At 36.9% G+C, this 57,671-nt stretch carries 63 protein-coding genes; 61 read left to right on the forward strand and 2 right to left on the reverse strand.

Annotated features, from left to right (window positions below; genetic code table 11):
- The first annotated feature begins 126 nt into the window (after positions 1–126).
- The 56 genes from BLP50_RS03325 (at position 127) to BLP50_RS03600 (ending at position 49,656) form a co-directional block, all read left to right on the forward strand.
- Positions 127–522 carry a hypothetical protein gene (locus BLP50_RS03325; RefSeq protein WP_090151000.1) on the forward strand — a complete coding sequence of 132 codons (396 nt, stop codon included), beginning with the start codon at positions 127–129 and terminating at the stop codon, positions 520–522.
- A complete protein-coding gene (gene tnpB, locus BLP50_RS03330) occupies positions 512–874 on the forward strand; it encodes an IS66 family insertion sequence element accessory protein TnpB (protein ID WP_072919712.1) in 363 nt (120 codons plus the stop codon). The genes BLP50_RS03325 and tnpB overlap by 11 nt, the downstream gene beginning before the upstream one ends.
- 269 nt (positions 875–1,143) lie before the next feature.
- Positions 1,144–2,748, forward strand: coding sequence for an IS66 family transposase (gene tnpC / locus BLP50_RS03335; protein WP_090151003.1), 1,605 nt, complete (start codon positions 1,144–1,146; stop codon positions 2,746–2,748).
- A 108-nt stretch (positions 2,749–2,856) separates the two neighbouring features.
- On the forward strand, positions 2,857–3,519 hold the full coding sequence (locus BLP50_RS03340) for a hypothetical protein (RefSeq protein WP_090151006.1): 663 nt from the start codon (positions 2,857–2,859) through the stop codon (positions 3,517–3,519).
- A 50-nt stretch (positions 3,520–3,569) separates the two neighbouring features.
- Positions 3,570–4,391, forward strand: coding sequence for a DUF6602 domain-containing protein (locus BLP50_RS03345; RefSeq protein ID WP_143001112.1), 822 nt, complete (start codon positions 3,570–3,572; stop codon positions 4,389–4,391).
- Positions 4,392–4,588: 197 nt separating this feature from the next.
- Positions 4,589–4,831, forward strand: a complete 243-nt coding sequence (locus tag BLP50_RS03350; RefSeq protein ID WP_090151012.1) for a hypothetical protein — start codon at positions 4,589–4,591, stop codon at positions 4,829–4,831.
- Positions 4,832–5,037: 206 nt separating this feature from the next.
- Positions 5,038–6,312, forward strand: coding sequence for an AAA family ATPase (locus BLP50_RS03355; protein WP_090151015.1), 1,275 nt, complete (start codon positions 5,038–5,040; stop codon positions 6,310–6,312).
- Positions 6,302–6,934 carry a hypothetical protein gene (locus BLP50_RS03360; RefSeq protein ID WP_090151018.1) on the forward strand — a complete coding sequence of 211 codons (633 nt, stop codon included), beginning with the start codon at positions 6,302–6,304 and terminating at the stop codon, positions 6,932–6,934. The genes BLP50_RS03355 and BLP50_RS03360 overlap by 11 nt, the downstream gene beginning before the upstream one ends.
- Before the next feature lie 142 nt (positions 6,935–7,076).
- A complete protein-coding gene (locus tag BLP50_RS03365) occupies positions 7,077–7,847 on the forward strand; it encodes a hypothetical protein (protein WP_090151021.1) in 771 nt (256 codons plus the stop codon).
- 30 nt (positions 7,848–7,877) lie between these two features.
- Positions 7,878–8,183, forward strand: a complete 306-nt coding sequence (locus tag BLP50_RS03370) for a hypothetical protein (protein WP_090151024.1) — start codon at positions 7,878–7,880, stop codon at positions 8,181–8,183.
- A gap of 179 nt (positions 8,184–8,362) precedes the next feature.
- Complete coding sequence (locus BLP50_RS03375) at positions 8,363–8,707, forward strand: helix-turn-helix domain-containing protein (protein ID WP_090151027.1); 345 nt, start codon at positions 8,363–8,365, stop codon at positions 8,705–8,707.
- Between the two features lie 170 nt (positions 8,708–8,877).
- Positions 8,878–9,048: a type II toxin-antitoxin system HicA family toxin gene (locus tag BLP50_RS03380; RefSeq protein WP_090151030.1), complete on the forward strand. Its 171-nt coding sequence runs from the start codon at positions 8,878–8,880 to the stop codon at positions 9,046–9,048.
- 46 nt (positions 9,049–9,094) lie between these two features.
- Positions 9,095–9,529, forward strand: coding sequence for a type II toxin-antitoxin system HicB family antitoxin (locus BLP50_RS03385; protein WP_090151033.1), 435 nt, complete (start codon positions 9,095–9,097; stop codon positions 9,527–9,529).
- A gap of 162 nt (positions 9,530–9,691) precedes the next feature.
- Positions 9,692–10,186, forward strand: coding sequence for a PglD-related sugar-binding protein (locus BLP50_RS03390; protein WP_176753664.1), 495 nt, complete (start codon positions 9,692–9,694; stop codon positions 10,184–10,186).
- A gap of 78 nt (positions 10,187–10,264) precedes the next feature.
- A complete protein-coding gene (locus BLP50_RS03395) occupies positions 10,265–10,882 on the forward strand; it encodes a superoxide dismutase (RefSeq protein WP_090151038.1) in 618 nt (205 codons plus the stop codon).
- 27 nt (positions 10,883–10,909) lie between these two features.
- Positions 10,910–11,410: a pyridoxamine 5'-phosphate oxidase family protein gene (locus BLP50_RS03400; RefSeq protein WP_090151041.1), complete on the forward strand. Its 501-nt coding sequence runs from the start codon at positions 10,910–10,912 to the stop codon at positions 11,408–11,410.
- 104 nt (positions 11,411–11,514) lie between these two features.
- On the forward strand, positions 11,515–12,024 hold the full coding sequence (locus tag BLP50_RS03405; RefSeq protein WP_090151044.1) for a GtrA family protein: 510 nt from the start codon (positions 11,515–11,517) through the stop codon (positions 12,022–12,024).
- A gap of 404 nt (positions 12,025–12,428) precedes the next feature.
- Entirely contained in the window at positions 12,429–13,337 is a 909-nt protein-coding gene (locus BLP50_RS03410; protein ID WP_090151047.1) for a hypothetical protein, read from the forward strand.
- A 30-nt stretch (positions 13,338–13,367) separates the two neighbouring features.
- Positions 13,368–14,342 carry a hypothetical protein gene (locus BLP50_RS03415; protein WP_090151049.1) on the forward strand — a complete coding sequence of 325 codons (975 nt, stop codon included), beginning with the start codon at positions 13,368–13,370 and terminating at the stop codon, positions 14,340–14,342.
- A 10-nt stretch (positions 14,343–14,352) separates the two neighbouring features.
- On the forward strand, positions 14,353–14,823 hold the full coding sequence (locus BLP50_RS03420; RefSeq protein ID WP_090151052.1) for a hypothetical protein: 471 nt from the start codon (positions 14,353–14,355) through the stop codon (positions 14,821–14,823).
- 24 nt (positions 14,824–14,847) lie between these two features.
- Complete coding sequence (locus tag BLP50_RS03425) at positions 14,848–15,297, forward strand: hypothetical protein (RefSeq protein ID WP_090151054.1); 450 nt, start codon at positions 14,848–14,850, stop codon at positions 15,295–15,297.
- 121 nt (positions 15,298–15,418) lie between these two features.
- Entirely contained in the window at positions 15,419–16,312 is an 894-nt protein-coding gene (locus BLP50_RS03430; RefSeq protein ID WP_090151057.1) for a hypothetical protein, read from the forward strand.
- 31 nt (positions 16,313–16,343) lie between these two features.
- The gene (locus tag BLP50_RS03435) at positions 16,344–17,030 is read left to right on the forward strand and encodes a hypothetical protein (RefSeq protein ID WP_090151060.1); all 687 of its coding nucleotides are present in this window, start codon (positions 16,344–16,346) and stop codon (positions 17,028–17,030) included.
- Positions 17,020–18,531: an Mbeg1-like protein gene (locus BLP50_RS03440; RefSeq protein ID WP_090151063.1), complete on the forward strand. Its 1,512-nt coding sequence runs from the start codon at positions 17,020–17,022 to the stop codon at positions 18,529–18,531. Before BLP50_RS03435 ends, BLP50_RS03440 begins: the two co-directional genes overlap by 11 nt.
- A gap of 27 nt (positions 18,532–18,558) precedes the next feature.
- Positions 18,559–19,107: a SecY-interacting protein Syd gene (locus BLP50_RS03445; protein WP_090151067.1), complete on the forward strand. Its 549-nt coding sequence runs from the start codon at positions 18,559–18,561 to the stop codon at positions 19,105–19,107.
- A 30-nt stretch (positions 19,108–19,137) separates the two neighbouring features.
- Positions 19,138–19,683, forward strand: coding sequence for a SecY-interacting protein Syd (locus BLP50_RS03450; RefSeq protein WP_143001113.1), 546 nt, complete (start codon positions 19,138–19,140; stop codon positions 19,681–19,683).
- 2 nt (positions 19,684–19,685) lie between these two features.
- Positions 19,686–20,381: a hypothetical protein gene (locus tag BLP50_RS03455; RefSeq protein WP_090151074.1), complete on the forward strand. Its 696-nt coding sequence runs from the start codon at positions 19,686–19,688 to the stop codon at positions 20,379–20,381.
- A gap of 114 nt (positions 20,382–20,495) precedes the next feature.
- On the forward strand, positions 20,496–21,050 hold the full coding sequence (locus BLP50_RS03460) for a hypothetical protein (protein WP_143001114.1): 555 nt from the start codon (positions 20,496–20,498) through the stop codon (positions 21,048–21,050).
- Between the two features lie 169 nt (positions 21,051–21,219).
- Positions 21,220–21,498 carry a hypothetical protein gene (locus tag BLP50_RS03465; protein WP_090151082.1) on the forward strand — a complete coding sequence of 93 codons (279 nt, stop codon included), beginning with the start codon at positions 21,220–21,222 and terminating at the stop codon, positions 21,496–21,498.
- Positions 21,499–21,526: 28 nt separating this feature from the next.
- Positions 21,527–22,753, forward strand: coding sequence for an ATP-grasp domain-containing protein (locus tag BLP50_RS03470; RefSeq protein WP_090151085.1), 1,227 nt, complete (start codon positions 21,527–21,529; stop codon positions 22,751–22,753).
- Positions 22,754–22,791: 38 nt separating this feature from the next.
- Positions 22,792–23,967, forward strand: a complete 1,176-nt coding sequence (locus BLP50_RS03475; protein WP_090151088.1) for an ATP-grasp domain-containing protein — start codon at positions 22,792–22,794, stop codon at positions 23,965–23,967.
- Positions 23,968–24,127: 160 nt separating this feature from the next.
- Complete coding sequence (locus tag BLP50_RS03480; RefSeq protein ID WP_090151091.1) at positions 24,128–24,562, forward strand: MarR family winged helix-turn-helix transcriptional regulator; 435 nt, start codon at positions 24,128–24,130, stop codon at positions 24,560–24,562.
- A 41-nt stretch (positions 24,563–24,603) separates the two neighbouring features.
- Complete coding sequence (locus tag BLP50_RS03485; protein ID WP_242869210.1) at positions 24,604–25,089, forward strand: GNAT family N-acetyltransferase; 486 nt, start codon at positions 24,604–24,606, stop codon at positions 25,087–25,089.
- Positions 25,090–25,159: 70 nt separating this feature from the next.
- A complete protein-coding gene (locus BLP50_RS03490) occupies positions 25,160–25,882 on the forward strand; it encodes a DUF5714 domain-containing protein (protein ID WP_090151094.1) in 723 nt (240 codons plus the stop codon).
- Positions 25,883–25,950: 68 nt separating this feature from the next.
- Positions 25,951–26,937 carry a radical SAM protein gene (locus BLP50_RS03495; RefSeq protein WP_090151097.1) on the forward strand — a complete coding sequence of 329 codons (987 nt, stop codon included), beginning with the start codon at positions 25,951–25,953 and terminating at the stop codon, positions 26,935–26,937.
- Positions 26,938–26,955: 18 nt separating this feature from the next.
- Positions 26,956–27,927, forward strand: coding sequence for an ABC transporter substrate-binding protein (locus BLP50_RS03500; RefSeq protein WP_242869211.1), 972 nt, complete (start codon positions 26,956–26,958; stop codon positions 27,925–27,927).
- Positions 27,928–27,945: 18 nt separating this feature from the next.
- Entirely contained in the window at positions 27,946–28,755 is an 810-nt protein-coding gene (locus BLP50_RS03505) for an ABC transporter permease (RefSeq protein ID WP_176753665.1), read from the forward strand.
- Positions 28,756–28,777: 22 nt separating this feature from the next.
- Positions 28,778–29,605 (forward strand): ABC transporter ATP-binding protein, encoded by an 828-nt coding sequence (locus BLP50_RS03510; protein WP_090151103.1) that lies wholly within the window; start codon positions 28,778–28,780, stop codon positions 29,603–29,605.
- A 58-nt stretch (positions 29,606–29,663) separates the two neighbouring features.
- Positions 29,664–30,674 carry a permease gene (locus BLP50_RS03515; protein ID WP_090151106.1) on the forward strand — a complete coding sequence of 337 codons (1,011 nt, stop codon included), beginning with the start codon at positions 29,664–29,666 and terminating at the stop codon, positions 30,672–30,674.
- Between the two features lie 10 nt (positions 30,675–30,684).
- On the forward strand, positions 30,685–31,008 hold the full coding sequence (locus BLP50_RS03520) for a thioredoxin family protein (RefSeq protein ID WP_090151109.1): 324 nt from the start codon (positions 30,685–30,687) through the stop codon (positions 31,006–31,008).
- A gap of 170 nt (positions 31,009–31,178) precedes the next feature.
- Positions 31,179–32,426 carry an ATPase, T2SS/T4P/T4SS family gene (locus BLP50_RS03525; RefSeq protein WP_090151111.1) on the forward strand — a complete coding sequence of 416 codons (1,248 nt, stop codon included), beginning with the start codon at positions 31,179–31,181 and terminating at the stop codon, positions 32,424–32,426.
- Positions 32,427–32,443: 17 nt separating this feature from the next.
- A complete protein-coding gene (locus BLP50_RS03530; protein ID WP_090151114.1) occupies positions 32,444–33,790 on the forward strand; it encodes a hypothetical protein in 1,347 nt (448 codons plus the stop codon).
- Positions 33,791–33,806: 16 nt separating this feature from the next.
- Positions 33,807–36,335, forward strand: a complete 2,529-nt coding sequence (locus tag BLP50_RS03535) for a VirB4-like conjugal transfer ATPase, CD1110 family (protein ID WP_090151117.1) — start codon at positions 33,807–33,809, stop codon at positions 36,333–36,335.
- A gap of 2 nt (positions 36,336–36,337) precedes the next feature.
- Positions 36,338–37,762, forward strand: a complete 1,425-nt coding sequence (locus tag BLP50_RS03540; RefSeq protein WP_090151120.1) for a C40 family peptidase — start codon at positions 36,338–36,340, stop codon at positions 37,760–37,762.
- Between the two features lie 18 nt (positions 37,763–37,780).
- The gene (locus BLP50_RS03545) at positions 37,781–37,960 is read left to right on the forward strand and encodes a hypothetical protein (RefSeq protein ID WP_090151123.1); all 180 of its coding nucleotides are present in this window, start codon (positions 37,781–37,783) and stop codon (positions 37,958–37,960) included.
- A 14-nt stretch (positions 37,961–37,974) separates the two neighbouring features.
- Positions 37,975–40,197, forward strand: a complete 2,223-nt coding sequence (locus tag BLP50_RS03550; protein WP_090151126.1) for a type IV secretory system conjugative DNA transfer family protein — start codon at positions 37,975–37,977, stop codon at positions 40,195–40,197.
- An 85-nt stretch (positions 40,198–40,282) separates the two neighbouring features.
- Entirely contained in the window at positions 40,283–40,531 is a 249-nt protein-coding gene (locus BLP50_RS03555; RefSeq protein WP_090151129.1) for a hypothetical protein, read from the forward strand.
- A 70-nt stretch (positions 40,532–40,601) separates the two neighbouring features.
- Positions 40,602–41,510, forward strand: coding sequence for a hypothetical protein (locus BLP50_RS03560; protein ID WP_090151132.1), 909 nt, complete (start codon positions 40,602–40,604; stop codon positions 41,508–41,510).
- Between the two features lie 13 nt (positions 41,511–41,523).
- On the forward strand, positions 41,524–42,075 hold the full coding sequence (locus BLP50_RS03565; RefSeq protein WP_090151134.1) for a hypothetical protein: 552 nt from the start codon (positions 41,524–41,526) through the stop codon (positions 42,073–42,075).
- Positions 42,076–42,085: 10 nt separating this feature from the next.
- Complete coding sequence (locus BLP50_RS03570) at positions 42,086–42,550, forward strand: hypothetical protein (RefSeq protein ID WP_090151136.1); 465 nt, start codon at positions 42,086–42,088, stop codon at positions 42,548–42,550.
- Between the two features lie 17 nt (positions 42,551–42,567).
- Complete coding sequence (locus BLP50_RS03575; protein WP_090151141.1) at positions 42,568–43,911, forward strand: hypothetical protein; 1,344 nt, start codon at positions 42,568–42,570, stop codon at positions 43,909–43,911.
- Positions 43,912–43,957: 46 nt separating this feature from the next.
- On the forward strand, positions 43,958–44,761 hold the full coding sequence (locus BLP50_RS03580) for a hypothetical protein (protein ID WP_090151144.1): 804 nt from the start codon (positions 43,958–43,960) through the stop codon (positions 44,759–44,761).
- 135 nt (positions 44,762–44,896) lie between these two features.
- Positions 44,897–45,484 (forward strand): SMI1/KNR4 family protein, encoded by a 588-nt coding sequence (locus tag BLP50_RS03585; RefSeq protein WP_090151148.1) that lies wholly within the window; start codon positions 44,897–44,899, stop codon positions 45,482–45,484.
- A gap of 6 nt (positions 45,485–45,490) precedes the next feature.
- The gene (locus BLP50_RS03590) at positions 45,491–46,411 is read left to right on the forward strand and encodes a hypothetical protein (protein ID WP_090151151.1); all 921 of its coding nucleotides are present in this window, start codon (positions 45,491–45,493) and stop codon (positions 46,409–46,411) included.
- A 166-nt stretch (positions 46,412–46,577) separates the two neighbouring features.
- A complete protein-coding gene (locus BLP50_RS03595) occupies positions 46,578–48,698 on the forward strand; it encodes a hypothetical protein (protein WP_090151154.1) in 2,121 nt (706 codons plus the stop codon).
- A gap of 13 nt (positions 48,699–48,711) precedes the next feature.
- Positions 48,712–49,656 carry a hypothetical protein gene (locus BLP50_RS03600; protein ID WP_090151157.1) on the forward strand — a complete coding sequence of 315 codons (945 nt, stop codon included), beginning with the start codon at positions 48,712–48,714 and terminating at the stop codon, positions 49,654–49,656.
- A gap of 57 nt (positions 49,657–49,713) precedes the next feature.
- Here BLP50_RS03600 and BLP50_RS03605 read toward each other — a convergent pair whose 3' ends face one another.
- Both BLP50_RS03605 and BLP50_RS03610 read right to left on the reverse strand, forming a co-directional pair.
- Positions 49,714–50,388, reverse strand: a complete 675-nt coding sequence (locus BLP50_RS03605; RefSeq protein ID WP_090151160.1) for a DUF4956 domain-containing protein — start codon at positions 50,386–50,388, stop codon at positions 49,714–49,716.
- Positions 50,385–51,038 carry a polyphosphate polymerase domain-containing protein gene (locus tag BLP50_RS03610; RefSeq protein WP_176753666.1) on the reverse strand — a complete coding sequence of 218 codons (654 nt, stop codon included), beginning with the start codon at positions 51,036–51,038 and terminating at the stop codon, positions 50,385–50,387. The genes BLP50_RS03605 and BLP50_RS03610 overlap by 4 nt, the downstream gene beginning before the upstream one ends.
- 107 nt (positions 51,039–51,145) lie before the next feature.
- Here BLP50_RS03610 and BLP50_RS03615 point away from each other — a divergent pair, with 107 nt between their 5' ends.
- From BLP50_RS03615 to BLP50_RS03635, 5 genes are all read left to right on the forward strand, one after another.
- On the forward strand, positions 51,146–52,789 hold the full coding sequence (locus BLP50_RS03615) for a CotH kinase family protein (RefSeq protein ID WP_090151169.1): 1,644 nt from the start codon (positions 51,146–51,148) through the stop codon (positions 52,787–52,789).
- A 204-nt stretch (positions 52,790–52,993) separates the two neighbouring features.
- The gene (locus BLP50_RS03620) at positions 52,994–53,413 is read left to right on the forward strand and encodes a DUF6548 family protein (protein ID WP_090151172.1); all 420 of its coding nucleotides are present in this window, start codon (positions 52,994–52,996) and stop codon (positions 53,411–53,413) included.
- Between the two features lie 120 nt (positions 53,414–53,533).
- Positions 53,534–54,757, forward strand: a complete 1,224-nt coding sequence (locus BLP50_RS03625) for a polysaccharide biosynthesis C-terminal domain-containing protein (protein WP_090151176.1) — start codon at positions 53,534–53,536, stop codon at positions 54,755–54,757.
- 122 nt (positions 54,758–54,879) lie between these two features.
- Positions 54,880–56,040 carry a non-hydrolyzing UDP-N-acetylglucosamine 2-epimerase gene (gene wecB, locus BLP50_RS03630; protein WP_090151179.1) on the forward strand — a complete coding sequence of 387 codons (1,161 nt, stop codon included), beginning with the start codon at positions 54,880–54,882 and terminating at the stop codon, positions 56,038–56,040.
- Positions 56,041–56,258: 218 nt separating this feature from the next.
- Positions 56,259–57,302, forward strand: coding sequence for a polysaccharide biosynthesis protein (locus BLP50_RS03635; RefSeq protein WP_090151182.1), 1,044 nt, complete (start codon positions 56,259–56,261; stop codon positions 57,300–57,302).
- Positions 57,303–57,671: the final 369 nt, after the last annotated feature.

Raw genomic sequence — 57,671 nt, forward strand, 5'->3', positions numbered from 1 at the left:
GTAAACGTTAAATAGTGGGTACCTCGTACCCGTTCATATAGTTTGAGATAATCCTGTATATAAACTATGGGGTGTTTACATAGTATGTAGACTATGTATAGTGCCCGACATACAGGAGGTATCTTTATGAATAAGTCGGCTCAACTTAAGAAAGAGCTTCGTTATCAACAATGGTTTGCTGAGGTTCAAGAATACAACTCAAGACCTGAAGGTATGTCTGTTAAAGACTGGTGTTCTTTAAAAGGTATTAAACCACCAACTTTTTATGATCATCTTCGTAAAGTTCAAGAGGTATATGTAGATGAACTTCAACAGTCAAAAAAACTTCAAACGATAGAATTACCGCAGCCCCAATTGCCGGTGCAATCGTTTGTTGAATTACCTGAACCAGTAACAGTTCCAAAACCTATAGCTCATGGTGTAGCTTCAATCATCTGTGGTAATGCTAGGATTGAAATATCAGAAGATATTTCAGAAGCATTTCTATTAAAACTGATAGGAGCCATAAGCCATGCTCAATGATACCACCAGTTTTAAGAAAATTTACATCGCAACAGGTTACACTGACCTTCGTCAGGGTATTGATGGGTTGGCATCATTTGTAAAGCTGAGATTCAATCTCGATCCTTTTGACAAGGATACCCTGTTTTTGTTTTGTGGTAGAAAAGCAACCAAGATAAAAGGCCTTGTGTGGGAAGGTGATGGTTTTCTCCTTCTTTATAAAAGACTTGAGGTTGGTGCTTTTGCCTGGCCTAGGACTGAGTCAGAAGCTCTGGCAATTTCAGCTGAACAGTATCAAAGGTTAATGAGTGGTTTTACTATAGTCGCTAAACATCCGATTTCAGAACTCAAAGAGCCTAAAGAAATCGTTTAGTTTTGTATAAAACAGAGAATTTTTAAGCGCCCAAGAAACGCTAATTTTAAGCGATTTTCTTCTTGTTTAAAGCCTTAAATAAGGCTCATTTGTGGGCATATTTTCTCTGGAAATACCATTAAATCAATTGAAATGGCTAATTCATAGCCTTTCATATATAAGCTCTGTGAAGCGTACAAATATAGGCATTATGACGAATGCCAAGGTGCTGCAAATTAGCTTAAATACGGCATTTCAGCTATAATAGTTCCATAAGAAATGGAGCGATTATGTCAGTTAAATTCACAGAGGAACAACTGAATAACTTTGACAAAGCGATGCTAATACAGCTGTTTTTAAATCAGCAGGAGCAACTTGAATCCATCGATAACAAGATGCAGCTTCTGCTTGAACAGATGGCTGATATGAATCGTCAGCGCTTTGGTCGTTCATCTGAAAAAGCTGATGAATCTAACCAACTGTCATTTACCATCGAGGATGGTGAAATCATTTTCAATGAGGCTGAAGCCTTTGTAGATGATTACTTCGATGATGACGATGAAGAAACGGTTACCATCACTCGTAAGAAATCTAAAGGCAAAAAGGAAGAAGATATCAAAGGTCTTCCTGTTGAAGAAATCCCTCATGAAATGACTGAGGAAGAACTTAAGAGCTTCTTTGGTGATGAAACTTGGAAGCGTCTTCCTGACGAAGTCTATACAAGGTATAAATACACACCTGCTTCTGTTTCAGTTGAGGAACACCACGTGGCTGTTTATTCTGGTTCTAAATCAGAGCGAATGGTTAAAGCTAATCATCCAAAGCAGCTACTAAGAAATAGCCTTGCTTCAGCGAGTACTGTTGCTGGTGTTTATAATGCTAAATACGTAAATGCGATGCCGCTATATCGTATTGAAGCTGAGTACAACAGAGTTGGTATTAATATTTCACGCCAGACAATGTCTAACTGGGTTATCCAATGTGCTGACAGATATTTAGCAGTCTTTTATGATTATCTTCATGAGCATTTGTATGACTATCACGTAATACAAGCTGATGAAACTCCTTGTCTAGTTAACAAGGATGGTCGTGATGCTGGTTCAAAGAGTTACATGTGGGTTTACCGTACAGGCAAGATGTACAAGGATAAACCGATTGTAATTTATGATTACCAACGGACTAGAAAGTCCGATCATCCAAGAGAATTTCTCAAGGATTTCAAAGGCATCTGTGTTACAGATGGCTATCAGGTTTATCACTCGATTGAAAAGGAGCGTGATGACCTGACAATCGCGGGATGCTGGGCGCACGCAAGACGCCGATTCGATGAAGCCTTAAAGGCTACATCGAAGGATAAACAAAGATCCTGCACTGCGAATAAAGCATTGAAGATGATTCAGGCTATCTATCGCGAGGAGAAAAAGTTAAGTGACCTTTCTACAGCAGAGAGATATGAACATCGACAGCTAACTGTCAAGCCTCTAGTTGAGGCCTACTTTGCGTGGGTTCATAAAGTTGAACCAAATGTATTAGCTAACAGTAAAACTCATAAAGGATTACAGTATTCAATCAACCAGGAACAGTATCTTAAAGTTTTTCTTGAAGATGGTGAAGTCCCTATGGATAACAACGCTGCTGAGCAGTCAATCCGCGGATTCTGCATCGGAAAGAAAAACTGGGTGATGATTGATACAATCTCCGGAGCTAAAGCAAGTGCTATAGCTTATAGCATTGCCGAAACAGCAAAAGCTAATAACCTAAAACCTTATGAGTATTTCAAATATCTTCTTACTGTAATCCCAGAGCATCTGGATGATACAGATAGAAGTTTTATGGATAAACTACTTCCTTGGTCAGATGAACTTCCAAGTGAATGTAGAAAACCAGTGAAGTAATTGTCGCGCCTGCGGGCGCGGCTAAATTTTAGAAAGGTACGGATGATTTACCGTTTACTAAAGAAATATGAACTGGATACTATTATAATAATAAAAGGAGGTTAAAGTATGGTAACTCACACGATTTGCGAATATGATAAATTGTTAATTAAATTATTCGAAAAAAAGAACTATGAAATTCATGTGTTAAATATTATGAATTTGTCGAGGAAAATATTTAAAGAGAAATATGAAAGAGTGACTGAACAATCGGAAGGACAGTGTGATTACATAGCGCTTGAATCGAAGATTAAATTTGATGCTAAACTACCGTTTGAACCATGGCAAATCGAACTTTTGACAAACGGAAAAAAACATGAAGCTGATGTAATGGGATGGTTAAATGTTCTCAAAGAGGAATCAATATACGAACCTTTAGAGCATCGGTGCAATCGCAACTATATAAAAGAGAAAAAGTTATATCAAATAATGAAAATGCAAATAGAAAAAGACAGGCCAGACGAAAATATAATATTTTTTATTCCTTATCCAATAGTATATAGTGAAAGCACAAGTGTTTTTGGCCAGTTTGCAAGTGATTACTTGGATGCTTTATATGAAGCATTAGAGAAGGAAGTTAATTTAGAAAGCAGAGAAATATTTATTATTTATCCGGCGTCAGAGAAAAATCAATTTGCGATAAGAACCATGAAAAAGACAATTGTTGAATATGTTTATTATGAAGGCATGGAAGAATATTTTTCTTATGAAACTATGATAAGAGTAGAGTAAACTAAATATTAAATATGTAATGTATGGTTATCAAAGGGGATTTTATGAATATGAATTTACAAGATATATTAAATATGGAATCTAAGGAAATTTCGTTATCTTTTGAAAAAACACGATTGGAGGGAAAGGGGACTCCGCAAGAGGTGGCTGACAGAAGCGAAGGATATGTACGCGATTTTTTTAGAAAGTATTTTCCGTTTCCGAATCGTATTGTTAAAGGGAATATTGTAGATACAAGAGGAATACGAAGCAATTCAATCGATTGTATTATTCTTAATCCATCGCATCCATATACAGTGGATTCTAAGAATAATAGTGCTTCAATAATTCTTGCGGATGGTGTGGATTTTGCTATTGAGGTTAAGTCGAAGCTAAAATCCAAGAGTGAAATAGAAAGAACACTTGAGCAGATACGTAGCGTAAAAAAATTAAGACGATTACGTAATGGTATTATTTTTCCAAATAGAGTAAAAGCAGAAGAAATAGAGTGCGCAAATACTATCCCTGCGATTATTTTTGTGGATGAAACATATAAAAATTTGTTATCGCTAATAAGTAAAATTGCTGATTATTATATACAAAATAAGGTGCCATACATTGAACAATTTGATCTCCTATTGGTTAATAATCGAGTGCTGATATATAATTACAGGCCAGACATGTATATATCGTGGAGTGATGAGAGGGCTATTGTTTTTTATGAAGGAGGCGAGAAGTGTCTTGCATCAATGTTACTATACATGAATAGAATGCCACGATGTATTCCAGAAATTAGTGTAAATATTATGTCGCTCTACTTAAAGGATGCTAACCCTAAACAATTAACTGGATTTAAAGATGTAAATAAAAAGTTGCAAGAAGCTAATGTATAAAAGAAATATGATTGGTTATAAAAACATCGGCTCCGCCGATTACAATCCCTCCTTGCTCGCATCAGCGAGTGGTCGCGGGAGTCGGGGAGATCTGGCCGCGGAGCGGGCTGCTTGGAATGGTAGAATGACCCACGTTCACATTTATATAACAACTACCTCCTATAATGTTGCGTACTAACTACACGGAGGTGGTTGAGATGAATCGAGCAAAGATGTTTTGTGCTGTAATCTTTTCGCTGGTATTCATTGTGGCGTTTAATCCGCCTTTGCCGGTGAGTGCGGCCGATGGGACGACGGTTGTTTATGTGACCAAGACCGGGGAGAAGTACCATGTGGACGGTTGCAAATATCTGAAGAAGAGCAAGATAGAGAAGAGTTTGGAGGATGCGGTTGCTGAGGGATATGAGCCTTGCAGCAAGTGTAGTCCGCCGGAGTTGTAGAATTGAATATGTGATTTGAGCGGTGGCTGTGGGCTGCCGCTTTTTTGTTTTGGGAAAAGTTATAGAAAGTTATAGAGAGTTATAGAAGAAATAAAAAGTTATAGAGAGTTATAGAAGGCACCTATTATTTTTTGTGCAAAAAGATTGCATAAAAAATAATAGGTGCTATAATTATGTTGAGGGAGTTGAAAGTGGAGGAATATGCGATGATTATTGAAGTAAGAGCAAAGAATTGTTATGCATTTGATGAACAGGTTTCGCTTTCTATGAAGGCTGATATGCGTAATAAGAAATTTGCATCAAATGTACATAGAGAAAATAATTTTAATGTTTTAAAGACGGTAGGTATTTACGGTCCAAATAATTCTGGAAAAACTTGTCTTATAAGATGTATTAGGGCAATGAAAAGTGTTTTACTCAACGGAGGTAATACATTAATGTCCAATATATTTACAGATAATGAGATATGTGAGTTAGGAATAACATTTCTCGATTTAGGAAGAAAGTTTGCATATGATTTTAAATATGATACTGAAAAAAAAGAGTATATATATGAATCATTTAGCGAAATACTTAAGGATCAGTATAACAATGAAAAAGAGATTTGTTGGTTAAAGAGAGATACATTAAAGGATGAGTATAGTTGTATAGATACTGACTTAGAGCAGATGATGCCTGTTGTAGCTAAAAATAATGTGCTTTTCCATCTGATTGATACAAGTAAGTTCGCAAGTGTTGATGAGATGAAACAAATTCTTACAGGATTTGCTGAGAAGATAGATATTATTAACATGAATAATATCCCAATGGAGCATACTATCGAATTAATGAAGAATAAAAATGGTTTGCAAGATAAGGTTGTAGAATTTATCAAGAATGCAGATCTTTATATGGATAATTTCGAGTATGTAGAGATGAATGATATAAAGGTAAATGCAGGTGATAATGAAAAACCTGATGAGGATGTACTTGTATTTGCTGATAAGGTTATGGAGCAAATAAGACTTGTATCTACATATAAGGGTGTTCATGTACCTAGTATGTTATTTGATTCTACTGGCACAAAGAAGATAGCCGCTATTGCTAGTTATGTAATAGAAGCTTTGGAGAAAGGGCGTATTCTTATTGTAGACGAGCTAGATAGTAGTATTCACTTTAAGCTTACTAGAGCAACTGTTGCAATGTTTAATAATGAGTTGAATGATGATGCTCAAATGATATTTACTGTACATGATATCAATTTGATGGATTGCAAGCGCTTGTTTAGAAAGGAACAAATCTGGTTTGTAGATAAGGATGATGACGGTGTATATGTATATTCTCTTGCAGACTTTACTGCTGAAAATGGGGTGAGAGATACATCTGATATCATTGAAAAATATCGTAAAGGTGCTTTTGCCGCATTGCCTGATCCAGAGTTAATAAAAACATTGCTGAGTATTAAGGGAAATACTAAGGAGGCTGCATTAGATGGTGAATAGACTACCAAGTATTTCTAACAAGCATAAGATATGTATAATATGCGAAGGTAATGAAGAATACAAATACCTGGAACGTTTAAAAAATTTGCACGTATGGAATGATATTTATGATATTTCACTCGTTAATGCCGAGGGAAATGGAAATATCCCAGCTCGCTATCAGGACAGATATCAGAATGGTTCATATGAGGTGGTGTTAGTATTCTGCGATACTGAGAAGAAGCCTTATGAGCAATATGAGGATATTAAGCACAAGATAAATGAGTTTCATGGTATTGATAATGCCGCTGATGAAGTAGTCATTTTTGCTAATCCCTGCACGTTGCAAATTGTAGCTAAGCACTGGACTGATGAGTTGATAAAGTCTCCTGCAAAACCTGTTAATGCACCGTTGATTGAGAAATATACGGGAGTAAAGGGGTATAAAGGTCGTGCGGATCAGATAGAGCAGGTGATGGCAATCATAACTTCTGATAATTACAAAGCTATGCGCGATAGAGTGCAAGGTATGAATCCTGATGATCATCTGAATGGGGCTAGTAATTTTGCAAAAATTGTAAATAGATTTGAAGCAGATGATATTCAGTGGATTTGTGCAATAAACGAAAAGTTGGGCGACTAATATTTATGATTATAAGAAAGTTGATGATATTGAAGGTATGACAATTGAAGAGTAGATACGTAAGCTGATTTGTTGAATTTGATTCGATTATATACGGTTAACTTAATAATTGTGATGAGTGAAATATTAGGGGGCTAGGGAAATGTTTATTGGATTTCAAAATAAAACAGGAAATATTCCAATAAAAAAACATGTGAATTTGCCACTGATTATGACAGGCGAGTTTAACTTTTATAGATGTATTGAGTTTAATCCAAATATGTATGGAAAAACTATAAGTGAATTACATGCTGGAAATCTTAGGTTAAGTAGAGAAGATAATAGATATTCAACATTATTTCCAGGGCAAAAGTTGTCATATTGGGCAGATAGCCCTGCAACAGGACGAGCTGAGATAAAGAAATGGGGTGCAGGAAAAAATATTTTAACATTTTGGGCATATGATGATGGAAGCAGTTTTTTGCCTACTGTTTATCCCCGTAAAGAATTACAAATAATTGATGGAAACCAAATAGAGTTTAATCATATCCTGAAGAAACTAGATAGAAATATAGAGCTATCAAAAGGTGAAAGAGAATTAATAGACGATATCGCATATCAAGAACCAGATTGTTTGGTGTATGAATCTGAGGCGAGAAGGGGGCATTCAAATTTTTTGTTTTTTGAACATGGTTTTCGAAAGCTATCACTAAGAGAAGTTAAAATAAATCTTGGTGAAAGAGGTGGAAGGAATCATAATAGGATAATTTGTGCCGAATCTAGTGACTATTCGCCAATTTTATTTTCTTATGGTAAAACCTTTTTACCAATAGCTAAGATTGGTAACGTGGAAGAATATAATAAGACAGACGAGTTCAAATTACGGCTTCAGGTGTATTTAGATAGCGCATTGAGGATTGCGGAGAGACGATAAAAATAGGACATTTAAATCTCGTATTAGCGAGTGGTTTATAGCTACGTTCAGTTGGCTATGCATGTATTTGCATTTACAGACTTGGGATTTGATGATTATGTGGATGATATTTTGGTCACAGCATTCAATGCAATCATCATTATCGAGTTTATCCGAATGTTGATTAAGCACTCCATGAACACCATTGTGGAGGTGTTGATTTTTGCAATCGCTAGAGCGCTGGTTGTGGGACATGAGGAGCCGATTAGTGCATTGATTAGAATAGTTTGCATTGCAATTCTGCTTTTGTGTCGAAAGGTTCTATTCCATGAGTTCGATTTCCAGGAAGAAGAATAATTAAATTTTATCACATTGGTGCCTGACCCCATTACGGAAATGTTACAAAATAGGTGGAGACAAAAGTGTTGACACCTATTTTATTAGGTGTTAGAATACGTAAAATAGTACTATTCGAAGAATACGAATAGTATTTAAGAACTGATTACTTATTCTTTCGAAATGCGAGGGGGATTTGTATGACAGCAAGTGAGCGTATACTTCAGATTTTAGATGAGAGGAAGATATCTCAAAAGGACTTTTCGGAGTGGACAGGAATTCCACAGAGTACAATTAGTGATTGGCGAAAGAAAAAGACAAATCCAGGCACAGATAAGATCATGATTATCTGTAAGGTACTTAACATAACACCAGAGTGGCTTCTTTCTGGTATTGAGGAAGATGGAAACAGAGGGAAAAAGACTAATTATTACGTAATAGATAAACAATCGGAATTGGGCGAGTTGATGGTTGCTTATAATAGTATGGAGCCAAAGCAACGTGAGAGAATAATGGGATACGCAAAAGCGCTTCTTGATTTATAGGGGCGCATATATTTTTGAAAAGCAATCCGTAAAATAGGATATATATTGATTTTATACTAAAGACGGATGCATAAATTCATGAGAAATCAATTGGGAGAGTATTGACTATGCGTATTATATGCGTATAATAATATATGTAATATAATATGCATTTTTAAGAAGTAACAAAAATGAAATTACAAATATTACTTAAAACTCTTGAAAATGCTGGATTTTACTTTGTAAGGCATGGTGGTAATCATGATGTTTATTCAAATGGTGATATCACAATTGCAATTCCTAGACATAGGGAGATTAATGAGATACTAGCTAAGAAAATTTTAAAAGAGGCGGGGCTATAGAGCCTGTAATTTTTTATTTGCTGTAGATTTAATAGGAGGGACGACTATGAAAGGTGCATATCCAACATTTATTAAGCAAGTCGGGAAAGATTTTCTTGTTTATGTTCCAGACTGGGATAATTGCACATCAGGAGAAAGTTTGGAAGATGCCATTAGCATGGGAAGGGATATGATAGGTGTTTTAGGAATTACATATGAGGATGAGGGCAAAGAATTCCCAAAACCTTCCGATTATAAAATGGCGCTGGAAAAAGCAAAAAAAGATAAAGAGGTAATGGATTTTTCTGATGGTATTTTAACGATGATTGATGTTGATTTTACAGAATATCGCAGGCAGATGGATAATAGAGCTGTTAGAAAAAATTGTACTGTTCCATATTGGATGACTGTTGAGGCAGATAAGGTGGGATTAAATTATTCTAAAGTTCTGCAAGATGCAATAGCAAGACTTTTGAATCTTAATTACAATGTCGGTAAATAAAAGAGATATTACATCGGCGTTAGCCGATTACAATCCTACCCTGCTCGCACTAGCGAGAGGCTGTGGAGTCGGGCAGCCTGGCCGCGGAGCGGGCGGATAGGGATGGTCCAAGAAATATCTAATTTGCAAAAAGTTATAGAAAGTTATAGAAGGAAACCCACCATGAAAAAACTACTTATTATCGGCGCCGGCGAGTACGGCCGTCTTATAAAGGACCTAGCACTAGAGTCAGGATATGACGATGCTGATTTTCTAGATGATAACAGCCGGCTTGCAATTGGAAAAATTGCAGACTACAAAAAGTTTGTAGGAGAATATGATGAATTCATCGTAGCCATAGGCAATCCTCAGGTGCGAAAGAAATGTGTGGAGATGCTGTCAGCTGATTTTAAGCTTGCTACTATCATTCATCCTAGAGCCTATGTGAGTGGTGATGCAGCTATCGGGGCGGGCTCCATTGTAGAGCCAGGCTGCGTAGTGTATCGAGCATGCACTATTGGCCAGTCATGCCTTATTAATGCAGGCGCTGTGCTTAATCATGACAGCACAGTAGGAGACTTTTGCCAGATTGGATGCAACGCAGTGGTTACGGCCAGAGCTGTTGTGGCTGCTGGGACCAAGGTGGAGCATGGGAGCGTAGTTCATTCCGCTATTTAATTAAATGTGTGTAACTGCACCTAATCCGTGCTACAATCAAACAAATATTATTTAACACAATTTAAGGAGGGTTTTACTATGTTTGAACAGATTAAATTACCATACGCAACAGATGCCCTTGAGCCATTTATCGACCAGCTCACAGTGGAGACACACCATAGCAAGCACCATGCTACATACACTAAGACTTTCAACGAGTTAGCTGAGAAGGCAGGCATGGCAGATTTATCTGCAGAGGAGTTGCTTGCATCCCTTGATAAGGTTGGCGACGCTACACTTCGCCAGGGCCTTAAGAATCAGGGCGGCGGCTTCTACAATCACAATCTTTATTTTGAAATGTTTTCACCTAGCCCAGCTAAGGCGCCTACAGGCAAGCTGGCTCAGGCGATTGACGATACATTCGGTGGACTTGACGCTCTTAAGGAGCAGCTTACCACAGCAGCCACTACACAGTTTGGTTCTGGATGGGCTTGGTTTTCTACTGACAAGTCAGGCAAGCTCGCAGTTTCTAAGACAGCCAATCAGGACAACCCGATTTCTGAGGGCACAGGTATGATTCCACTTGTAGCCCTTGATGTGTGGGAGCATGCTTATTACTTAAAATACAAGAATCTCCGCCCAGACTATATCAAGGCATTCTTTGAGGTGCTTGATTGGGCAAAGGTAAGTGCTAGATATGAGGAGATTGTAGGCTAATAGAATTGATCTGCAAAAGGGGGACCCATGACCAGACGAGAACGAGAAATCACAGATACAAATGAAATCAACCGAATCCTAGACACCTGCAAGTATTTGCATCTAGGTCTAGTGGACGACGGTAAGCCATACGTGGTGCCTATGAATTACGGCATAGACCATGACGATGCAGACGGGCATTTGATTGTCTACCTTCACGGTGCTAACACTGGCCGCAAGCTAGACATCATTAAAAAGAACTCTGACTGTTGCTTCACAATGGAGTGCAATATCACACCATTCGAGGGTAAGATGGCATGCCAGTACGGTGTGGCCTATGAGTGTGTTATGGGCACAGGCCAGATTCATCTCATAGACGACCCTACTGAGAAGGACCGTGCACTTCAGGCTATCATGAAGACTCAGACTGGCCACGACCATTTCCAGTTTGATGAGAGAATGGTTTCCATCGTCAGCGTCATGCGTATTGATGTGGATGAACTTTCGGCAAAGCATCGCCCACTTCCTGCAGCCATGACTGAGAGCTAGAGAAATCCACTTATTGATTAAAATGCTTCTATATCTTATAATCCTAGAGGGCTATGCACTAAAGTGTAGCCCTCATAATAATATAGAAGGAACTAGGTATTAAAATGAATAAAGCATTTGATTTATTAGATATAATTGTTAAGAAGATTTTTGGATTCATATTCAAAATAATGCATAAGGAATACACTGACGGGATTCATGAGGCTACTTTACAGTTCGTTAAGTTTGGCATTGTGGGTGTCACTAATACAGTAGTATCATATGTTATTTATGTTGGTACTTTATTAGGGCTTCAGAAGGCAGGACTTTTTCCAAAGGTAGACTATCAGATAGCTACATTTGTTGCCTTTGTGCTCAGCGTTCTTTGGTCATTCTACTGGAATAACAAAATGGTATTCGTAGTAGAGGAGGGTCAGTCTAGAAACATGTGGAAGACTCTTCTTAAGACATATGTTTCATACTCTTTTACAGGACTTTTCCTTAACTGGTTACTTGGATTTTTCTGGGTAGATATTGTAGGTATATCTAAAATGCTTTCGCCAATCATTAATCTTTTGGTAAGTGTTCCTATTAATTTCCTTATCAATAAGTTCTGGGCTTTTAAAACTAAATAGACCATTTAAGTAAAAATTATAAGGCTAAAAATAACGAATAAATAAGCGCTCCGGAGGTACTGGACCATTTAAGTGGACAGTATTTTCTGGAGCGTTTTTCGTAAAATTGTACAAAAATTATTATTTTACTACTTTTTTACAAAAAACTATTGACAGGGGACAACAAAATAAATAATATGTGTACAATACCACTAAGGTATTAACACGATACCTAATCATCAAAAATAATTACAAAACAAAGAAAATTCACAGTTTAACAGCATGTTTTGAAATAATTATGAAATATTTATGAATAAACTATGTACAATATAGTTTCGAATTGTTACAATCTATAATGATGTGCGTTACAAGATGAAACTGAAATAATAAATTTTTTTATAGAGAGAAATATAGTGAGGTATGTTATGGAGACTATAACAAGGGATGAGTTAAAAGAATTAGAAGGAAGAACACTTCGAATAGTTACTATGAATGGCGGCTTACTTAGAAATAGAGACAGTGCTTTTTTTGCAGCACTTAATGATGAGGAGGCACAAGCTTTCTGTGAAACAGTTAGAAGTGAATTGCCGGAAGGAGAATACGAGTTTTCAACAGTTGGTTTTGAAGTACCGGACATATCATATTTTAGTTTACTGTTTGATAATAACTATCCGGGTTTTGAAATTGTAAATTTGGGATTCTTTGCAGCGGCGGATCTTTTATACGAGAAAAGAAGAGATGTGGTTGCAAAAATTCAGAGAATGTACGATGGAAGTAAATGCCTATATGTAGCACTCACCGAAGAAGGCAAGGCAATAAGTCAGCCAGTTGGCAATACTCACGCGACAATATCATTTTTTACCAAGGAGGAAGATGCTAGAGCCATTGCAGAAGCGGGAGTTGGCGAGCATACAATTGAAAGATGGATTACTAATCCACCTCTTGATACAACAGTTTTCACAATCGACGGCGAGGTTGTATATGGTTGGGAGATTATAGAAGCTGCCAATAATGTATGGAAGCAGTTCCTAGTTGGAACAGAGAAGCTTAAGAGTCTGGTTGGTGGAAAGGAACTTCATATTCTGGCAGCTGATGATGACTCTGGAGCCATCATGAGATGCCAGGGATTGCCAATTTTGTTTGCTACAGAAAAAGCTCTAAAGGAATTCGCAGATTTGAACAAAGCCCAGATGACACATGAGTTTTTCGATATGACAGTGTCAAATGCCGATGGAATTCAAATGGTAGTTGATAACAGTAAATACACATTCATCGACAACGATGAGGGCAGATTTGTTTGTCACAGCGATGATTTAATCAAGATGTTAGCGTAGCTGAGTTATGAAAAAGGCGGGTGAGAAGTTATGAATGAATCAATGGCAAACCAGGCGTATGCTACACAAGGACCACGTATTACAAATATAGGTTTAGATAAATCGTACGCAGGGCATGACAGATTTCAAAATGGAGTATTAGATAGAAATCAAAAAGTTACACTGTATGCTGCAGGTTGGACAGAAGACTGGGCGAGTCAAGAAAACGCTAGTGGATTTTTTACAGATAAAGCGACAATTGATAGTTGTTTACATAATGGTGTGTTAAATACAAATGAATTAGATGGAAAGCTTCAGACAAAATTGTCTAAGTTTAACGCTAATTCAGGAAAGATACAGGCTCATTCACATGTTTCAGCTTATGATGTTGATTTCAATAAGCTTGATTCGTTAAAAACAGATAATCCAAAACTATATGAAAAGTTAACTGCCCCAGATGGAAAACCATCAGGAGAAATAAAGGTTGCTTACGGTGAAGTATATGGAAATGAGCAGCATGGCCCAGGCGGAGGACATCAATATTATCTTAATCCGAATACTTTCAGAGAGGCTATAAAAGCTGGGGTATTTAAACATAACCCTGATGAGTCATATAGTGTTGAGCGAGGTAAGGGATATAATGAAATCTCGCGAAAGGATATGACACCACAAGAATATAAACAATTGCAAAAATCACGAAGATATGAAGCTACAGAAAGATGGAATAGCATAAATCAGCAATTGAAAAAGGAGCGGGATGCCAATGGAGTTAATGTTGCAGACCAAAATAATCAATTTGAGAATAAGCCGAATAGGGGCTTTGTAGCAAGGCCAGATCTTACATATGGTTATTCGAAGCAAACAATTCAAGAAGCGACAGTGATTCAAGACAGTGCAGATATTAATACAGCTATTTCTAATACAGAACCTAAAACTGTTGTTGGAAAAGAAATAGTACGGCAGAATACAGCAGTACAAACCGTTGAGGCAAGAAAACCAGCAGCTGGGAGAACGCAGAAACGTTGAGGAGGTTAAAATGAATATATCAAAAAAAGAAATTGTTTTTGATAATGGCTTAACCATTGATATAGATGATTCTTTTGAAACATTATTAAATAAATTCAGAAAAATAGAAGCACTGGATGTAGAGGAAAGTAAATACATTAGTTTCGAATCTGATGATATGGTAAGCAATTATCTTGCTGATGTAACTATTTATTATTTCAAAGGGAAAATCGATGAGGTAGAAATTGATTTTGATTTACATGAATATGCCAATAAAGAGTTTAAAGATTATGCAGAATTCATGGAAAGCAATAAAAGATTTTTAAATGAATTGAAGGAGTATGTTTTACGGCAGTTTTCTGGATGTACAGTAATAGGTGATAATGATAATTCAATCACAATTGCAGTAGACAGCCTGTTATTAGGTGTTACAACAGGACGTGAATTTGAAGATGTTGTTATGCACATTACGTCAAAAGACAATCCTTCTATTGAATATTAAATTTTTCCATAGTAGGAGAAAGCAATGAAGCTATCAGGTAAAACAATAGAATTTGATAATGGCTTAGCATTTTCAATTGATGATACTTTTGCAGAAACTCTTAAAAAAGTTGAATCGTTGGAACATGATTATGAGGAGCGTGTATTTATAAGCTTTAAATGCCATGATGCAGTGAAAAATATTCCGACTAACGTAGCTTTATGTTTCTACGATGATGTGGATGGTATCACAGAAATAGATATGAGATTTGAATCATCCGAATATGCAGGTAAGAAATTTAATGATTTTAATGAAGCAGTTGGATTTAACAAAAAACTGTACCAGGAAGTAAGAGCTTATTTGCTCGAGCAAAAACTGGGAAATATTACAGAGGATGATGAAAAGTATTTAGGAATAAAAACAGACACATTATTCATTGGCCTAGCAGCAGGCCGAAGCTTTGAACAGGTAAAACTGAATATTAGTTTAATATAAAAAACGGGCAGAAATGATTAAATAAACGTCACAATCGTGACACACGGGTGAGCATAAAAAATACTAGGGGATTGAAGTTAATGAAGTTATGAACAAATTGGTTTAAGAAAGGATAATTGTAATGGGAGTTTACTCAGAAAAATCAACAAGCAGGGGAGCGGGGTTTGATAATTCTGATGTAGCATATAGTGCTATCGGTATGGAAAATGTCATAGAGGCAAATGAGCAGGTTAGAAGAATGTACGATGAGGTTGAAACTATCGTTTACTTTACTTGCGCAAATGTTGCAGCTGCCCGTATTCGTGATAAGTCAAGTCTATACAACACATTTAGTAGAGATGAGTTAGATGCATTATTGTTCTACTGCATGGATGCTTATAGAAAGCTGAAAGACAGAAGACCATTTGATGGTTCATCACCATTTGAAGTGTATGTAACAAAGTTTGTATTGCCAACTGGTAGACAGCTTTATGCAAAAAGTAAGCAGACTGACAATGATCACTTAGTATCTACATCCACAAGAAAAAGCGGAGAAAAAAGCTATTACGGTACAAATGGTAAGATGGTTCAGTTTACATCTTATGAATATTTAGAGGATGTAAATGAAGGCAATAGCTTTGTCGATGAGAGCTCAAGGGGATTCGAGGACATGATCATCAATAAAGTTGATGCTGAAAATGTTAATCTCGACAAGAATTTGATTTCAAAGCTAGACAAGATTCATCCATTATTAAAAATCGTATTCAATATCTGGATGGAAGATTGCTCAAATGGATTTGTGCCATTTTATAAATATCTTTCCGATGTTCGTGTTTTAAAATGCGCATCTAAGGATGAAAAATGTGCGAAGTACGTGCTGACTAATCCAGAGGGTGAAAAATATATTAATCCTAGTACAGCATCTAAATTGCTTTATAAATTCCAAAAATTGTTGTCTAGAGACGATATTTCTGAAATAATCAGATTTGGATATAGTGCACAGGTTAATCCGTATTTACGATACATGATTGGCTAATGCGATTAAGCATAAATTGGAGAGGTTATTTATGAGTTTATTTAAAAGCCATAAACTAAATGAAAGACAGTGTGAGATTTTAGCATGCAAGAATCTTCCTACAAAATGGGGTAAGCTATCATTTACTCAGAGAGAAGCGATTGCAGCAATCGAGGAGATGCTGCAGTATGTGGAGGCAAAATATAATAAAAAGTTTTGCTACAACGGATATACTGCCAAGAATGCATTGTTTGGAGATGAGGAAGCTCTATTCACCTATGCTGAGGGAGATGACCCAGCCACATCTACATTTTCAGTGGAAAGAACAGAAGATGGATTTACAGATGGCTATGCATGGGTAACTCAGGCCCCTATAGTTCAGGCAGATATTGAAAAGCGTTTTGGAAAAATATTTGCTGGGGAGACCTACAAGATATTTGCTGAAATTACAGGTGTTGCAGATGACGGACATGTGAAAGCAGTAGATATATGTATGTATATCGAAAATACAAGCGAAGAGAAAATTGAAAAATCAATGGATTTAGTTGTGAAAGAAATAGATGGTGACAAAATCGACTATGACTTTTTACTGTATTGGCTAAAGGATGATATTCTGCCAAAGATGGACAAGAAAAATCATCAAGATTGTTTTGAAGGAGAAGATATCAATGGTATGTATTCGAGCAACAGAATATATATCAGGGATGCAGAACGCGGGTGGGTAAAATATGACAGATGAAAAATTAGCGGTATTAGACCACGTTCCATATATAGATAAATATGTGCTACAAGCAGCTGGTATAAATCGAGAAATATTACCCCTGCGTAATAATAGGCCATTAGGCGAGAGTATGCTTGTTTTCGATGATAAAGCAATCCAAAACCTCAGGGATGTGGGAGATAAAAATGTCCAGGGAGCCTACATCTCTGGTAATGAATGGGCTGATATTATCGAGGGGATAAAAAATGATCCAGAGTTAAGTAAGTTAGAAATTATCGGCAGCCAGCAGTTAGAGACCTCTGACCATAGAAGGTACAATTTAAATATTGCCTACGAAGATCCACAGACAAATCAATGTATTATTTCATATAAGGGAACATCAGGTAAAAATGAATGGGAAGACAACGTACATGGGCTAGTTGAATCAGACACACAGTCCCAGACAGAGGCGTTGGCTTTTTTTGATAAATATGCCAGTAAGGAAAAATATAAAGATGTTATAGTGACTGGACATTCAAAAGGAGCCAACAAGGCAATGTACTCAACCATTGTTTCGGAGAATGCGGGCAAGATATCAAAGTGTGTTGCATTTGATGGTCAGGGTTTTTCTAATTACTTTATGGATAAATACGCAGATAAGATAGATGATAATGGTTCCAAAATAACAAATTATTTTGCAAAAAATGATTTTGTAAATGTTTTGATGAAGCAGGTTGATAATTCTAAACAGATTCCATGTGAGCAATATGGAATTTCTAGTCCGGGCGAATTTCATAGCCCAAATTCCATTTTTATGCGAGATGAAAAAGGCAGGATTCCGGTAGATGAAAACAATAATAAGGTATTTTCATTTAAGCAGCTGGACCAGAAAAATGAAAACATGGAATTAATTAGAGATTTCATATCATACACAATGGACCATGCTGATAAAAAGGAATTGCAGAGAATATCAGACTACATTGCGCCATTGGCTGGCGAAGCAATTGGCGTGGAAAATCCTAGCAAATTGAAAGTAGGACTCAATGCAATAAAAGATCCTGGGGCAGTTCTAAAATTCAGAAAGATAATGAGTGACTTTGCAAAAGAGAATAACGTTTCCAAGGCCCAGTTTGATGCAGTCCTTGACCAGTTCAAAGTCGATGAAAAAGGAGCACAGACAATCGATAAGGCAAAAAATATTGTTCACGGAGTAGACTTTATTGCAACACCTTTTGTCCAGATGACACCGTATGAAAAGGCTGATAATAGGCCGGCGCGGGAAAAGGCAAAAGTAAAGAATGATGAGCAACCAACCAGTTCTACCAAACTTGGTGAACGAAATGCCGCTTCCACTAGCAAGCAGGCTAGCGAAATATCCAATAAAAATGAATCTGGTTACAGAACTACACCAATGAGTAGTGGTGATAAAGTAAGCAAAGAATCATATTCGGATATTAAGAGCATATCGAATGGTAAAGAAAAACAAAAGAATGATTCAAATATAAATGTGCAAGGTCAAAAGAGAAGAATGGCACAATAAATATTTTTTAAATAAAAGAAGAATGAAATGATAATGAAAGAAGCGTTTGATATATTCTTTGAAAAATTGAATAGAGTATATGAAGAGGAGTTTGGGACCAAACCTATGATACCTTACTCAGAAAAATGGAACAGGGATTTATTAGTATCGGAACCTGACGATGAGGGATATGTTGAATGGGAGCCAAAGCTTCAGACAGAAACTATTGGTTGGGCTAGTATAGAAGATGGCTTGGGCTTTAAAATCTGCGAAGAATTAAAAGCGTTTTATTCTACATACTCGTTTGCTCAGTTAGATGGCGATTATAAGAAAATATCTCTGTGTTTTGACTCGGTAAATTTGGAGGAAAATGTTACTGAAACTATATTGGGAGCATATGAAACAGCTCAGTATTTATTTTCGGGTGAAGAAGTTTTTGTATTGGGTATGGCTGAATTAAATGGCGATGATGGTTATACCATATATTTTGATAATAAAAATAGAAAATTGTTTTGCTATGAAGATGACACCTATAAAACAATAGAATTTAATGAATCGCTTACCGAAGTTATAGGAGGAATGGAGGCGACAATATAATAAGTGAAAAAATGGAGGAAAAATGAGGCTATGATAAATAATGCTTTAGAGAGTTATTTTAAAAAATTAAATGTTTTTTTTGAGAATGAGTTTGGTTCATTGCCAACTGTGAGCTATACAGATAGGTTAAACAAGAAATTGGTTGTTTCAGAGCCAGATGAGGATTATGAAGTGGAATGGCAACCTAAGGAACAAGCAGAAAATATAGATTGGAATGAAGTTGAGGAAAAATTAGGTTTCACTTTATGTGAAGAATTGAAAAACTATTATTCCGCATATTCATTTTTGATGATGGCGGGAGATTATAAAAAAGCATATTTGGATTTTACACCAATAGATGCAACTGAATCCGTGGTTGATACTATAAAAAAAGCGTATAGGGATGGTAGCTTTTATTTCCCAAATAAGCAGGTGCTGTTAATTGGTGGCGCTGAAATAGGAAATAATGATGATTATTTTATCTTCTATGATAATGAAACAGGTAAAGTGTTTTGTCTTGACGATGATACTAAAAAAGAAGTGGCTTTAGCAGATACATTGGAAGAGATAATAGCTGAAATGGAAGCGGGAATTTAGTTATGAAAATTGAAGTATATGAAAATATTTCGGATAAAGAAATAAACGCAGTTCGTACAACAAAAGATGGTGAAAAATTTAGACTTAATCATTCAGAAGAACTCGTTAAAGACATGAAATATAAGGGGCCCCAAAAATCAAATACTAATTCGCAGGGCTGGGAAAGAAATCCCAATTATTATTTTAAGCAATTATTAAAGGATCATCCGGAATATTTCAACAAGAAAAACAAGTATAGAATAGAACACAATAAGGTGCCTAGAGTGAATAGCAAATGGATTGAGCACTTCCCAGAACATAAAGATTTTGATGGACAACAGCTAATTCATCATCACATAGGTGGAGATGGACAAGCTGTGGCTCTGCCCAAAGGACTGCATAAAGGTAGTGGTGGCATCCATGTAGATGAAAGAAAACTTGGCATTACAGCTAACGCCAAGGAATACTCCAGCCTCTGCGCTGATATCACAAAGAATCATCCAGAGATGGAAGGAAAAACAAGTAAAGAGTTTAGGCAGTACATAAAAGACAATAAGATTATAGCTAAAGAAGGCCAAGGAGTGACATCCAAGCCATATGAACCTATTAGTGATAAGAATAGCAGGGCGAATGATAAACGAATTAGACCACAGATACAGGCGCGGGAACAGCATGCTAAGCAAACGCTTAATATGAGGAGAGGACGCACTATTAGTTAGAAACGGCAAGAGGAAAACTTTATTCAAAACTTCAATAACAATAGCATATACCCTATTGCTGTTATGTGAAAAAATGTAATATAATATTTGCTATAAACAAAGAGGGGCGGCATAATGAGTTATTACTATAAGGGATTATCTAAAGACGAGTTTCTAGCAAATCTATACATACATGTTAATAAAAAATCACCATCTTCGCAGGGGTTGTCTAATTTAGCAACTATAGACTTCTATCAATATACAGGGCTGTTTTATTACTATAACGCCTACCAACGATTTGACATATCAAAAGATATCATGGAATATTTTGATCTTACAATAGAAGAGATGCTTATGGCGGTTAATGACAATACTGCTGATGATTTTGTGCTTATTCCTATGGATAAGTATGGTGCATATCAGCTGATAGATAAAAATGGTGACAGTGTAGAGCGTATCCTTGTTAATGCTCAAAAACTTGATACGTATTTACGTACTATTGATCAGGGATTTGGCATCGAGTTATATCCAGTGAAATATAACAAATGGATTGTCATACCTGCATCTGTCTCAGAGGATGATGAATTTGTAAATGAGTATAGAAGCTTCATCAGAGATTTGAGCTCTGATCAGATTAAGCATTTTTATTTCATTGATTCAACAGGAGAAATAGAAGAATCACAATTTTAATTTTGATACATAATTGAATATGTACTGTAGACCATGGATTTGTCCATGGTCTTTTTTTGTCCAAAAAATATTAAAAGTTGCTTTATTCAATAGATGAGAAAAATAATAGTTGCAAAATGCAACGACTATGTGTAGAATTGGTTTAACAATTTAAAGGAGGAAAGTAAAAATGGAAGAAATTAAAAAGAAACAAGAAGAATTAATGGCTGAAGTGTTTGAGAGCACAAAACTCAGTGACAAGGAAAAAGCACTTATTTCATTAACAGTATCAATCCTTAGTAATGATAATGACGCATATAAAAATGCGTGTATGCTTGCAAAACAAAGTGAGTATACTAATTGCCAAATCGAGTATGTTTCTTATTTGGTATCAATGCTTCAAACGGGTAGAAACATTAAGATGGTAGCCAAAAAGGAGAGCTGCTGTTCTTCAGAAAGGTGCTGTTAAGCAATGGAACTAGTATAGGAGGTCAAAGTTGAAAGAAGCGCTTGTCTTTGTAGGTTATTTAGAAGAAGTATTTTCTGAATGTAAGAATTTTGATGAATTTGAAATTATACTAATCGCAGAGAAACAACCTCAGATAAAAGCAGATATTAAGCTAGATAAAGTTTTTATTGTTTCTGACTATACCTGTAAGGAATGTATTTCAGAGGTAATAGACAAGATTAATAAAGAATTCAAAATTAGATCAATATATGCAAATGTTGAATGGGCTGTTAATGTCTGTGGGTATATAAGAGATAAGTATAACATTGAAGGTATAGATGAAGATACGGCTATTCTAACTCGAGATAAATATAAGATGAAGCAGAGATTCCACGAAGGAGGAATTAAAACTGCTGAAGTAAGTCTATTACAAGAAAAAGAAGATGCTAGAAAATTCGCAGAGGCTTATGATTTTCCAGTTGTTGTTAAACCAAGAAACGGATCTGCTACGGTAAACACATTTTTAATTAAAAATGAATCGGAGTTGGATGCTTCTCTAGACAGAATTGGAGATGCACTGGAAAAGTTTATTATTGAATCATTTAACCCAGGAGAAGAATATCATTGTGATTCAATTGTGGTTAATGGAGAGGTGTGCTTTTCATCTGTTGGTAAATACTATACTAATTGCATAGATACTGTTACTACAGAAAAGCCTGTAGCTGCCGTTATATTTCCTGACACATCAAACAATCATATAGTGGACAAAATTAAAGAGCTAAACAGAAAAGTTATAAAGGTTTTGGGAATAAAGACAAGCGTATGCCATCTGGAGGTGTTTGAAAATAATGGAGATTTAGTTGTAGGCGAAATAGCATCTCGTTTAGGCGGTGGACCTCTGATAGGACGTGCTATTGAGAGTGCATATGGAATTAATATGTACAAGAAATTTATTGAACTTGGGCTGTCAGAAGATTTAGATGTTGATATTTCAAAACATCAGTATAGTGGTTATGTAGCGCTTCCATATAAAAAAGGAACTATTCGTAAGATTTCCCAAGCGGAAGATTTTGATGAAATAAAGCTTGATACCATTCGTATTAATTATAAGGAAGGAGATGTTATTTCTCAAAACAGAAATACTGCTTGTAGAACTGGATATGCAATAGTACATGGTGATTCTTATGATGAAGTAAAGGATGAGTTAATACATATTTACACAACATTTGACCTTCAGATGGAAGAACCAAAGATAAATCTATTTAGCATATTTTAGAGAAGACAGTTTTGAGACTATGACTAAATTATGGGGATATGAGTTACATAATTATTGTTAAGCCATTGTTTGAAGGAAGAGAAATTTTGGCTGCCAATGAAATTGGATATAAGACTATTGTAATTGGCGACAATCTAAATATAGAGCATGTCATGAATGCTGATGTGCCTATTGAAATGGATATGTCAAATATAGAATCTGTAGTAAAGAAAATCAGAGAGCTAGAAAGTAAATATTCAATAGAAGGAATAATTACATTAGCCGAAGATTACATAGAACGAGTTGCATATATTAGGAGCAAGGAAAATATAGGTAACGGCCCTAGTTATGAGGCTATTCAAAAGTGTAAACATAAAGAACAACTTAGAGAGGCTTTATGTGGGTATCCCTCTTTAGCTCTGAAATATGCAGTCATAAAACAAGGCGAGGTTAATTACAATATTGACCAGCTTGAATATCCAATAATCATTAAGCCTTCCTCTGATACAGGAAGTAGGAATATTTATTTATGTAATAATGAGGATGAAGCAAGAAAAGCAATTGAGCACATTCAAAACAGAGTAGAGCAATTTGATATTTTAGTTGAAGAATTCGTTGATGGTAACGAATATAGCGCAGAAGTGTACATCACAACTGGAGAAGTAAATATTGTAGCTTTGACAGAAAAAAAGGTACTTTCGGTTGATAATCCTGTTGAGATAAGTCATACAATACCGGCTGCTATCGATAACGAACAATTTGATGAAATACAACAAATGATAAAAGAAGTTGTAAAGATAATCAATATTGACGATGCTGTAATACATGTAGAGTTCAAATTGTCTACAAAAGGACCAAAAATAATAGAGGTAAATGGAAGACCTGGTGGTGATAACATATGTAGCTTGGTCAAATATTCTACAGGAATGGATTTAGTGTATATTGCAGTTTGTTTATCCCTCGGAAGATATGATTTATGTAAAAAGACTTCGGAACCAATGGCTGAGACGGTGGGCATTAATTTCTTTTATTCACAGAAGGATGGCACGGTTAAGGCCTTTGATGAGGAAAAACTTAAACATAATAACAAGGTTCTCACATACAAAATGTACCAAGATGCGGGAGATTGTATTAAAAGGACAGTAGATAGTTTTTCCAGATTAGGTTATTTTATATCGCTAGATATGGATGCTGAAGAGCGTAATAAAATAATGAAAATGGTAGAGGTAATTTGATGAGAAAATTACTTGGCAGGTTAATGAATTGCTGCATTAATATTTGAAAAGGACTAAATGTATTTATTATATCGTTCACTTGTTTGGCAAGTATGATATTGGCTATAATCAAGTGTATTAAAACAAATTGTAGCTTAAGAATTGCACAAGGAGAAGAGGTATGAATTATACAAAAAAATTTAGAGAAAATGTTAGGCAATTAGAATTTCTTTTAGACGGTGTCAATGAAGAGGATTGTTGCTGCTGTAGCGTGAATAAACAGCAGTGCTTTGCTTTGGTTGAAATAGGAAGAGCTCCAGGTATATCTTTGAAAGAACTGGCGGATAAAATTCGCACTGATAAAAGTGCGGTTAGTCGAACTGTTGATGATTTAGTAAGAAATGGGTATGTGGTTCGCAAACCATCAGAGATTGATAGAAGATATGTGGAATTAAGCCTTACTGAGATTGGCAGTGCTCAATTTGAAAAAATTGAAAAGTCTATGGATGAAAAGTTTTCAAATATCTGCAGTAACATACCGAGCGACAAGCAAGAACAAGTATTAGAATCATTGGAGCTAATCAATTTAGCTTTAGAAGCATCTAAGAACCTCTAAGTAACAGAGTAGATATTAAAAAGGTAAAAAGGGTATTTCTTATGATTAGAGAGATGAGATGTGAAGACTGGAACAGAGTTAAGGACATATACCAGCAGGCATTAGACAGAGGAATTTCTACATTTAATACTCAGTGCCCATCATTTGAAGAATGGGATGTAGCCCATTGTAAAGAATGCAGATATGTGTACGAGGAAGATGGCATCGTATGTGGATGGATAACTATAGCACCTATATCAGGCAGATGTGTCTATAAAGGAGCGGTGGAAGTCAGTGTTTATGTAGATGAAGCATGGCAGAATAAGGGAATAGGAACAGCTCTTTTATCTCATCTATGTTCTGAAAGTGAAAAGAATGGTTATTGGAGTCTATATTCCGCTATTTTCTCAATAAATGAGAGTAGCATTAAATTACATGAAAAATGCGGCTTTAGAGTTATTGGCACCAGAGAAAAAATAGCAAAAGATAAATATGGAATTTGGCAAGATACAACTTTAATGGAAAAAAGAAGTCAAAAGATAGTATAAGGGTTGTTCTTGTAATAAAAGTATTATTGCTATGCTAACTTCCGATGGTTACTAGATTAAGGAGAAGAAAATGATTGCAGGAAGATGTTTAGTATGTGGCGGTAAACTTATCGATCATGTAAATAGTATAGAAGTCAAATGTGAAAAATGTAATAAAATCGCAAGAACCAATATTGTTTGTGAAAACAATCATTACTTGTGTGACAGATGTGCACATGAAGAGGTGCTGTCAAAAATTAATAAAATGGTTCCTACCATGACATCCGCAAATCCTATTGATATAGGTGAAGAATTGATGATGAAATGCGGTATCAGCGGAAACTCTCCGCATGTTATTGTTACAGCGGCATTTCTAACAGCTATTAAGAATCTAAACGGTAGTGTTACAGATGATGAGGTTCTAGAAGGAATTTTCAGGGCAACACAAATTCCGGGAGGATGGTGTGGATACTATGGGGCTTGCGGAGCTGGAATAGCTTTAGGAACAGCTTTTAGCATAATAAAAAAAGCTACTCCTATGAGCGATAAGGAAAGAAGTTTTGCAAACGAAGTTACTTCTGGAGCATTAAAATGTGTGGCTGAATTGGGAGGACCAAGATGCTGTGCATCTTCCGTAAGAAGAGTTTTATCTTACGGTGTTGAAATTGCAAAAGAAGAATTGGGAATTGAATTTCCAAAGGCCGAATCCGATTTGACAGATTGTTGGACTAGAAAGTTCAATCCTGACTGTAAGGGTATTAAGTGTATATATAACCCAATTCATAAAACGGATAAAAATCTGGAGATGGCTTAAATTAGACTAGAACTGGCAAAGGACAAAAGGAAAGGAAAAAGTGTTGAGAAACACTATGTAAAGGGAGAATGAACAACATTATTGAAGTAGCAAAGGAAAAGGCACTTAACAAAAAACCACTTAGCAGAGAAGAGATAATTGAATTATTAAGCATTGATGAAAATAGTGAAGAATGGGATTTATTAGGAAAGGCAGCATTTGAAGTCGCTCAAAAAGTTTCCGATGGAAAGGCATATCTTTGGGGAGCTATGGGTGTAGACTATAAGCCTTGCAATATGAACTGTGATTTTTGTTCACTTGGAGAAGCTTGGAATCTAGTAACTGAGGAAAAGGAATATACAGATGAAGAGATAATTGAAGAAGTTCGAGCATATGTTGAAGAAGGTGTAAGATGGATAGTTCTCAGAACTACTGAGTTTTACAGCCTTGATGTTTTAGCTGAATTAATTAAGAGAATCAGAAGAGAAGTTCCAGGAAATTATGAAATCGGTCTTAATGTAGGAGAGTTCGGAGATGAAAAGGCTAATACATTAAGTCAAATGGGGGTTAACTTTATTTATCATTCTCTCAGATTAGGTGAAGGAAAGGCTACAAGATTTAACCCTCAGGATCGTTTGAATACACTTGGAGCAATAAAAAGATCACCTCTAGATTTGGTTTATCTTGTGGAACCAATCGGTATCGAGCATACCAATGAGGAGATTGCTGATATCTGCCTTAACGCGATTGAACATGATGCAATTGTTACAGGTGCTATGGCAAGAATACCTGTTGAGGGAACCCCACTTGGAAAATATCCTCAGATTTCAGAAAAGAGACTTGCACAGGTAATTGCTGTTACACGTCTAGCATCTGCATATAAGGGAAAAGATATTTGTGTACATCCATTTACAGAAATGGCTGTTCAATTTGGAGCAAATGTAACTGTTATAGAGACTGGCTCAGTTCCAAGAGATAAGTGTGCATGCTTTAGTCAGAAATGGCACAACTTTGATGCCTTCAAAGCAAAATCAATTTTTGAAAGAAATTCATATGTAATGTGTGCATCAAGGTAGTGACAGGAGGTAGAAAAGTTGAAAAAGAAAATTATTGCTCTTATTTTATGTATGGTAATGCTTGTTCCGGTAGGATGTGGTAACAATGGTCGACAACAAAATGCGGATGCTCAAGAGTCAAGCAGTGTTGAATTAAATGTAGGGACATGGAAAACAGCACAGACAATTCAACCCTTTTTGTATGGCGATTACATTGATGATAAATATAGTGTAAATGTTATGCCTTTTACAAATCCTGGAGATATGAAAACAGCATTGTTGGCTGGTAGTTTAGATATGTGTGGAACAACACTGGTTACTGCCATAATGGCAGAGGCTAATGGCGAGCCGGTTAAGATTGTTTGTGGATTATGTAATAAGTGTTCTGCTGTAGTAGTAGGAAAAGATTCAGGCATAGAAACAGAGGCAGATCTCGCGGGAAAGAAGATAGCGTATGTTCCAGGGACAATGCATCATATTCTACTTTTAGATATTCTGAAAAGAAACGGTTTGGATCCTAATAAAGATGTTACATTGGTAAGAATAGATTTCTTTGATATGGGACAGGCTTTAGCAGACGGAACAATAGATGCATTTTGTAGTGGAGAACCATATCCTTCCCAGGCTGTGCTTAACGGAAGCGGAACAATTCTAGAGTATCCATATTTTAAAGAAGGTATAGGTGCTATTAACGCTGTAATGATTACAACAGAGGATAAAATAAAAAATAATCCTGAAATGATTAAAGCTGCAGTTGATGCTCATGTTAAGGCGACAGATATGTTAATGAATGATACTGATGCATGGATAGAAAAGTCTGTTGAATTTGGAAATGATAAGGCGACTTTAGACTATGCGGTTGATAACATGGAATTGTTTTATGAGATTGATGATGAGTTTATAGAACATACAAAAAATCTTGCACAAAAAATGTATGAATTGGGATTGATTGATAATGTTCCTGATGTAGAGCAGATGTTTGATACATCGTTTATTAATGCTGGAAAGTAAAATATGGAAAGACAATGTGTGATAGAACGAATTGCTAGAACAATAAAGGAAAACTGGATCGGGTATATTATTCCAATTAGCATTGTAGTATTATGTACGCTTGTTTCACTTTTTAGCTTTATTCCTGATTATAAATTGCCTTCGATACAAACACTGTTTTATGCCTTTAAGGATTTCTCAGTGGGTTTAGTAAATGATACATCATATTCAAGACAATTATGGCCGAATCTCATTGCCAGTATCGGACGTATATTCAGAGCGTTTATTCTGGCGATGATATTAGGCGTTACTCTAGGGTTTATATCAGGAAGAAATAAGATAATAAGAAAAATGATAGATCCAACTTTGAATGCAATCAGATCTATTCCTGGAGTAGGATGGTTACCTATAGCTATAGTATGGTTTGGAGTTGGAGAAAATAATACATTATTTCTTATGACGTTAGCTACTTTTTTTCCTATTTATCTAAATACTCAATCGGGTGTTCAACAGATTCCAAGGAAAATAGAAAATGCAGGAAAAATGTTAGGGGCAAAAGGAATATCTTTATATAAGGATATTCTATTGCCTGCTGCTTTTCCGTCTATTTTGGTTGGGCTTAGATTGGGGTTTGGAATCTCCTGGTCCTATCTGGTATTAGGTGAAATAACCGGAGTTAATTATGGAATGGGAGCGGTTATGAGCGATGCTAGAATGTTGGGACGAGTCGATATGATAATAGTTTGTATGCTAATTATCGCTTTATTGGGAAAGATTAGTGATGTGTTTTTAGTGAAGTTTGCGAAGGCTATATATCCTAACATGGAATTATCAGTTAAGAAGAGCTAGACAGTATTAATGGAGATTGATAATGAATGATAAACGATTACTATTGTTAAACGATATTAAGTTATCATATTGCGATGTTAATAATTGTCAACTAGATATAATCGATAATATATCATTTTCTCTTTATGAAAACGAAATTATTTCCTTGATTGGTCCAAGCGGATGTGGAAAATCTTCTCTATTGAGGATTGTTTCGGGAGAAGAAAAAAATTATACCGGAATATGTGACTGTAATTTTTCGAATGCGGAAAACAATATGTGCAATTGCGGGTTTCTTTATCAGGATGCGGCATGTTTTGACTGGATGACAGTAAAACAAAATGTAGAATTCGGTCTAAAAATGCGAAAAATGAATAAAAAGGAACGAGAAATAATTGCAAAAAAGTATATTGATTCTGTTGGATTATCAGGTTTTGAAAACTATTATCCTGGAGATTTGTCCGGTGGAATGAAACAGAGAGTTTCTTTAGCTAGATTACTTGTTTTGAATCCGAAATTATTATTAATGGATGAACCGTTTGCCGCATTGGATGCTATGCTCAGGAAAAAGATGCAGCAGTTAACCATGCAACTGTGTAAGAAATACGGACAGTCTATTATTTTTGTGACCCATGATATTGATGAGGCAATCACCGTAGCAGACCGTATTTACGTACTATCGAAAAGACCGACACAGGTACTTAAGGAAATAAAAGTGCCTAAGGAATTAAAAGAAACAGACGGTTATGAAAATGATTTTGCATTCAATAAACTAAAAATGGAAATCATGAATTATATTGATGAATCTACAGAAGTGTATAAAAAATGCATAGCTGAAAATTGTTGTGATGTAAGGAGCAATATAGGCTAGAGCTGAGAGAAGATAATCAATGCTGCTGGGTATATTATCTTTAAATTAGGGAGGCATAATGGGAAAAATACTTAAATTTTTGCAAGATGAATTGTTAGGAATGGAATGGTTAGCTACATGTACCGGCAGATTTCTTACAATGATTGGAGTTGATATTGAAAGCAAGCTGGGAGGAAGCATACATTTTTTTGTTTATGACACAATTAAGATTATGCTTTTGCTTTTTAGCCTGATTTCAATCTTTGGATATATTGATACGTATATTCCTCCTGAAAAGACGAGAGCTGTTTTAAACAAACTTAGCGGCTTATGGGCAAATGTTGTAGCTGCATTATTTGGTACTGTTACATCTTTTTGTTCCTGTTCATCTATTCCTATATTTATAGGTTTTACTAATGCGGGATTACCTGTGGGAGTAACATTCTCCTTTTTGATTTCTTCACCAATGGTTGATATTGCCTCATGTGTATTGTTAGCAAGCGTTTTTGGGTGGAAGGTTGCTGCCGTCTACATTGTTACAGGATTGATAATTGCAATTGTAGGTGGATGGATTATTGGAGCCCTTCATATGGAGAATGAAGTAGAAGAGTTTGTTAGAAAAAAGGCGAAATCTACTGAAGTTCAAATTATGAATCAGACCCAGATGGATAGAATAAAAATCGGGCTTGGAGATGCTTTTAATACTATTAAGAACATTTGGATTTTCATAATTATTGGAGTAGGTGTAGGAGCATTTATCCATAACTGGATTCCTCAAGAGCTGGTTGTGAGAATTCTTGGTGAGGGAAATCCTTTTGCTGTATTAATAGCGACTGTATTAGGTGCACCTGTATATGCGGATATATTTCAGACCATTGCAATTGCAGAAGCTTTATTGGAAAAGGGAGCATATCTTGGAGTGATTTTGGCATTTATGATGTCCATCACTACACTTTCTTTGCCATCATTGATAATGCTGAAAAAAATAGTAAAAGGAAAGTTATTTTTTGCCTTCCTAGCAATATGCTTAGTGGGAATTATGATAGTGGGATACACGTTTAACATAATACAAAATATATTATTGATTTGAGGATGGGGAAATGAATTTATTTAATCTATGGAACAAGCAAACAGAGAATAGTAGTAATGATAATGAATTTGTAAATATTGTAGAGGGCTGCGAATTAAAGAATGTTACTGTTGTGGGAAGCAGCTGCTGCAAGAGCGGTTACAATTTATATGAGCAATTAAAAGAAATTATTAAAGAATCAAATGTTGCTGTAAAACTTACATACACGGACAGCATTGAATATGCAAGTGAATATGGAATAATTAGTAAACCTGCTATTGTTATAGATGATACTGTCATTGCCTGCAATAATGGTATTGATGAGAATAGATTAAAAGAATTGTTGGTTTGTTAATTTATTAAGGGTCTGACTTGATAGTCAGATCCTTTTTTATTGAGTAATGGACCACTAACCCCGTCCCCTAGGTCCATTACTCTTTTTTTTTATAAAAAGGAAAAAAGCAATATTTTTTATTGAAGTACAAATAGAGTTGTAAAAAAGTATTTTTTAGAAGAGGTTTTAATATGTCGGAATTGAACTATATTCCAAGTGCTCCAAAGGAGCATGTATTAGAGTCAAGTACATATGAGGTTGAGTCAGCTTATAACGATACAGAGATGATGGATATATATAAGCACTTAAAGGCGAACATTATTGATATCAATGTCTCTAGAATCGTAAAGACGGTTCAAGGAACAGAGCAGGATTTCCTAGAGCTTATGAATAGAGCTAAAAATTATCTGGACTTTGAATTTAATGACCTAAATGAGGAAATAAAAAGAAAGATTCTGAGTATGTTTCAGAATGCGGTGTTTGGCTACTATGTTTTGACTCCACTTTTAAATGCCCAGGATGTGTCGGATATAAAGGTCTTGGCTTGGAACAGAATAGTATGCAAGGCATCTGGTAGAAGATATGAAACCAATGTTTCATTTATGTCAGAGCAGGATTACAACGATTGGTACGACAGATTAAGACGTATTCATAGAATCAAAAATAATATAAATACAATCGCTACATATTGTACAGATAGAAAATGTGATGATGCCTACTACTTGAGAATTGACTGGCAGGATAGAAGACTTGTTTCTACTGATGACAACAATATTCATATAAGAAAGATTCCTACAGAAAAATACTCATGGGAGTATCTAAAAGAGGCGGGAATGGTTGATGATGATATGGTTGAATATTTCCGCGACCGAATCAATAACAAGTATGGATTTTTGATTTCCGGTTCCGGTGGTTCTGGTAAGACTTCATTGCTTAACAAGCTTTTAGACTGGATACCATTTAACGAGTCAGTATTGATTTCTCAGGAGTCGGATGAGTTGTATTCAGATGTGCATCCACAGATGCAGTTTGAGCACACCATGGCATTTGACCAGGGAGAAAGTCACAAGGAATATTCACTTGAGGATGAGCTGAGGCTTGGACTTTTGCAGGATATTGACAACTTTGTAATCGGTGAGATTAAGGGTGCCGAAGCCCTCTATGTATTTACAACCGCCCTTAATACAGGTGCTAGATTCTTGGGAACAATACATAGTAATGACGCCGCAAGTTCGGTAACTCGTCTTGCGCAGTGTGCCAGATATAAATCTGATTATCCAATGGAAACACTGCAGGAAATGTTGACAGTTGTTCCATTTGTTCTTGTTCATATGAGTCATTTTGGAGTAAGGGAGATACTTGAAATAGACGGCTATGACTACGATATGAACAGACTGAAATTCAGAAGAGTATATAAAGATGTAGTTAAGTCGAAATAGAAAGGATGCGTATAGAGATGAGCGATAACTTTTATTTAAAGGATGATGAGAGAGAAATTGCTGAGCCAATTCAGCTTAATGAGCATGAGAGCGATATTGAAGTAAAGAAAATAGAGGCGCCACAAGCGGAGGGACCTGTTAGACGTTCTGATGGTTTAGTGGTTTATGAAAATGATGGCTCTGGAGAAACTGTTAAGTTAGATGAGTTTGCATTTGTAGGCGGACTTGTTACAGGTGATGATGAATCTGATGATAACGGTAAAAAGAAAAAAGCCAAGAAGAAGAAAAAGAGAAGCGTCAACCCTGCAGCAGATGGAAGACGCTTTAAGAAAAAGGAAGAAAAAATAGAGAGCCGTCAGCAGAGAAAGCAAGAAAAGGAAATTAGAAAAGCTAAGAAGATTAATGAGAAGCTTCATAGAAAAGAAGTTGAAAAGCTAAATAGAAGACTTCGTCCTGTAAGTAGAAATACTTTTAATGCACTTGGAATCGTGGCTTTCGATACAAAGGCAGGAACAATCAGAAAGAATGAAAATCACTGGATTAAGACATATAAGCTTGAGGGATTGAATCCAGATAACAGAAATCAATTCATTGATGAGCTTACAAGATTCTTGTCAATTAGAGCGCGAATCACAACAAATCTAAATATGGCAGAGTCAGGAAAGCTTGTCCGCACAGATTACATCACTTTCTTTGTAGATGGAGAAGATTACGAAAGCGTAAAGAATCAGTTAGGTGTTGAAGTTAAGACCCTTAATAGTATTTCAAATGAGGTAAATATTGTTCCAGTTTCTTTAAATGCATTTATGAACCAGGTTAGAAGAAATTTCTTATATGAAGGTGCAGAGGTAGACTTCGAGAATCTAACTAAGAAAAAGTCGAACTGGAAAATGGATGCCTTTGGTGACATCGTTGTAAAGGATGATTATTTCACATCAAATGAAAAAATGGGAGCCTGCCTTCAGGTAATTCAGTTCCCTAGTGAAATAAATGAAGAACTTCTGAGCGAGCTTTTAAAAATCAACAAGCCAATCATGATGGTTACAGATATTCAACCTATTGATGATGAGACAAATGATGATTTTAAGCGAGTAATAGAAAGACGCTATAACACAGAAATAGAAGGATTTGAGAATTGCTTCATCAATGTAGGATTTACCGTTGTAGTTATTACAGAAAATGCGGAGCTGAATAATAAAGTTATCGATGCAGTTCAGCGATTATTCTGTGATAGAAATATGGTTATTTCACCTGTTTATGGTAATACCGCAGATGTGTTAGAAAGTAGCTTCTCATACGGAATTAGAGATTACCACTCAATGAGAAATATTCCGGTGGGACAAGTAAAGAAACTGGTTTTATAAGTTGGAGGATGTCCAAATGATAATGACAGAATATGCACGAACAAAGCAAAAAGATAAACCTTTGCATGAAAAGTTCGAATATGCACAGCAGCTTTTTTCAATTGTAAGTGTAGATGATACAGGTATTTTTGAGTTACCAAATTCATATTTTTCAAAACAGTTTAGGCTTTCAGATATAAATTTCATGGGCGTGACAAATAGTGAACAGGCAGAAATCATTAACTGGTTTTCAAAAGTTCTTGAGTCTGTACCATGTAGATTTTCCTATATCGTAGCCAATGAGTATGTGGATGAGACAGAGTTCAAAAAAGAAGTTTTGTATCCGCTTGCAGGTGACAAGCTAGATACTTTAAGACATGCTTTTAACGATGTGATTTCCAACAAGCTTACAGATGCAAAGCAGGGATTGTACCAGAGTATTTATTTTACTCTCACATGCAAGGCTGATGATATGAAGGATGCCAGGTCTATGTTTGCCAGCATGGATACAGCCATTAGAACAGCATTTATTGACCAGGCTGCAGAGGGAATTGCAGGTTCAGTAATGACACCTATTTCCACAAATGAGAGAATGCAGCTTCTTTATAATTTTACACATATTGGTCTTCATACAAACTTCAAGTTTGATTTAGATGAAGAGATTAAATATAGAAGAGATTGGTTAAATACAATTTCGCCGGGGTCGCTGAGATTTGAAAATGAGTTATTCCATATGAATGGAAAGGTTGGAAAAGTCATTTATATTCATGACTATCCAAAGGTTCTTGAAGCAGATATTATTAGTAAACTTTCGCAGATTAATTGTACTTCTTATATTTCTGTTAATAATGAGCTTTTACCTACAGACGTTCTCAAGAAGGAATTACAGAGAAAACATATGAAGGTAGGTATGAAAATCGAAAATGAGAAGACAAGAAACCGTAATCAAAATGATTATTTGGCGGAAGCTTCTGCAACACTTCTAGAATCAAATAGAAAGATTGAAGAGTTTGAAAAAGAAATTAATGATGAGGACCAGCACTATTTCAATACTACAATCACCATGCTTTTCATGGCGGATGATATGGAACACCTAGAGAGTATTGAAAAAAAGGTCATTTCGTCGGCAAGTTTAAAATCAATTGAGTTCCAGAATTGCTTTGCCATGCAAAAAGAGGGCATCAATACATGTTTGGGACTTGGAATACAGGAATTCAAGCATGTTTGCAATATGTCTTCCACATCGGTAGCTATGTTTATGCCATATAAAACCCAAGAGCTTAATGACAAGGGTGGTGTATATTATGGCATCAACCAGCTTTCCAAGAACGCTATTTTTGCCAATAAGAAAAAGTTAAAAAATAGAAATAGTCTTATTCTTGGTCAGTCAGGTTCTGGTAAATCAGTTGCAGCTAAGCTGGAGACTATTTGCTCATTTACCGTATATAAGGATGACCAGTTTATCATGATTGATCCTAACGCGGATTACTATGAGTTAGCTGGAATTGTTGGCGGCACAGTTATTTCATTTGACCCTCAGAAGCAGCTTTTTGTAAATCCTCTTGATGTTGATTTTACAGGTGTGGAGTACAGCGAGTTAGAGGGCGTAATTTATGAAAAAGCCGACTTTATTCAGACACTTATAAGCTCATGCATCCGAAGAGATCTAAATGAGGATGAGCTTCCTGTATTAAATAAAGCTATTGAGCGAGTCTACAATGATAATTATGCCACACGTAGACAGCTTAATGGTCTTGGAAATGCGGAGTCTGAATTTGTCATTCCAAAGCATATGCGAAGCGATATGGTATTTGGAAATGAGTCATATACATCTCTTTCTAGAGAGGAGCAGGTAAGACAGTATTCTCCTACATTGCAGGATATTTACCAGTGCTTGTTGGATATGAACGATATGCATGCTACTCATGTTGCTAAGATGATGGACACATTTGTAAATGGTTCCCTTTCATTATTCAATCATCGTACAAATGTGGACTTGGACAGTAGATTTATTTCCTTTGATTTATCTCATACCCAGGAAAATATCCGTGTAAGTGCCATGGTAGTTATGATGGAAATGGTAAGAAATACAATCAGACGAAATGGTCATGATGGTAAATGGACTCACGTATATATTGATGAGTTCCACGAGCTCCTAGGAATTGAGTGTGTAGCTAAATTCGTACTGAAGCTGTGGAAAGAGGTTCGAAAGATGAGTGGTCTTATGACTGGAATTACTCAGAACATGAGTGATTTGATTCGTTCCGATAATGACGCAAATCTTTCTCAGATTTTCTCAAATACAGAGAGTTTCTTCCTTTTATCGCAGTCAACACAGGACAAAGAAATGCTTATGAGATTTTTACCTAGCATTTCACCAGCTATGTTTGCTTATGTTGATAATGCAGTAAGTGGTACAGGTCTTCTTAAAATGGGACCAGTCACAGTTCCTTTTGACATGATTGTTAAAAAGGAAAGTGAAATCTATAAGATTATTAATACCGATGCAGGTGTTAAGAAAACGAAGGACGTTGTTAAGGATGCAGTAGATAGAAAAGAGGCATAATCATGGGAGATAGAGGTCTCATAGATAAAGCGAAAAAAGCATCTGTTATGACCTATCATGGCTATAAAAAGGCCGTGGGATGGTCAAAAAAACCGGCCGACTGGATAGTAAAAGAACACGGTTCGGACCCATATAACAGTTTAAAACAAGGATTAACCGAAGACCAACAGACTGTGCTTCCAGATATGCGAAATGCAGAGTCGAGTCTGTATAAATATCCTATTGAAATACTTACAAAATCTAAGCAGAAATACAAAAAGAAAGCTGAAGAGGCTTATAAAAACTATAAGGAAGAGACTAAGGATTATAAAGAACTACGCAAAGAAATTTGCAAGAAATATGATTTAAAAAAGAAGGATGTTAAAAATCTAAGCAAGCATTATAAGGAGAATCGTCAGCTATATAGCGATAGAATAGGTCCGCGTACGGAGCGAGAAAATTACTTTCTTGACTTGGTTGATAAAAAGAATGCTGCAAAAGAGGCACTTGCCAAGCAAAATGCTTTAAAAAGGAAAGCTACAAAGAAGCAAGCTGCTATAACAGCTCTTAAGAAGGTGGATGCTGCGAGAAATGATTTAAGAACTGGCTCAAGTCTTAGTTCGGATGATTTATATGCTGCTGGAAATAAGAGCTTAGTTGGTAATGTGAATAACTCTGTTAAAGCTGCAGCAAAAAAGAAGGCTATGAAGCTGGCTGATAAACTAACAAAAAATTTAGCTAGCAAACTATTAAATCCACTTGAACAATTAAAAAGATACATAATTGGGTTGATAACATCCGCTATAGCTAACGTATTGACATATATATTTCCATTTTTGATGTTACTTGTCGCAGTTATAGCTGGAGTAGCAGCCATTACAGGTATAGCTAGAAGTATATTAAGTTTCTTTGGTATTGGCGGCGATGATGACGACAATTCAAATAGTACCAGAGAGAGCGCCACCTTTTCTGAAGATAAAATAGATGAATTGGTTGCAGAGCGAGAAGGACTTACAGACGACCAGGAGAAACTTATTAGATATGCATTAGAGAAAGTTGGTAAAGAATATACTACTGTTGATGAGGTGAATGACGGAATGTCAAGAACAGGCCCTGATTCCTATGACTGTTCTGGACTGGCATATGATGTTGAAAAACATATTGGAAAAGATATAACTGCTAGTACTGCAGCAGGTCAAGCTGAGATGTTGATGAATCAGGGTAAATATCTGCAGGATACATCTAAACCACCTCAAGTAGGCGACCTTATATATTATGCTGATCCACCAGATGAAGTTAGAGATAAGAACAAAGATAAATGGAACTATATCTATCACGTAGCTATATACGTGGGAAATGGATATGTTGTGGAGGCATTTGACAATGATGAGGGAGTTATTTACGGACCCCTCCGAAGTAAAAATGCATTTGCTATATGCACACCGTAAATAATAAGAATGAGTGTTATGAATTTATTTGATTTAGATAGAAAAGATGATAGCTACTCTTTGATGGAACAAATAGATAAGGAAAAAAAGAAAATTCTTAGAGACGAAATCGAAGATAGAGTAAATGAGGAGAATGCAAAAGGAGCAAAAGAAAATGCTGAAGCTGATTCCCTCAAAGGTAAGCATAAGTTTTTTTAGAAGGAGAAGATGTTATGAGCCAGATAAGAAAGGCCCAAAAAAAAGACCCGAAGTCTATATTATTAACATGGCTTGCGGTTACATTATTACTTACATATCTAGGTATGATGTTTGGTGCTGTATGGGATGAAGATGGAGGTATAGGTACACTTTTTCCAAATTTCATTGAGTACTATACAGCGTCGCCACTTAATTTAATAGTTAAATATACAGAGCACGCTCCAATATTTATTGGAATATTTGTATTTACCTGGACACTTTTTTATATTTTCCAGCAGACACAATTTTCATACGACTTCCAGGGGGAGGAGTATGGTTCTGCTTCATGGGCAACTGCAAAAGCTTTTACCAATGAATTTGCAAATCATGACAATAATAATTTGGTAGAGGTTAATTTTGGTGATAAAGAAGAGGAAGTTAGAAAGAAATTCCCAAGATTGCAGTTTCCATATAGAGTTAATACCAAGAATTATTGGCTTGCAGAAGGCGTATATGTAAATATCGATAACGAAAAAACTTCTAACCTAAATGCCCTTGTTATAGGACCTCCTGGAACAGGTAAATCATTTAGATTAGCTAGACCAGTATTATCACAGCTGGCTGGAAATTACGTTGTTACTGACCCTAAGGCTGAGCTTTTTCATCAGACTGCCCAGTATTTTGAGGACAATGGTTATGAGGTAATGGTTTTGAATGTTGAGTCCGAGGATTCAATGTCAATGTCGGTACACTTTAATCCTTTCAGATATATAAGAAATGAGTCTGAGATTATGTCGATGGCACAGATTCTTATGAAGGCCACAACAGCGCCAGGTGCTGAAAGTGGTTCTAACCAGTTCTTTGAGGATTCTGCGGAAATCCTTTTGACCTGCTTACTTTATATCATTCACTATGATAGACCACCTGAAAAACAAAACTGGAAAGAGTTTGTTAAGCTTCTTGAGGCTACAGCTGTTCATCAGACTGGAACAGGTCAGATTGAAAACTATGGTATGCCAAAATACAACCAGGATGGTACCATGGCCACAGATCATAATGGAAATCCTGAATTGGTCGGTGGACCTGACTGTGAACCGGGTATTCTTAGAATTGTAACTGACTGTGATAAGAGATGGAGAGAATCTCCAGAGCACAAGGGTGATGGCACTCATTTCCCAGGTTTTGTGGATATTGAAAAATACTATAATGGTGCACCTGAGACTACATCTTCAATTGTAGCTTCCCTTGATGCCCACTGTAGATATATGAAACTTAGATGCGTTCAGGAACTTTTGAGTGAAGATGAAATCGATATTTCGAAAAACTTTGGATACAGTCAGCCAGACGAGAACTCAAGTACAGGAAAGAGAATTCTCTATCTTGTAACATCTGAGAATCAGCATTACTTTGACTGGATTGTTTCAGTTATTTATTCATTATTCTTTGATGAACTTTACCATCTTACAATGGCAGATCCATGGTTCCATGAAACATTGCCACAGCATTTGACATTCTTGATGGATGAGTTTGCCAATGTAACTCTGCCGGACTCATTCGTAGAGAGACTTTCTACTATGCGAAGCAGAAATATGTCTGCATTTATGATTGTACAGAACTTAATTCAGCTTAAGAGAAAGTTCCCTAAGTATGATATGGACCACGATTTGATTGGTAACTGTTCTATTATTGAAATTCTAGGTGCTCCAGATCAGGATTCCTGCGAGTACTTAAGTAAGATGTTTGGAAATCAGACTATTCATAAAAGATCTATTGGTAATACATATGGAATGCAGGGTTCAACTAGTCACACAGATGACATTATGGAGAAGCCATTGTTCTCTGCACAGGAGATGTATTCTATGAAGAAGGATGGTCCTGCGGCAATTATTGTTAAGGGTTCTAATCCACTTTATGAGCCAAAGGTTCAGTTCCAGAATAGTCCTCTTATGCCACTTCTTTGTAGAAAGGATTATTATGTGCCTAAAAATTTACGAAAGGCAGCAAATAGCCCTGCTATTGGACCAGATGGCAGTGAATACTATGATGAAGAGGCGGATGATGTAGTTGTTGATTTTGAAAAATATGGTGATAGACAATTAATGGTTAAGAAGTTAATGGATAAAGGCTTTAAACCACATCAGATTGATGTTATGGAAGACGTAATATTAAATGTTAATGTTCGTATGGATGACATCACTGCATATATTAATCCAACTATGAGCATAGAGGAGATTGAAGAAATTCTTTACGCAAATTAATAAAAAATGGAAAAAAAGAAAATAGTTCTTTGAACTAAATATGGACGACATAAAACAAAACTTAAAATAAGAGAGGAGAAATGTAATGAGTCTTTTACCAATTCAAAAATTATATCTTTTAGCAGGTTATGTAGACAAAATTAATAAATTGAAAGACGTGCTTACAAACATAGCTGGAGCAATTGGTGGATTAGTTATTATCTACGGAGGAATCAAGTTTGCACTTGCATTCCAGAAGCTGGATCAGCAGGGTGAACATCAGGCCGTATTTACAATTGTGGCAGGTGCAGTATTGCTTGGTTTGACAGCTATTGTAGGTCTCTTTGGTGTTTAGTAGGAAGGAAAAAAGCATAGGTGTCTTCAATATAAAGGCACTTATGCTTTTTTAAACGAGGGAATGAATTATGAAAGAAGCGATGAAGGCTCTTTTTAAAGCTGGTTATAAAATATGGAATGCTATGATAGGTCTGTCATGCGATATGTTTGCTGATTCCTATAGAAGTGGTCAGTCATCTCAATTGTACGATACGGCGCATAGTATATTTAATACGATTTCAGCTTGTACTGTGCCACTGGCTACTTTGTTTTTTATAATTGCTATTTACAAAACGGTATGTAGTACGCCCCCAGAGCAACAAGCTAAGAAGTTCTTACTTGATGCTTTGAAGTATGCAATTATTTTATATTTATCCGCCCATTTATGGGATATCACAGGCTATGTAATAGATTTTGCATCGGAAATAACAAGTGCGATTAAAACTGGCGGAGCATATGGACAGATTGATGCAGACAATAATGCAGTGGTAAACGCGATAGATCATTTGGATTTGAGCGTAAAAGGTCATGGATTAAATATTGGAGAATATATTTTGGACGCCTTATCTTTAGTAGTTACTATTCTTATATATTTTATTGGAGGTTTGGCATCTATTATAATACTTGGTGCTACAGGCCTTACAGTTATAGGTGTAGCCTTCGAAAGGATTATAAAGCCACTTGTAATACTACCATTTTCTGCGATTGTGTTGGGAATAGGAGCATGTTCTGGGGAAGGTGAGAGGATGATGTGGCATTATGGTAAATCGTTGTTAGGTCTGGCTATAGCTGGAGCTTTTATGATTACGGCTATAAGACTGGGAAATGCACTGTTTGCTACATTTAATTTTGGTAATATGTTTATGAAAAATCCTAATGCGACTGGTAACGATATAGTTTTTGCTCTTGTAACGATAGTGCAAGTGGATATGACAGCCATAATTATAGCTGGATTATTAAAATCAATGGATAGTTTAGTTGCAAAGGTGTTTGGTTAGTTAGGAGAAAAAAGTGGCAGTACAATTTGAAAGAAATATAAATTTAGAAGAAATAGATAGTGATGCCTTATTTGGAATTCAATATTTAGCCCATCAAACAATGGCACAAAAGGTTATTTTGTGGGGAAACGTAATTATTGGTGTGGCCTGTTTTGTTGTTACACAGATAATTTATCAGGCTCCTTTTTTACTTTCTTTTTTTGCATCACTTATATTCGTAGGATTGGGGTTTTTGTTTGGAGCTAATCAGAACGAGCATATGACCGTTGGTGCTTATCTAAAGTTAGTTTTTTTTAAGCCTATTAAATATGTTAATTTTAGGTCTACTGAAGATGTGTCCCTGATGAAAGAAGAGGCTGGCAAGCTAAAAGTAGAGGAACAGCGAGAGGAGAGGAAAAAAGCTGTATCCACACCAGAGGGACAGAGGAGAAGCCTCATTCTGGTTGTGGTATTAATGGCATTCATTCTTATATTTGCTTTTGTTATTTTTGGCTTGAAGTCATATAAGGAAAATCATATGACTCATCATACCGTAGGTTATATCATGGAGCAGGAAAATAGTTAGGAGATCATCCATGCAAATTGATTATGTAAGTGTTTTTGAACGATTAAGAAAAAGAGACATCTTGTATGGTGGAAATAATAATTTTGCAGTAAGAAGAGAAATTGAGCCTTTTATAAATTTTGAAGATAAAAATGAATTATTGGCATATAAATATTTGTTAGTGCAGTATGAGTTTTATGTATTCCATTCCTTGCATTGTATGGATGCGCTTAGGGCTGGTGGCAATGAGATGAATCTTTCTGAAAGAGGATTTACAAGTTATGAAATTGCAACAGCGAGGACTCTGCTAAAGCGATATGGGAATGGATTCAAGCGAAAAAGATATTTGTATGAGGCAAATATAAAGATAGAACTTATTGCACATACAATCTGTTTGATATTAGAGAATAAATCTCTTAGTTCTATACCAGAAGATATAGTTCAATCAGCTAGGCGTAGAATGAAATATTCAAACGAAGTTTTGAAAATGGTGTAAACCTTTAGGAGTTAGAGATGAAAAATAAGATTCTAATTGGAATAATAGCAGTAGTATCATTGCTTTTAATTGCAAGTATTGTTTTATCGAAACTTGGAATAATAGATGGAGGCGAAGCTTCTGCAAAAGAAAAAGATGTAGAAATCATTAATAGTGTAGAAGATTTAGAAGATGGACATCTATACATTTGGAAAAATTGTGAAGGTAAAAAGATTACTGCAGAGGACAATGAATTTATTCTTTGTCCAAAGGGCAATAGCAATCTTAAAAATAAAGATAAGGATTCCTCTGAAGCTAATTATACTGTTTGGATAGATACAAAGGATGACAAGTTGATTCCTACTGTGACTCGAGCTGATAAAATTATATATGTAAGTAAGAAAGAAGTGCCAGATACTTACGATTTTCTTCGAATGTATGAAAATGGTTACTCCATTGGAGTGACATCATTAAAACCAGATGCTGCAGGTCATTATTATTTAACCTATATGCAGACTAATGCTAAGGATTTTAAGCAATATGTTAATACAGATAGTGATGCAGGAGATTTAGCTGGACTTAGTGTACAAAAACTGTATCTAGAAAAGGTTGGCAAAGCAAGTCTTACTGAAGATAATGTGACAGAAAGTGGAATTGTTACTGGACTAAAAAAGAATGAGCAATATGTTTGTGAGTTTTATACGGGCACGTATTTTCAGGATTATATGTTGACTGCAAATCAGCATACATTTACGGAGTTTGAGGATTTTGAGTGCCATGGATATGATTTTTTGCATTCAAATTGTATATCTGTAGATATTCCAGAATGGTTATGCAGTGGATACTATTACCTAAATGGCGAAGCACTTTTTAGATTTGTAGATGACGAGGATGTAGAAGCCTATAATGGCATGCCATATGATGAAAATATCGACTGGAATGTTCCATTGCTTCAGTATGATGAGTATGGAAAAGTCATCTATGATCCATCAAAGCCAGAGTTTAATGAAGAGGGCGAGGAAGTTGATGCGGAAGATACTGAAGAATTGGAAGAGGAAGTACCAGAGGTAGCTTCTCCATCTACGGCAGAGTGGAAATACACTATTGATAGTACAGATCCATTCTGTGCTGTAATAAAGCTTACCCCACTTGAGAATGCTGGACCTGCGACTCTCATGTTTACAGATTCAGAGGGCAATGTAGAGATGATAGAAGAAAAAGATAATGAGATTACATTGAATCTAGAGGAAGCTGTTGCAGGTGAATGTCAATTTGCACTAGAAAATATTTCAGGTCGTACTTTCTCAGTTCTGTATTCGACAGGTGATACATACTATGGACCAGAAGAAGTTCTTATGGAAAAGGAACCTGAGGGAAACTAATGTTGTAAAGTGTATTTGTTCAGTTTACTAAAGGAGAGGACTTGTTATGAAAAATATTAAGAAGCTTTTAGGAATTATGATGGCAGCAACTGTTTTAGTTGGTTGTGGTAAATCAAGTGATGACTCAGTAAAGGATTCTTCACCAGAAGCTGGTCAGACAGTTGAGGAATCTAAGGAAGAAGATGCAGCAGCCTTTGGAGAAAAAACTGCATCAGAGAATCCACTTTCAGATGATACTAAGGCAAAAATAGATGCTTTAGATACTAATTATAAAAAGGTAAATTGGGATGTAGTTTATAGTGCACCAGATAATGATGGTATAGTTATTTCAGAAACAGCGTATTTTGATAAGCAGGATAGCCTACACAATATCTTGGTAGTAGCTTATACAAATGTTTCGGACCAAGCAGTAAAGTTTTCTTGTGAAGGATATATAGAAAATGCATCGGGAGATGTGGTTGCTGATATATTTGAATCTGATGTGGAATTGGGACCAAATAATACAATTGCCATAAAATATGATAGTGAATATGATGAGCCGTCGGGAAATGTCAGATGGAATAATTTTTCAGTAGAACCATCAGATAAAGAGTATGTACCTTATGAAATCAATACGGAATTGACAAAAAAAGATCAGTTTTACTATATTGAGGCAACATATTCTTCGGACAGTGAAATAGATTCTATGTTTATGCCAATGGGATATGGCTATGTACTAGATAAAGATGGTCATATTATTGGCGGTGGAGAGGAAGAGAATATTCCTGGTGATACAGTTAATACTTGGGCGGAGACTTATGAAGGAGAGAACGCGGATACTGTTTTCTTTAAAAACATATATAATCATTAATAGTGTAATTGAGAAATACCAGGGATGATTATTCCTGGTATTTTTCCTATAATGATAAATATATGAAATGATTGTTTTATATTAAAGATAATAAATGATATGAAAAATTATTTATTAGAGCGGAGGATATAGGAAATGTATAAAGAAATGATGGTATCAGAGAATAATGAATTAAAGGATGTAATTGAGGAGTTACTTGAGTACTGCGATATAAAAGAAGAAGCCGGTGAGTTGGGCAGAACTAATTTTTCTGACCCAGTAAGTGAAGATGAGATTTTGGAATGGGAGAAGGAAAATGGCATTAGTATTCCAGAATCATATAAACAGTGGCTAAGATTTTCAGGTGACTGCACAATTGATGGCACAACTGCGTCATTTTTCTCGCCAAAGAATTTTAGAACAGAGTATGTACCAGATGACTTGATCATCATCGGAGAGCAAATTGGTGATGGCGAAGTTGTATGCTTTTCAAAAGAGACTGGGGATATTGTGAGCTTTTTTGAAGGAAGCATCAATTACGAATATGGCACTTTTGATAAAGCGCTAAAAGAAATAATTCGTTTGATGGGAAAGCCTGAGGAGGTTAAAGAGGAAAGCGAACTAGAAAGATTAAAAAGATTAAGAGAAAACATAAAATCAAATATGGATGGAACAGATAGAGATAAGAGAAGACTTCAAAGAATAAAAGAGTTTGATGAGAAAATAAAGGCTTTGGAGGGATAAGAACTTATGAATCTAGACGTATTTGAACAACGGTTCTTTGATAGTGAATTTAAATCAAAGAAAGAAATGACAAAAGCCTTTAATGAGCTATCAGTAGATGATAGACTGGATTTCCTTGATGAATTATCAAAAGAAGAGAAGACAAAGTTCATTTCCGATATCCGTACCCAAGCTGTCAAAGATTTCTGGACCCACGAACAATCCCTCATAAAAGAAGGAAAGTGTACTAGAGACTGGACTCCGAATCAGGTAGAAGATATTTTAAATATTTCTGAGAAGACAGGAATGGAGAGTATCAATGGCGATGCAGCTATTGATATTAATGGAAAGAAATACTTTGGACATCACATGATGAATGTAGCAGAGTATCCGGAGTATGCAGGTGATTGGAGGAATATCCAAGCGTTAGATTACAACGAGCACTACCAAGGGGCTCATGCAGGTAATACAAAGAATCCAACCAGAGCTTACTATGAACCAGAAACGGGAAAAAATATTCCTGTGGATTTATCAAAATTAGAAAAAGGTGCAGATGTTAAATCTGGTCAGGGATATATTCCGGAGAAAAAATGTATTTTTAAATCTGATACAGAAATAAATAATAGTTATTCAAAATATGGAAGCATTAATTCTGGCGAAAGCTTAGCACTAAAAAATATTGAATTGTCCAAGAGTTCAAAAGGTTCACAAGAAGATTTCTTTAGAGGGCATGATGTAGCTAAACGTTATGGGTGTAAAGACTTCGCAAATAAATTTGGCGTAGATGTACTTCCAACAAATGTAGCTGAAAAAAGTAATATAATAGACAGAAATGATAGTTATTCAAATGAACCAGTGAAGAATAACAAGTCTAAGATGCGGATAAATAATGCCCAACACATAAGTAGAACACAGAAACAGAATATGAGAAGACAGATTTCTTTATAAAAATTTATATAGAATAAGTTGATTTAGAATACCAGGATTAAAAGTCCTGGTATTTTTTGCTTATATTTAATAAAAAATAAATTTTAATTTTATTTTTGGAAAAAACCAGCTGATTTTTATTGAATTAAAAATAGTGTTAAAAATACATAGAAAAGGAGATGGGATAATGGCTAGTTTATTTGGGAAGATTAGAAAGAGATTAAGAAGAAGGCGCGCTGCAAGGAGGCCAGAGGCAAGAGTAGAAGCAAGACCAGAGGCAAGACCAGAAGCAAGGCCAGAAGAAGAGAGTAACATAAGCCTGCGGCGAAGACTTAATGAAAGATTGAATATGTACATTAGAGCAGCAGATGTTATAAGAGAAAACTATGACTTAAATCCGAATGAAGCAGATAGAATTCTTGAACAATATGATAACGCCATAGACATTTTGAATATATGTAATCGAGAAAACGAATTAGGTATAGTAAGCGCATTCCCTGTAAATGATAATGATATTAATGATATCACTTATAATTATTTGTACAGTAATGGGGTGGATCCTAATACTATGCAGTTTTACAGAGCGGAAGAATGGTATTCTCCAGATACTATGGCTAGAATGAGAAACACCAATCCTCCACTGAATCCGCAACAAGAACGCGCAAGGCAGAGAGCCATATATAGTAACATGCCGTTACCACGCACCCCTGAAGAATATGCGGAACAGCGCGCGAGATATAGAAACGAGCCGTTGCCACTAACTCCTGAAGAAGCAGAACAGCGCGCGAGACAATTGAATCCAGATAATCAGAGAAATAGTAATGTCCGACATCGACGTAATCCTGTGGCGCGAGGAAATATGAATAGACCACTTTCTACGATAATAGAGGAAGGGAGTGAAAATAATCAACCCACCAATCAACTAAAAGTAGAGGCAGCTCGAGGGCAGCACAGGCAAGAACAAGGGCAGGGGGAAGCAATAAGACGTATAGGTAATAGTTCTACAGTCGAAGAAATTCATATTCCGCCACGCGGGGCTAGTCTTAACACTAGATATAATATAAATACAAGATTAAATGTTGTATCTCCGGCAAATGGTTATAGGAATGCTGAGCATACACCAACACCTAATGCGAGTGAGAGTAATTCAACAGGCCCAGAGGATCCCCCACGAGTGGATAGTCTTAACTATAATGGAGCTGAAAGTGGAAGACCAATACAAGCAGAGGCAGCTCGAGAGCAACAGAGGCAAGAACAAGGAGAGATTGCACAACCTGACACAGGCATAGCTAGGAATTCTACACAAGGTGACCACAGAAATTCTCCTAGGGTAGCTAGAGTTCAGCATGGTAATGCTAGAAGACCTGAACAGAGAATATCTACTGTAGAACCAAATGTAATGGATAATAACTCCAATAATAATATAGATATTCAAGAGGCAGAAAATAATAATATTGCAGCAGCTTCTGCTCATGAGAGTGAGCGTAATTCGGAAGCCCATGGGGAAAGGTATCATGGGGATGAGATTTTCTCGCATTACTTAGCAGATAGCGAGAGTGAGAACAATTCAGTACACGAAGAAGTACAAGACGGTAATAGTACAGATGAAAGTTCGATAGTGGAGAATCCCCAACGAGTGGATAGTCTTAACAATGATACGGATGTAAGACCATTAGCTGCTAGTAATATATCAAGTGAAACACCACCTGCACTACCCAAACGAGTATCTAGCCATCCTGTTGTCAGAGCTTTTGATGATAGATTGAACCAAGATAAACTTGAGCCGTACCTTAAAAGAGCAGATATAGATGTGACGGTAAGTAATGAAACCAATGTAGATACTGAGTCCATACATGTAGAAGTTGGATACGAAACAACTGAAGGGTCAGAGATTGGAGAAGCAGAAAATAATAATAATGCAGCAGCTTCTGTTCATGAGAGTGAGAGTAATTCAGCTGCCCAAGAGGAAGAGGTTAATGAGAGTGTTGCGAATTCGGTACACGAAGAAGTTCCATACGGTAATAGTACAGATGAAAGTTCGATAGTGGAGGATCCCCAACGAGGAGAAAGTCTTAACAATGATACGGATGTAAGAGCTGATAATTCTTCTATCGAAGCTGGTAGTGATAACGCGCATAATTCAGGCTATTTTTCTTCTGATATAAGTCATAATCGCGGTACTTATGATCGAATAAGTTCTGATAGTAATTCTAAAAGAAGAAATAGCGGTCAACTTGTCAAAGATGATTCTAATCAGCAGACAAATAATCAAAATAATCAAAGAAGGAATAGTCAGTCAATTGGATAAAGGAGGTGAATAAATGGCTAATTTATTTAAAAAAATTAAAGAAAAACTAAGAGGGAATTCTAAAAGAAAGTTGAATGAGAGACCAGAAGAAAGACTGGTGAGAGGAGGAACTGTACGTTTCTGGGAGGTCAATCCAGATAAAAGAGAGGCCGAAATTCAAAATGCAGCAATAGATTCTGCTCTTGAGAACACTGGAATTTTGAGTGATAATCAAGAAGCTATTGTGAATGATATTCTTTCTGCTTACGGTGCTGGACAAAACGAAAGTATACGACAAAAATTTCCGCCACGATGGGCTAGCCTTCACCGTGATGGAAAGGATAGACGATTGCGGAACGCATCTACTGCAGAAGCGAATGGAATGGAAAATAATAATACAGATAAAAGAAAGTCAGAAAACTATAATAGACCAACGGCAGACACGGTTCAAATGTCATATATTTCTCCAGATAAAAGACAAGCAGCTACTTATAATTCTGCAACTAATCCACTACGATGGGCTAGTTTAAACTATACTAGAAATCATGGTGCAATGGCTCAATCAGCGGGAATGGTTTATTCCTCATATATTCATCCAGATAAAGGAGAGGCAGAAAGCTATAATTTCTCCACTGATTCTGTTATTGCAAGCAATAATATTTCAGACTACCATAGTGATAGAAGTACAAATTCTGAAATAGGAAATGGAAGGAGCGCACAGGCAAAAGGTAAGGGAAAAGAAGTAGCCTCAGAAGAGACAATAAGTTCAAGAAGAAGTAGTAGTACGGATATTAATGATTTAATATATAGAGAATTAGGGCAAGGAGGAATTAGTAGTAACGCTAGATCTGCTTCTAGTGGGCGTGATGCAGGAACATCCTCAGCCCCAAATAAAAAGCAACTTGTCAGAAATGATTCTTATCAGCAGACAAATAATCAAAGAAGGCATAATCAGTCAATTGGAGCAAGGAAGAATTAGAATAAACCAACAGGCCCTGTGCTACGTGTGCACAGGGCCTGTTCATTATATGCTATCTTAGTTCTTAACCTCGCCCTCATGCTCCATGAGAGTAGCAGATATTACACTGCCAAGGCTGACAAGTTCATTTACCATGTCGCTGCCAGATTTTGTCTTCACCTCGATGATGAGAGTCACAGCTGAGCTTGTTGCTGACTTTGAGTCTACCTTGAAGCTAGATGCATTTTTCTTAACAACATCCATTGCCTGCTTTTCTGCAGCAGAATCATTTAATTTTAAAATCAAAAGCTGTGGTGCTGAAAATGCTGGAACAAGATTTAAAAGCACGATTCCGATTGTAACAAATACAGCGATAAGTACGCCTAGTGAGAAAAGGCCTGCGCCGCAAATGATACCAGTGCCGATTGACCAGAACAGGAAGAGCAAATCCATTGGCTCTTTGATGGCTGTTCTAAATCTTACGATAGAAAGAGCACCGACCATACCAAGAGAAATAACAAGATTTGACTGCATCGCTAAGATGATGCCGGCTGTAATCTCTGAAATGATTGCCATTGAGATGGCGTAGTTCTTATTGTAGAAGCTGCTTCGGGTGATGAAGCGATACACCATGAAAATGTAAAGTGCAATTAGGAATGTCTCTATTAAAACAACTGAAACATATTTTGCTGACATATCAGCTGTAGAAAAACTCTCAAGAACTGATTTCTTAATAATATCTGAAAAACTCATGATAATACCTCTCTTACTATTGCGTATTTTGAAAATGATTGTCGCTGTAAATTATTAATATCAACTAGCTGTAAAATGTGTCGTGGTAAAAACTCGTCGTATTTTACCTCAAGTATGTGCATGCCAGGATTCATAACTGGCAGGGCAAATTCCTCATCGTTGTCCAGGAAGCGCTCCACCTCGGTGCTGCCGCGCAAGTTCATGTCAAATGTGATTCGTACATTTCCCGCTGGCTCAACAAATGCACATCTGTCATATTCTACAATGCATTTTGGCTGCATTCCCGATTTTAGGTTGGCAGCTAAAAGTTCTGTGGTGAGACGTCCATTTGTCTCATCATAACCACCTGCCAGATAGCTTTTAACCTGGTTAATATCAAGGCTCTCTGACTTTTTTTTAGTCATGCCCCGCTTTTTATATTTTTTCTCCAGATTAATGTAGTCTAAATTGCCACGGTAAAAACGGATTCTATATTTAAATCGATCGTCGGTGCCCGCTAGATTTTCACCTAAACAGCTATCAAAATAATCATCGAAATAAAGGCTTCTAATGGTGTAAAAATCACCCTGCTGATGTTCGTCATTTTCCATAAATGGCGCCAGCCTGTATCTCAGTTTTTCGATAGTTAAATCAGACACCATAAATTTCAATTCATGGCGATATTCCAATTTTACTTCCTCGCTATTAGTTATTGTTTCAAAACTCGATATTGCTATAATAATACATAAGTATTTTGAAAGGCAAACTATTTAGATAAATGACAAAGAAAAAATTAACCTCAATAGTGATTATTGGGATTTCATTGATAATAGCAGCAGTGGTTTTGGTTACTCACAAAAGCGATATTGCAGTGACTCATTCCGCTGATTTATACATAGATGATGCTGCCTATGAGAGCATTGTCACTAGCCGTATGCCAAGTGAGCTGCCCCTGACTATCAATATTTCTTTTGATGGGCAGAGCCTTATCTATGACAGCGATACCAATAGTTTTTACTATTCTGTTGTGGAGAATTCTGACACTGCTTTTTGCCCGGAGGTACTCACCGATGAGGGGCTGACTGTATCCCTCCACGGCCCTGAGATTTCTCCGGAGATTATTGCGGCTAATCAACCTATAGAACTTGTTATTTATAATAAGGAAAGTTTTAGCATAGCAAATCTTGTTTGCACCACTCTTCCTGTGATGAACGTGGCAATTGATGAGGCTACTGTGGCAGAGCAGGGCCTTGATGATACATTTGACATCATTTCTTATACGGGAAGCTCTATTTATGTTTTTGACAACCGGGCTGATTTTGACGACGTGAGCCGCACCACTATTTCCGATGCAAAAATCAGACGTCACGGTCAGTCTACTGCAGGCTACCCATTAAAGGGCTATCGCTTCAGCCTTCTTTCAGATAAAAATGATTTCGAGGGAGAAAAAAGAAAAGAGAATCTCCTGGGCCTTCGAAAAGATGACGACTGGGTGCTGTCCGCATCATATCGTGATTACGAAAAGGTGAGAAATGTTTTCTCCATGAATCTCTGGTATGAGTCCTGCACTGACCATAATGAGTGGAAGGTAAATAATTCTACCCAGTACAAATACATCGAGCTGTTTTTCAATGGTCACTACCATGGCCTATACGCCCTATGCTACAGGATTGATGCCAAGGAGCTTGGCACCGGCGAGGGTGAGAGTACCTTTAAGAAAAAGGACTGGACCATGAGTGAGTACGACCTGGATCTTACATATGAGGAGTATCCTGATGGCTCAGGTGGCGCATACGTGTTGCCGGGATATTCTATAAAAGATGGTGATGCAGCCGACTACAACACTTTGCTTCAGCTCTATATAAATATGAATTATTCTCCTGACCCTAATGTTGTCAGGATGACCACTGACATGGACAATGCCATCGACCTTTGGCTCCTTTATAAATTGACTCAGGCGGTTGACAATGTCTACGGTGGCAATGTTAAAAATATGTACGTGACCATCAAAAATTCAGACCAGGGTATCGAGGGCCATGAGCTTCTTTTTACACCTTGGGATATGGATCAGACTTGGAGATATGTTTCTGAGGCTGCCGAGGGTCAGTACAGCAGGCCAGATTATGATTTGCCTCTAGAGTGGGGTACTGTTTATCGCCTTATTGCAATTGGCGATGCTACTATCAATTCCGAGATAAAGGAGCGATATCAAGAACTTCGCGCAGATGCTTGGTCTGATGAAAATATTTTGGCAATGCTTGATGAATACGAGGCTGACATTTATGGCTCGGGCGCATTTGCCCGTACACAGGCAAAATATATGGCAGGCTCCTACAACGACCCAAGTGTTGGTCTATCAGAATTTAAATCTTATGTGTTAGCAAGGCTTGCTTGCATGGATGCATATATCCAGTCACTTTGACATAGGCTATCAGTGTCCTTAGACTATCCGGTAAGGAAGATTAGCATTACCGTATAGACGATATAAATTCTATGAATTAATTATGGAGTTACACCATAATGGATTTTTTTACGATATAATTAATAGGGATAATTTAATAATTGATTAGTGTTTGAATTGGAGTTATGGACACATTTATTGAGTGATAACTGAGAGGGGAAGGTTATGGCAGGTTCAAAGATTAAGGGGCAAACACGAAAGACAAATGAGCGTTTCTTCGACGAGTACAAGATATTTGACGAGATACTTTGCGAGCGTTTTAATGTACCGGAGCACGGTGTTACTGAATACATTAAGCGCATGAAAGAGGCGGTGACGGAGGCTAGAGAGGCAATCCCAGAGTGGGATGTGACCTATCAGCGTCTTAATAATATAAAAAAGCGTTCCGATGGCTTGAAGAGTCAGGAGCTGACCTTTGATGATTTTCAGGGCAAGGACGAGGATGTGGTCTGGATGAATATCTTCTGCGAGAAGATGGATGCAAATGCAGATCCACTTTCAAAATATTCTACCATGAGCTTTACCTATAAGAGACGCAGCAAGACTTTATTGCAGCGTATAATGGAGGCGCTGAATTTGGGGTAGATTAAAAACGTAGTAACATTAAAACAAGTATGCCGGGGGTGTACTTGTTTTTTTATTGTGCTATAATTATACAGATTATGTGCGCCTATATTTATTTGGCGCTATGACAGGAGAGAAAAATTGAAGATTCTGATTACCGGTGCAGCCGGATTTGTTGGGAAAAATTTAGTAGAGACTCTTAAGTGCGTAGCTGACGGCAGAGACCGTTTCCACGGCATCGACGCTGATGAGCTAGTTGTTTACGAGTATGATATGGATTCCACCCCAGAGGAGCTTGACCGCTACTGCAGCGACTGCGATTTTGTTTTTAATCTTGCAGGTGTCAATCGTCCAAAGGATAATAGTGAGTTCATGGCTGGCAATTTTGGATTCGCTAGCACACTTTTAGATACACTTAAAAAGCATGGTAATACATGCCCTGTTATGCTTTCATCTTCTATCCAGGCCACACTTCTTGGCCGCTACGCTGGTAGCGAGTACGGACAGAGCAAGCTTGCAGGCGAGGAGCTTTTCTTTAAATATGAGCAGGAGACAGGAGCCAAGGTTCTTGTGTACCGTTTCCCTAATCTTTTTGGTAAGTGGTGCAGACCTAATTACAACTCGGCAGTTGCTACTTTTTGCAACAACAAGGCTAACGACCTTGAGATTACTGTCAATGATCCGACTACAGAGCTTGAGCTTGTATATATAGATGATTTGGTAAATGAGATGGTGGACGCTCTTAGAGGCGACGAGCATCGCTGTGATTTTGATGGTGAGGGACAGGTGGTTCCTGACACAGCTGGCAAATATTGCTTCGTTCCAGTTACTCACCATGTTACTTTGGGAGAGATTGTTGAGCTCCTTGATAGCTTTGTGGCTCAGCCTAAGACACTTCAGATGCCAGCCATTCCAAATGGCTCATTTGCGAAAAAGCTTTACAGCACATATCTTAGCTACCTTCCAAAGGACAAGGCATGCTTTGATTTGAAAATGAATGTAGACAATAGAGGCTCATTTACAGAGCTTTTAAAGACAGCTGACCACGGTCAGTTCTCGGTTAATATTTCAAAGCCTGGCATTACAAAGGGCCAGCATTGGCATCATACTAAGTGGGAATTTTTTATCGTAGTTTCAGGCCACGGCTTGATTCAGCAGCGCCGTGTAGGCCTTGATGCTGATGGCAATCCATTCCCAGTTATCGAGTATGAGGTTTCTGGTGAGAAGATTCAGGCGATTCACATGCTTCCTGGATACACTCACAACATTATCAATCTTTCAGATACACAGGATTTGGTTACACTTATGTGGGCTAACGAGCAGTTAGAGCAAAACCGCCCAGATACCTACTATGAGGAAGTATAGTGTATTTAATAATTTTAATGAGCTGGTAAGCATCAAGCTCTGAGATTTCTTGAGCGAGACGTGTTAGTCGAGCGGAGAAATACTCAGGCTTGTAGCTGTAACCAGCGGATTTGGAGTATTGAATGTTTAAAAATAATGGAAAACTTAAGCTACTAATAATAGTAGGGACACGTCCTGAGATTATTAGACTTGCGGCAGTTATTAAAAAGTGCCGAAAGTATTTTGACTGTGTGCTTGCTCATACCGGCCAGAATTATGATTACAATCTTAACGGAGTATTCTTCAAGGATTTGCAGCTAGATGACCCTGAGGTTTACATGGACGCAGTAGGTGACAATCTAGGCCAGACAATCGGCAATATCATTGCAAAGTCTTATGAGTTAATGGTGGAGATTCAGCCTGATGCACTTTTAGTTTTAGGCGATACTAATTCATGCCTCGCTGCTATTTCTGCAAAGCGTCTTCACATTCCAATCTTCCACATGGAAGCTGGAAATAGATGCAAGGACGAGTGCCTTCCAGAAGAGACAAACCGTCGTATAGTAGATATTATTTCTGATGTTAACTTGGCATACTCAGAGCACGCTCGTCGCTACTTGGCAGAGTGTGGACTTCCTAAGGAGCGCACCTATGTTACAGGTTCTCCAATGGCAGAGGTCCTTCACGAGAATCTTGAGTCAATCGAGGCATCGGGAGTCCTTACAAAGCTTGGACTTGAGCCAAAAAAATACATGCTTCTTTCCGCACACCGCGAGGAGAATATTGATACAGAAAAGAATTTCACCAGCCTGTTTACAGCTATTAATAAGCTGGCTGAGAAATACGATATGCCAATCCTTTACAGTTGCCATCCACGCTCTAGAAAGCGTCTTGAGGCATCGGGATTCAAGCTTGACCCTAGAGTTAAGATGCATGAGCCACTTGGCTTCCACGATTACAATCATTTGCAGATGAATGCTTTTGCAGTAATCTCAGATTCTGGAACACTTCCAGAGGAATCAAGCTTCTTTACAAGCATTGGCAGACCATTCCCAGCTGTGTGCATCCGCACATCAACTGAGCGCCCAGAGGCACTTGATAAGGCATGCTTCGTGCTTGCTGGCATCGATGAAAAGTCCCTCTTACAGGCGGTCACCACAGCAGTGGAGATGAACGAAAACGGCGACTACGGCATTACAGTACCTGACTACGTAGAAGAAAATGTTTCCACAAAGGTAGTCAAAATCATTCAAAGCTACACCAACGTAGTCAACAGAATGGTATGGCGCAAATCCGACGACTAGTGGCGCTGTACCGATGGTTAGAATGATGTTTAAAACAATTTTAATTAAATGAGTGAAATTTGAACTACTACATACTTGCAAATGAACCCTTGATGAGCCATCCCTACTTAGATGGTGCAAAGCAGCATCTTATGTAGGGCAATGAGCGAATAAGAGCGAAAGCGTGGTGAATTGCAAGGTATGTAGTATGTGAAAATCACGGATTAGGAGATAAGAAGATGAATTGTGAATTATTTAAAGACAAGACTCTTATGATAACAGGAGGTACAGGTTCTTTTGGTTCTACTGTACTCAAGCATTTTTTGGATTCTGATTTAAAGGAAATCCGTATTTTCTCTAGAGATGAGAAGAAGCAGGATGATATGAGACATCAGCTTCAGGCTGAGCACCCAGACCTTGCAGGCAAGGTAAAGTTCTACATCGGTGATGTTAGAAACATGCGTTCAGTTCAGGATGCTATGCCAGGTGTTGATTTCATTTTCCATGCAGCAGCACTTAAGCAGGTTCCTTCATGCGAGTTCTTCCCAATGGAGGCTGTTCGCACAAATGTAGAGGGTACTGACAACGTGCTTCACGCAGCTGTTGACGCTGGTGTTCAGAGAGTTGTTTGTCTTTCAACTGACAAGGCTGCATACCCAATCAATGCAATGGGTATTTCAAAGGCTATGATGGAGAAAGTTATCGGAGCAAATGCTCGTGTAGCTGCAGGTAAGACAACAATCTGCTGTACACGTTATGGAAATGTTATGTGCTCTCGTGGTTCAGTTATTCCTCTTTTCATCGACCAGATTAAGGCAGGAAATCCTATCACAATCACAGATCCTAACATGACACGTTTCCTTATGAACCTTGATGAGGCTGTTGCACTTGTTATGTTTGCATTTGAGCATGGCGAGCCAGGTGACCTTTTCGTTCAGAAGGCAGACGCTTCTACAATTGGAGACCTTGCTAAGGCTGTTCAGCAGCTCTTTGGTGATACAGGCACAAAAATCATCGGTACTCGTCACGGCGAGAAGCTATTCGAGACACTTATGACAAACGAAGAGTGCGTTCGCTCAGTGGATATGGGCAACTACTACCGCGTTCTTCCAGATGGACGTGACCTCAACTATGACAAGTTCTTCGTTGACGGCCAGGTTAACACTATGGCAAATGATGCATATACTTCTCACAACACAAACCGTCTTGATATCCAGGGCACAGTAGATAAGATCATGACTACTGACTATGTTCGCGAGATGTTAGAGAAGTGGGATAAATAATTTAATACATGAAGTTTTAGGGGTGCGACATAGCAATGTGGCATCCCCTTTTTATTTATAGAAGATTTATGCAGCTATCTATCAAGGAATACTATTTGGAACTACTGCCTAAAAAGGAAAAATCAAAATAAACAGTAGCTCAAAAGAGAAATACTACTGCCTGAAAAGGAAAAAAAGAAATAAGCAGTAGCTCAAAAGAAAAATACTACTGCCTAAAAAGGAAAAATCAAAATAGGCAGTAGCCCAAGAGAAAAATGTTACTGCCTAAAAAGGAAAAATTAAAATAGGCAGTAGTCCAAGAGAAAAATGCTACTGCCTAGAATAGAAAAAACGAAATAAGCAGTAGTCCAGGAGAAAAATGCTACTGCC

It is taken from the genome of Pseudobutyrivibrio sp. AR14, assembly GCF_900101325.1.
Lineage (GTDB): Bacteria > Bacillota > Clostridia > Lachnospirales > Lachnospiraceae > Pseudobutyrivibrio.

Coding starts and splice junctions, on each gene's coding strand:
- BLP50_RS03325 (WP_090151000.1), top strand. CDS start 127: ATGAATAAGTCGGCTCAACTTAAGAAAGAGCTTCGTTATCAACAATGG.
- tnpB (WP_072919712.1), top strand. CDS start 512: ATGCTCAATGATACCACCAGTTTTAAGAAAATTTACATCGCAACAGGT.
- tnpC (WP_090151003.1), top strand. CDS start 1,144: ATGTCAGTTAAATTCACAGAGGAACAACTGAATAACTTTGACAAAGCG.
- BLP50_RS03340 (WP_090151006.1), top strand. CDS start 2,857: ATGGTAACTCACACGATTTGCGAATATGATAAATTGTTAATTAAATTA.
- BLP50_RS03345 (WP_143001112.1), top strand. CDS start 3,570: ATGAATTTACAAGATATATTAAATATGGAATCTAAGGAAATTTCGTTA.
- BLP50_RS03350 (WP_090151012.1), top strand. CDS start 4,589: ATGAATCGAGCAAAGATGTTTTGTGCTGTAATCTTTTCGCTGGTATTC.
- BLP50_RS03355 (WP_090151015.1), top strand. CDS start 5,038: ATGATTATTGAAGTAAGAGCAAAGAATTGTTATGCATTTGATGAACAG.
- BLP50_RS03360 (WP_090151018.1), top strand. CDS start 6,302: ATGGTGAATAGACTACCAAGTATTTCTAACAAGCATAAGATATGTATA.
- BLP50_RS03365 (WP_090151021.1), top strand. CDS start 7,077: ATGTTTATTGGATTTCAAAATAAAACAGGAAATATTCCAATAAAAAAA.
- BLP50_RS03375 (WP_090151027.1), top strand. CDS start 8,363: ATGACAGCAAGTGAGCGTATACTTCAGATTTTAGATGAGAGGAAGATA.
- BLP50_RS03380 (WP_090151030.1), top strand. CDS start 8,878: ATGAAATTACAAATATTACTTAAAACTCTTGAAAATGCTGGATTTTAC.
- BLP50_RS03385 (WP_090151033.1), top strand. CDS start 9,095: ATGAAAGGTGCATATCCAACATTTATTAAGCAAGTCGGGAAAGATTTT.
- BLP50_RS03390 (WP_176753664.1), top strand. CDS start 9,692: ATGAAAAAACTACTTATTATCGGCGCCGGCGAGTACGGCCGTCTTATA.
- BLP50_RS03395 (WP_090151038.1), top strand. CDS start 10,265: ATGTTTGAACAGATTAAATTACCATACGCAACAGATGCCCTTGAGCCA.
- BLP50_RS03400 (WP_090151041.1), top strand. CDS start 10,910: ATGACCAGACGAGAACGAGAAATCACAGATACAAATGAAATCAACCGA.
- BLP50_RS03405 (WP_090151044.1), top strand. CDS start 11,515: ATGAATAAAGCATTTGATTTATTAGATATAATTGTTAAGAAGATTTTT.
- BLP50_RS03410 (WP_090151047.1), top strand. CDS start 12,429: ATGGAGACTATAACAAGGGATGAGTTAAAAGAATTAGAAGGAAGAACA.
- BLP50_RS03415 (WP_090151049.1), top strand. CDS start 13,368: ATGAATGAATCAATGGCAAACCAGGCGTATGCTACACAAGGACCACGT.
- BLP50_RS03420 (WP_090151052.1), top strand. CDS start 14,353: ATGAATATATCAAAAAAAGAAATTGTTTTTGATAATGGCTTAACCATT.
- BLP50_RS03425 (WP_090151054.1), top strand. CDS start 14,848: ATGAAGCTATCAGGTAAAACAATAGAATTTGATAATGGCTTAGCATTT.
- BLP50_RS03430 (WP_090151057.1), top strand. CDS start 15,419: ATGGGAGTTTACTCAGAAAAATCAACAAGCAGGGGAGCGGGGTTTGAT.
- BLP50_RS03435 (WP_090151060.1), top strand. CDS start 16,344: ATGAGTTTATTTAAAAGCCATAAACTAAATGAAAGACAGTGTGAGATT.
- BLP50_RS03440 (WP_090151063.1), top strand. CDS start 17,020: ATGACAGATGAAAAATTAGCGGTATTAGACCACGTTCCATATATAGAT.
- BLP50_RS03445 (WP_090151067.1), top strand. CDS start 18,559: ATGATAATGAAAGAAGCGTTTGATATATTCTTTGAAAAATTGAATAGA.
- BLP50_RS03450 (WP_143001113.1), top strand. CDS start 19,138: ATGATAAATAATGCTTTAGAGAGTTATTTTAAAAAATTAAATGTTTTT.
- BLP50_RS03455 (WP_090151074.1), top strand. CDS start 19,686: ATGAAAATTGAAGTATATGAAAATATTTCGGATAAAGAAATAAACGCA.
- BLP50_RS03460 (WP_143001114.1), top strand. CDS start 20,496: ATGAGTTATTACTATAAGGGATTATCTAAAGACGAGTTTCTAGCAAAT.
- BLP50_RS03465 (WP_090151082.1), top strand. CDS start 21,220: ATGGAAGAAATTAAAAAGAAACAAGAAGAATTAATGGCTGAAGTGTTT.
- BLP50_RS03475 (WP_090151088.1), top strand. CDS start 22,792: ATGAGTTACATAATTATTGTTAAGCCATTGTTTGAAGGAAGAGAAATT.
- BLP50_RS03480 (WP_090151091.1), top strand. CDS start 24,128: ATGAATTATACAAAAAAATTTAGAGAAAATGTTAGGCAATTAGAATTT.
- BLP50_RS03485 (WP_242869210.1), top strand. CDS start 24,604: ATGATTAGAGAGATGAGATGTGAAGACTGGAACAGAGTTAAGGACATA.
- BLP50_RS03490 (WP_090151094.1), top strand. CDS start 25,160: ATGATTGCAGGAAGATGTTTAGTATGTGGCGGTAAACTTATCGATCAT.
- BLP50_RS03495 (WP_090151097.1), top strand. CDS start 25,951: ATGAACAACATTATTGAAGTAGCAAAGGAAAAGGCACTTAACAAAAAA.
- BLP50_RS03510 (WP_090151103.1), top strand. CDS start 28,778: ATGAATGATAAACGATTACTATTGTTAAACGATATTAAGTTATCATAT.
- BLP50_RS03515 (WP_090151106.1), top strand. CDS start 29,664: ATGGGAAAAATACTTAAATTTTTGCAAGATGAATTGTTAGGAATGGAA.
- BLP50_RS03520 (WP_090151109.1), top strand. CDS start 30,685: ATGAATTTATTTAATCTATGGAACAAGCAAACAGAGAATAGTAGTAAT.
- BLP50_RS03525 (WP_090151111.1), top strand. CDS start 31,179: ATGTCGGAATTGAACTATATTCCAAGTGCTCCAAAGGAGCATGTATTA.
- BLP50_RS03530 (WP_090151114.1), top strand. CDS start 32,444: ATGAGCGATAACTTTTATTTAAAGGATGATGAGAGAGAAATTGCTGAG.
- BLP50_RS03535 (WP_090151117.1), top strand. CDS start 33,807: ATGATAATGACAGAATATGCACGAACAAAGCAAAAAGATAAACCTTTG.
- BLP50_RS03540 (WP_090151120.1), top strand. CDS start 36,338: ATGGGAGATAGAGGTCTCATAGATAAAGCGAAAAAAGCATCTGTTATG.
- BLP50_RS03545 (WP_090151123.1), top strand. CDS start 37,781: ATGAATTTATTTGATTTAGATAGAAAAGATGATAGCTACTCTTTGATG.
- BLP50_RS03550 (WP_090151126.1), top strand. CDS start 37,975: ATGAGCCAGATAAGAAAGGCCCAAAAAAAAGACCCGAAGTCTATATTA.
- BLP50_RS03555 (WP_090151129.1), top strand. CDS start 40,283: ATGAGTCTTTTACCAATTCAAAAATTATATCTTTTAGCAGGTTATGTA.
- BLP50_RS03560 (WP_090151132.1), top strand. CDS start 40,602: ATGAAAGAAGCGATGAAGGCTCTTTTTAAAGCTGGTTATAAAATATGG.
- BLP50_RS03570 (WP_090151136.1), top strand. CDS start 42,086: ATGCAAATTGATTATGTAAGTGTTTTTGAACGATTAAGAAAAAGAGAC.
- BLP50_RS03575 (WP_090151141.1), top strand. CDS start 42,568: ATGAAAAATAAGATTCTAATTGGAATAATAGCAGTAGTATCATTGCTT.
- BLP50_RS03580 (WP_090151144.1), top strand. CDS start 43,958: ATGAAAAATATTAAGAAGCTTTTAGGAATTATGATGGCAGCAACTGTT.
- BLP50_RS03585 (WP_090151148.1), top strand. CDS start 44,897: ATGTATAAAGAAATGATGGTATCAGAGAATAATGAATTAAAGGATGTA.
- BLP50_RS03590 (WP_090151151.1), top strand. CDS start 45,491: ATGAATCTAGACGTATTTGAACAACGGTTCTTTGATAGTGAATTTAAA.
- BLP50_RS03595 (WP_090151154.1), top strand. CDS start 46,578: ATGGCTAGTTTATTTGGGAAGATTAGAAAGAGATTAAGAAGAAGGCGC.
- BLP50_RS03600 (WP_090151157.1), top strand. CDS start 48,712: ATGGCTAATTTATTTAAAAAAATTAAAGAAAAACTAAGAGGGAATTCT.
- BLP50_RS03605 (WP_090151160.1), bottom strand. CDS start 50,388: ATGAGTTTTTCAGATATTATTAAGAAATCAGTTCTTGAGAGTTTTTCT.
- BLP50_RS03615 (WP_090151169.1), top strand. CDS start 51,146: ATGACAAAGAAAAAATTAACCTCAATAGTGATTATTGGGATTTCATTG.
- BLP50_RS03620 (WP_090151172.1), top strand. CDS start 52,994: ATGGCAGGTTCAAAGATTAAGGGGCAAACACGAAAGACAAATGAGCGT.
- wecB (WP_090151179.1), top strand. CDS start 54,880: ATGTTTAAAAATAATGGAAAACTTAAGCTACTAATAATAGTAGGGACA.
- BLP50_RS03635 (WP_090151182.1), top strand. CDS start 56,259: ATGAATTGTGAATTATTTAAAGACAAGACTCTTATGATAACAGGAGGT.